At 64.9% G+C, this 54970-nt stretch carries 56 protein-coding genes and 1 tRNA gene (2 of these 57 only partly in view); 28 read left to right on the top strand and 29 right to left on the bottom strand.

Translation table 11 applies throughout. The features are described 5' to 3' along the window. On the bottom strand, positions 1 to 520 hold the 5' portion of the coding sequence (locus QSV46_RS21935) for a tripartite tricarboxylate transporter substrate binding protein (protein ID WP_314956392.1). 449 nt of this gene lie to the left of the window's left edge; the window shows 520 of its 969 coding nt (coding positions 1–520); the start codon lies at positions 518 to 520; the stop codon falls past the left edge of the window. Between the two features lie 36 nt (positions 521 to 556). Next, positions 557 to 1432 (bottom strand): IclR family transcriptional regulator, encoded by an 876-nt coding sequence (locus tag QSV46_RS21930; protein ID WP_314956389.1) that lies wholly within the window; start codon positions 1430 to 1432, stop codon positions 557 to 559. Positions 1433 to 1641: 209 nt separating this feature from the next. On the opposite strand from QSV46_RS21930, the gene QSV46_RS21925 reads away from it, so the two are divergent. After that, positions 1642 to 2484, top strand: a complete 843-nt coding sequence (locus tag QSV46_RS21925) for a hypothetical protein (protein ID WP_314956387.1) — start codon at positions 1642 to 1644, stop codon at positions 2482 to 2484. 4 nt (positions 2485 to 2488) lie between these two features. Here QSV46_RS21925 and QSV46_RS21920 read toward each other — a convergent pair whose 3' ends face one another. Both QSV46_RS21920 and QSV46_RS21915 read right to left on the bottom strand, forming a co-directional pair. Next, positions 2489 to 3151 (bottom strand): response regulator transcription factor, encoded by a 663-nt coding sequence (locus QSV46_RS21920; RefSeq protein WP_314956384.1) that lies wholly within the window; start codon positions 3149 to 3151, stop codon positions 2489 to 2491. Beyond that, positions 3148 to 4530 carry a HAMP domain-containing sensor histidine kinase gene (locus tag QSV46_RS21915; protein WP_314956381.1) on the bottom strand — a complete coding sequence of 461 codons (1383 nt, stop codon included), beginning with the start codon at positions 4528 to 4530 and terminating at the stop codon, positions 3148 to 3150. The genes QSV46_RS21920 and QSV46_RS21915 overlap by 4 nt, the downstream gene beginning before the upstream one ends. A gap of 189 nt (positions 4531 to 4719) precedes the next feature. Between QSV46_RS21915 and QSV46_RS21910 the strand changes: the two genes are divergently transcribed. Next, positions 4720 to 5583 carry a DUF3280 domain-containing protein gene (locus QSV46_RS21910; protein WP_314956378.1) on the top strand — a complete coding sequence of 288 codons (864 nt, stop codon included), beginning with the start codon at positions 4720 to 4722 and terminating at the stop codon, positions 5581 to 5583. A 2-nt stretch (positions 5584 to 5585) separates the two neighbouring features. Here QSV46_RS21910 and QSV46_RS21905 read toward each other — a convergent pair whose 3' ends face one another. Genes QSV46_RS21905 through QSV46_RS21895 form a run of 3 tightly spaced genes read right to left on the bottom strand, consistent with a single transcriptional unit; the run spans position 5586 to position 8623 of the window. After that, entirely contained in the window at positions 5586 to 6617 is a 1032-nt protein-coding gene (locus QSV46_RS21905) for an L-idonate 5-dehydrogenase (RefSeq protein WP_314956375.1), read from the bottom strand. 26 nt (positions 6618 to 6643) lie between these two features. After that, on the bottom strand, positions 6644 to 7411 hold the full coding sequence (locus QSV46_RS21900) for an SDR family oxidoreductase (RefSeq protein WP_314956372.1): 768 nt from the start codon (positions 7409 to 7411) through the stop codon (positions 6644 to 6646). Positions 7412 to 7423: 12 nt separating this feature from the next. Further along, positions 7424 to 8623, bottom strand: coding sequence for a mandelate racemase/muconate lactonizing enzyme family protein (locus QSV46_RS21895; protein WP_314956369.1), 1200 nt, complete (start codon positions 8621 to 8623; stop codon positions 7424 to 7426). Between the two features lie 174 nt (positions 8624 to 8797). Here QSV46_RS21895 and QSV46_RS21890 point away from each other — a divergent pair, with 174 nt between their 5' ends. After that, positions 8798 to 9565 (top strand): GntR family transcriptional regulator, encoded by a 768-nt coding sequence (locus tag QSV46_RS21890; RefSeq protein WP_314956366.1) that lies wholly within the window; start codon positions 8798 to 8800, stop codon positions 9563 to 9565. A gap of 25 nt (positions 9566 to 9590) precedes the next feature. Next, positions 9591 to 10955, top strand: coding sequence for an MFS transporter (locus QSV46_RS21885; protein ID WP_314956363.1), 1365 nt, complete (start codon positions 9591 to 9593; stop codon positions 10953 to 10955). A 9-nt stretch (positions 10956 to 10964) separates the two neighbouring features. Here the strand turns inward: QSV46_RS21885 and QSV46_RS21880 are convergent, their stop codons facing one another. Then, the gene (locus tag QSV46_RS21880; RefSeq protein WP_314956360.1) at positions 10965 to 12224 is read right to left on the bottom strand and encodes an arsenic transporter; all 1260 of its coding nucleotides are present in this window, start codon (positions 12222 to 12224) and stop codon (positions 10965 to 10967) included. 84 nt (positions 12225 to 12308) lie between these two features. Further along, positions 12309 to 14786: a PAS domain S-box protein gene (locus tag QSV46_RS21875; RefSeq protein WP_314956356.1), complete on the bottom strand. Its 2478-nt coding sequence runs from the start codon at positions 14784 to 14786 to the stop codon at positions 12309 to 12311. 213 nt (positions 14787 to 14999) lie between these two features. On the opposite strand from QSV46_RS21875, the gene QSV46_RS21870 reads away from it, so the two are divergent. The 4 genes from QSV46_RS21870 (at position 15000) to QSV46_RS21855 (ending at position 19639) form a co-directional block, all read left to right on the top strand. Then, positions 15000 to 16118 (top strand): putative zinc-binding peptidase, encoded by a 1119-nt coding sequence (locus tag QSV46_RS21870; RefSeq protein WP_314956353.1) that lies wholly within the window; start codon positions 15000 to 15002, stop codon positions 16116 to 16118. Between the two features lie 173 nt (positions 16119 to 16291). Then, a complete protein-coding gene (locus QSV46_RS21865; RefSeq protein ID WP_314956351.1) occupies positions 16292 to 18310 on the top strand; it encodes an acetyl/propionyl/methylcrotonyl-CoA carboxylase subunit alpha in 2019 nt (672 codons plus the stop codon). A gap of 166 nt (positions 18311 to 18476) precedes the next feature. After that, a complete protein-coding gene (locus QSV46_RS21860) occupies positions 18477 to 19343 on the top strand; it encodes an isocitrate lyase/PEP mutase family protein (RefSeq protein ID WP_314956349.1) in 867 nt (288 codons plus the stop codon). Further along, positions 19340 to 19639, top strand: a complete 300-nt coding sequence (locus tag QSV46_RS21855; RefSeq protein WP_314956346.1) for an acylphosphatase — start codon at positions 19340 to 19342, stop codon at positions 19637 to 19639. The genes QSV46_RS21860 and QSV46_RS21855 overlap by 4 nt, the downstream gene beginning before the upstream one ends. Before the next feature lie 75 nt (positions 19640 to 19714). Here QSV46_RS21855 and QSV46_RS21850 read toward each other — a convergent pair whose 3' ends face one another. Then, positions 19715 to 21235, bottom strand: coding sequence for a PAS domain-containing sensor histidine kinase (locus QSV46_RS21850; RefSeq protein ID WP_314956344.1), 1521 nt, complete (start codon positions 21233 to 21235; stop codon positions 19715 to 19717). Positions 21236 to 21387: 152 nt separating this feature from the next. On the opposite strand from QSV46_RS21850, the gene QSV46_RS21845 reads away from it, so the two are divergent. The 3 genes from QSV46_RS21845 to QSV46_RS21835 all read left to right on the top strand — a co-directional run bounded on the left by QSV46_RS21845 (position 21388) and on the right by QSV46_RS21835 (position 24027). After that, positions 21388 to 21945: a GbsR/MarR family transcriptional regulator gene (locus QSV46_RS21845; RefSeq protein ID WP_314956342.1), complete on the top strand. Its 558-nt coding sequence runs from the start codon at positions 21388 to 21390 to the stop codon at positions 21943 to 21945. A gap of 67 nt (positions 21946 to 22012) precedes the next feature. After that, positions 22013 to 22624 (top strand): DUF4166 domain-containing protein, encoded by a 612-nt coding sequence (locus QSV46_RS21840; protein ID WP_314956998.1) that lies wholly within the window; start codon positions 22013 to 22015, stop codon positions 22622 to 22624. Then, a complete protein-coding gene (locus QSV46_RS21835) occupies positions 22621 to 24027 on the top strand; it encodes a TIGR01777 family oxidoreductase (protein WP_314956339.1) in 1407 nt (468 codons plus the stop codon). The genes QSV46_RS21840 and QSV46_RS21835 overlap by 4 nt, the downstream gene beginning before the upstream one ends. A 13-nt stretch (positions 24028 to 24040) precedes the next feature. Here QSV46_RS21835 and QSV46_RS21830 read toward each other — a convergent pair whose 3' ends face one another. After that, on the bottom strand, positions 24041 to 24892 hold the full coding sequence (locus QSV46_RS21830; protein ID WP_314956336.1) for a LysR family transcriptional regulator: 852 nt from the start codon (positions 24890 to 24892) through the stop codon (positions 24041 to 24043). A gap of 113 nt (positions 24893 to 25005) precedes the next feature. On the opposite strand from QSV46_RS21830, the gene QSV46_RS21825 reads away from it, so the two are divergent. Then, positions 25006 to 25428, top strand: coding sequence for a 4-oxalocrotonate tautomerase family protein (locus QSV46_RS21825; protein WP_314956333.1), 423 nt, complete (start codon positions 25006 to 25008; stop codon positions 25426 to 25428). Between the two features lie 44 nt (positions 25429 to 25472). On the opposite strand, the gene QSV46_RS21820 is transcribed toward QSV46_RS21825, so the two are convergent. Together QSV46_RS21820 and lipB are read right to left on the bottom strand one after the other, a co-directional pair. Continuing rightward, complete coding sequence (locus QSV46_RS21820) at positions 25473 to 26186, bottom strand: DNA helicase (protein WP_314956330.1); 714 nt, start codon at positions 26184 to 26186, stop codon at positions 25473 to 25475. 171 nt (positions 26187 to 26357) lie between these two features. Then, positions 26358 to 27095: a lipoyl(octanoyl) transferase LipB gene (lipB, locus tag QSV46_RS21815; RefSeq protein ID WP_314956328.1), complete on the bottom strand. Its 738-nt coding sequence runs from the start codon at positions 27093 to 27095 to the stop codon at positions 26358 to 26360. An 81-nt stretch (positions 27096 to 27176) separates the two neighbouring features. Between lipB and QSV46_RS21810 the strand changes: the two genes are divergently transcribed. Both QSV46_RS21810 and QSV46_RS21805 read left to right on the top strand, forming a co-directional pair. Then, a complete protein-coding gene (locus QSV46_RS21810; RefSeq protein ID WP_035714832.1) occupies positions 27177 to 27419 on the top strand; it encodes a FliM/FliN family flagellar motor switch protein in 243 nt (80 codons plus the stop codon). Positions 27420 to 27579: 160 nt separating this feature from the next. Then, positions 27580 to 27664 (top strand) — tRNA-Leu (locus QSV46_RS21805). Between the two features lie 91 nt (positions 27665 to 27755). Here QSV46_RS21805 and QSV46_RS21800 read toward each other — a convergent pair. The 3 genes from QSV46_RS21800 to QSV46_RS21790 form a co-directional block, all read right to left on the bottom strand. Next, complete coding sequence (locus QSV46_RS21800) at positions 27756 to 28577, bottom strand: DUF2182 domain-containing protein (protein WP_314956996.1); 822 nt, start codon at positions 28575 to 28577, stop codon at positions 27756 to 27758. A gap of 49 nt (positions 28578 to 28626) precedes the next feature. Then, positions 28627 to 29256: a DUF1326 domain-containing protein gene (locus QSV46_RS21795; RefSeq protein ID WP_314956325.1), complete on the bottom strand. Its 630-nt coding sequence runs from the start codon at positions 29254 to 29256 to the stop codon at positions 28627 to 28629. Between the two features lie 149 nt (positions 29257 to 29405). Then, entirely contained in the window at positions 29406 to 30971 is a 1566-nt protein-coding gene (locus QSV46_RS21790; protein WP_314956323.1) for a winged helix-turn-helix domain-containing tetratricopeptide repeat protein, read from the bottom strand. Positions 30972 to 31075: 104 nt separating this feature from the next. Here QSV46_RS21790 and QSV46_RS21785 point away from each other — a divergent pair, with 104 nt between their 5' ends. Further along, positions 31076 to 32290 (top strand): acyl-CoA dehydrogenase family protein, encoded by a 1215-nt coding sequence (locus QSV46_RS21785; protein WP_314956321.1) that lies wholly within the window; start codon positions 31076 to 31078, stop codon positions 32288 to 32290. Between the two features lie 32 nt (positions 32291 to 32322). After that, a complete protein-coding gene (locus QSV46_RS21780) occupies positions 32323 to 33225 on the top strand; it encodes a GNAT family N-acetyltransferase (protein WP_314956318.1) in 903 nt (300 codons plus the stop codon). A 115-nt stretch (positions 33226 to 33340) separates the two neighbouring features. Here the strand turns inward: QSV46_RS21780 and QSV46_RS21775 are convergent, their stop codons facing one another. After that, positions 33341 to 33550, bottom strand: coding sequence for a hypothetical protein (locus tag QSV46_RS21775; protein WP_314956316.1), 210 nt, complete (start codon positions 33548 to 33550; stop codon positions 33341 to 33343). Between the two features lie 142 nt (positions 33551 to 33692). Then, complete coding sequence (locus QSV46_RS21770) at positions 33693 to 33989, bottom strand: hypothetical protein (RefSeq protein ID WP_314956313.1); 297 nt, start codon at positions 33987 to 33989, stop codon at positions 33693 to 33695. A gap of 262 nt (positions 33990 to 34251) precedes the next feature. On the opposite strand from QSV46_RS21770, the gene QSV46_RS21765 reads away from it, so the two are divergent. Next, entirely contained in the window at positions 34252 to 34428 is a 177-nt protein-coding gene (locus tag QSV46_RS21765; protein WP_314956310.1) for a hypothetical protein, read from the top strand. Continuing rightward, positions 34428 to 35381, top strand: a complete 954-nt coding sequence (locus tag QSV46_RS21760; protein ID WP_314956307.1) for a ribose-phosphate diphosphokinase — start codon at positions 34428 to 34430, stop codon at positions 35379 to 35381. The genes QSV46_RS21765 and QSV46_RS21760 overlap by 1 nt, the downstream gene beginning before the upstream one ends. Positions 35382 to 35458: 77 nt before the next feature. Here the strand turns inward: QSV46_RS21760 and QSV46_RS21755 are convergent, their stop codons facing one another. Then, positions 35459 to 35632 carry a hypothetical protein gene (locus QSV46_RS21755; RefSeq protein WP_314956305.1) on the bottom strand — a complete coding sequence of 58 codons (174 nt, stop codon included), beginning with the start codon at positions 35630 to 35632 and terminating at the stop codon, positions 35459 to 35461. Positions 35633 to 36166: 534 nt separating this feature from the next. Here QSV46_RS21755 and QSV46_RS21745 point away from each other — a divergent pair. Further along, positions 36167 to 36991, top strand: a complete 825-nt coding sequence (locus tag QSV46_RS21745) for a universal stress protein (protein WP_314956302.1) — start codon at positions 36167 to 36169, stop codon at positions 36989 to 36991. A gap of 91 nt (positions 36992 to 37082) precedes the next feature. On the opposite strand, the gene QSV46_RS21740 is transcribed toward QSV46_RS21745, so the two are convergent. The 5 genes from QSV46_RS21740 to dctP are packed head-to-tail and all read right to left on the bottom strand — an operon-like array spanning position 37083 to position 42955. Next, positions 37083 to 38606, bottom strand: coding sequence for a malonyl-CoA synthase (locus tag QSV46_RS21740; RefSeq protein WP_314956299.1), 1524 nt, complete (start codon positions 38604 to 38606; stop codon positions 37083 to 37085). After that, positions 38603 to 40012, bottom strand: a complete 1410-nt coding sequence (locus QSV46_RS21735; RefSeq protein WP_314956296.1) for a malonyl-CoA decarboxylase — start codon at positions 40010 to 40012, stop codon at positions 38603 to 38605. The genes QSV46_RS21740 and QSV46_RS21735 overlap by 4 nt, the downstream gene beginning before the upstream one ends. 17 nt (positions 40013 to 40029) lie before the next feature. Continuing rightward, entirely contained in the window at positions 40030 to 41385 is a 1356-nt protein-coding gene (locus tag QSV46_RS21730) for a TRAP transporter large permease (RefSeq protein WP_314956293.1), read from the bottom strand. Further along, entirely contained in the window at positions 41382 to 41939 is a 558-nt protein-coding gene (locus tag QSV46_RS21725) for a TRAP transporter small permease (protein WP_314956290.1), read from the bottom strand. Before QSV46_RS21725 ends, QSV46_RS21730 begins: the two co-directional genes overlap by 4 nt. Then, complete coding sequence (gene dctP, locus QSV46_RS21720) at positions 41936 to 42955, bottom strand: TRAP transporter substrate-binding protein DctP (protein WP_314956287.1); 1020 nt, start codon at positions 42953 to 42955, stop codon at positions 41936 to 41938. Before dctP ends, QSV46_RS21725 begins: the two co-directional genes overlap by 4 nt. 121 nt (positions 42956 to 43076) lie before the next feature. On the opposite strand from dctP, the gene QSV46_RS21715 reads away from it, so the two are divergent. Then, positions 43077 to 43760 (top strand): GntR family transcriptional regulator, encoded by a 684-nt coding sequence (locus QSV46_RS21715; protein ID WP_314956285.1) that lies wholly within the window; start codon positions 43077 to 43079, stop codon positions 43758 to 43760. Positions 43761 to 43820: 60 nt separating this feature from the next. Here QSV46_RS21715 and QSV46_RS21710 read toward each other — a convergent pair whose 3' ends face one another. Further along, positions 43821 to 44078 carry a hypothetical protein gene (locus tag QSV46_RS21710; RefSeq protein ID WP_314956282.1) on the bottom strand — a complete coding sequence of 86 codons (258 nt, stop codon included), beginning with the start codon at positions 44076 to 44078 and terminating at the stop codon, positions 43821 to 43823. A gap of 180 nt (positions 44079 to 44258) precedes the next feature. Here QSV46_RS21710 and QSV46_RS21705 point away from each other — a divergent pair, with 180 nt between their 5' ends. Then, a complete protein-coding gene (locus tag QSV46_RS21705) occupies positions 44259 to 44633 on the top strand; it encodes a hypothetical protein (RefSeq protein WP_314956281.1) in 375 nt (124 codons plus the stop codon). A 4-nt stretch (positions 44634 to 44637) separates the two neighbouring features. Here the strand turns inward: QSV46_RS21705 and QSV46_RS21700 are convergent, their stop codons facing one another. Beyond that, positions 44638 to 45921: a polysaccharide deacetylase family protein gene (locus QSV46_RS21700; RefSeq protein WP_314956280.1), complete on the bottom strand. Its 1284-nt coding sequence runs from the start codon at positions 45919 to 45921 to the stop codon at positions 44638 to 44640. Positions 45922 to 46110: 189 nt separating this feature from the next. Then, positions 46111 to 46917, bottom strand: coding sequence for a polysaccharide deacetylase family protein (locus QSV46_RS21695; RefSeq protein ID WP_314956278.1), 807 nt, complete (start codon positions 46915 to 46917; stop codon positions 46111 to 46113). A gap of 82 nt (positions 46918 to 46999) precedes the next feature. Between QSV46_RS21695 and mgtE the strand changes: the two genes are divergently transcribed. From mgtE to QSV46_RS21675, 4 genes are all read left to right on the top strand, one after another. Next, positions 47000 to 48421, top strand: a complete 1422-nt coding sequence (gene mgtE / locus QSV46_RS21690; protein WP_314956276.1) for a magnesium transporter — start codon at positions 47000 to 47002, stop codon at positions 48419 to 48421. A gap of 351 nt (positions 48422 to 48772) precedes the next feature. Then, positions 48773 to 49075, top strand: a complete 303-nt coding sequence (locus QSV46_RS21685; protein WP_314956274.1) for a helix-turn-helix domain-containing protein — start codon at positions 48773 to 48775, stop codon at positions 49073 to 49075. A gap of 132 nt (positions 49076 to 49207) precedes the next feature. Beyond that, complete coding sequence (locus QSV46_RS21680; RefSeq protein ID WP_314956271.1) at positions 49208 to 50026, top strand: aldo/keto reductase; 819 nt, start codon at positions 49208 to 49210, stop codon at positions 50024 to 50026. A 49-nt stretch (positions 50027 to 50075) separates the two neighbouring features. Further along, complete coding sequence (locus tag QSV46_RS21675) at positions 50076 to 51059, top strand: hypothetical protein (RefSeq protein ID WP_314956268.1); 984 nt, start codon at positions 50076 to 50078, stop codon at positions 51057 to 51059. Between the two features lie 13 nt (positions 51060 to 51072). Here QSV46_RS21675 and QSV46_RS21670 read toward each other — a convergent pair whose 3' ends face one another. Together QSV46_RS21670 and QSV46_RS21665 are read right to left on the bottom strand one after the other, a co-directional pair. Beyond that, a complete protein-coding gene (locus QSV46_RS21670) occupies positions 51073 to 51324 on the bottom strand; it encodes a hypothetical protein (protein ID WP_314956266.1) in 252 nt (83 codons plus the stop codon). Positions 51325 to 52307: 983 nt separating this feature from the next. Continuing rightward, entirely contained in the window at positions 52308 to 53030 is a 723-nt protein-coding gene (locus QSV46_RS21665) for a DUF599 domain-containing protein (RefSeq protein ID WP_314956263.1), read from the bottom strand. A 124-nt stretch (positions 53031 to 53154) separates the two neighbouring features. On the opposite strand from QSV46_RS21665, the gene QSV46_RS21660 reads away from it, so the two are divergent. The 3 genes from QSV46_RS21660 to QSV46_RS21650 all read left to right on the top strand — a co-directional run. Beyond that, complete coding sequence (locus tag QSV46_RS21660; RefSeq protein WP_314956260.1) at positions 53155 to 53817, top strand: glutathione S-transferase family protein; 663 nt, start codon at positions 53155 to 53157, stop codon at positions 53815 to 53817. A 308-nt stretch (positions 53818 to 54125) separates the two neighbouring features. Continuing rightward, positions 54126 to 54329 carry a hypothetical protein gene (locus QSV46_RS21655; RefSeq protein ID WP_018321158.1) on the top strand — a complete coding sequence of 68 codons (204 nt, stop codon included), beginning with the start codon at positions 54126 to 54128 and terminating at the stop codon, positions 54327 to 54329. Between the two features lie 155 nt (positions 54330 to 54484). Then, positions 54485 to 54970, top strand: the 5' portion of a protein-coding gene (locus tag QSV46_RS21650) for a hypothetical protein (RefSeq protein WP_314956257.1). It continues 501 nt past the right edge of the window; 486 of the gene's 987 nt are visible here — the first part of the coding sequence; it begins with the start codon at positions 54485 to 54487; the stop codon falls past the right edge of the window.

Here is a 54970-nt window from a genome sequence, read left to right as displayed (position 1 = left end):
CGTCCCGGAACAGGAGCTCGTCGGCAAGATGCGGCTGCGAGCCGGCGCCGGGCGAGGCGAAGGTCAGTCCGTCCGGCTTCGATTTGCCGTGGGCGATCAAGTCGGGGAGCGTCTTGAACGGCGCGTCCGCGCTGATGATCAGGAACAGCGGCGCGATCACCGCCATGGCGACCGGCTGCAGATCCTTGCGCTCGTAGGTCAGCTTGCCGAACAGCGCTTCGGCGGTGGCATAGGGCGCCGCGACATAGAGCAGGGTGTAGCCGTCGCCCGGCGCATGCGCCACCATGTCATTGGCGATGCGCGTGCCGGCGCCGGGCTTGTTCTCGACGATGAACTGCTGATGCAGGTTGCGCCCGAACTGTTCGGCGAGCAGGCGCAGCGAGATGTCGTTGGAGCCGCCGGGCCCGTAGGGAGAGATCAGCCGCACCATGCGCGACGGCCAGGACTCCTCAGCGCGCGTGGAGAATGGAAGTGCCGAGACAGCGAGGGTGCCCAGTAATGCTCGGCGTGTAACGGTCATGGCGGCCTCCCGGTGGCGGAGCGCCAGTGTTCTTGTTCATCTCCTGGCCCTCTTGTTTTGCTTTTGTGTTTCAGCCGGCCCCGCCGCGCCCGCGACGGCGCGGATGCTGTCGGCAAGCGCCGCGATGCGCGGCCCGATCTCGCTCTCGAGCTGGCCCGGCTGCAGCCGGAAGGCGGGAATGCCGCAATTGATCGAGAACGCCTGGTTGGTTTCGCCGCTATGAAACAGCGGCGCAGCGACGGCGTGGATCGAGGCGATGTACTCGCCCCAGCAGGTGCAGAAGCCGCGGCTGGCGCATTGCGCAAGGCCGGCGCGGTACCTGTCGCGGAAGGCGGACCACAGCTCGGCATCCTCGCCCGCCATGCGCTGTTCGAGCAGCGCGGCCTCGGCCTGCGGCAAGGTCGCCGCCGCGGCGCGCCCCATCGCCGTCATGACGACGGAAATGGGCATGCCGACATCAGGGACGTGCGGACCGACATGGCCGGAGCGCGCGGTCTCGACATAGATCATGGAGGTCCCGTCCAGCAGGCCGATCGAGACCGTGCCGCGCACGCTCTGCGCCAGCTCCTGCATCATGGGCCGCGCGATCTGACGGAATTGCATGTCGGCGAGCAGCGGATGCGCCATCCGCAAGGCGCGCGCGCCGACGCGATACTTGGCGCGCTCGGAATCGTAGCGGAGGTAGCCGAGCTCGGCGAGCGTATGCGTCAGCCGCGCCACCGTGGGCCGCGGAATCCCCGTCAGCGTCGACAGCTCCATGTTGCCGAGCAGCGACGCACCTGCCTTGAAGGCTTCGAGCACCACGAGACCCTTTGCCAGCGTTGTCGCGAACGCGGCGTCGTCGGCGCTCGATGCCAGTACCGCGGCGGCGGACGAGGAGGCGCGGGTCGGTCTGGAAGCGGTTTTGGCCATGGCATCTAATGAACAGAGGTCGGACATTTGTCCAATATTTTTAGAAAGCATGCTTGTCCGTCCACTATGTGGACGAATAATGTTGCTTGGGTGAGGCGGAAGGATTGCGCGGGACACGCCGCTGCGCTCAGATTTTGGTCGCGATTCCGTGGCTTGTTGTGACAACATTATTACGGCTAGATGTCACATCGATTACAGCGGAGCGATTCATGTTGCAGTGGCAGGCGCGGTCAAATCCCCTCGCATGGTGGTGGGGGTCGTTGACGCTTGTAAGCAGCGCCAACATCCTCGTCTGGTTCATGCTGTACCGCGAGTTCTATCCGACGGTTGCCGGCAGTGTTGGCGGCGGCTCCGACATCGGCCTGATGTTCCTGCTCTGCGCGGGCTATGTATTCGGCTGCGCCTTCCGCTCGTTCCTGCCGCGCGCCGACGTGCAGCGCATCTGTCTGTTCGACACCTGGCTCTCCAGCGTCTTCGTCGGCCGCACCGTCGCGACCGTAGCCGAGCTGTGCTTCGTCGCACAATGGGCGATCATCCTGCATCAGCTGGGTCACATGACGGGCGCGGAGACCGCGGTGAACATCGCGCTCGTGATCGTGCCCATCATCATCATCGCGGAGTGCTTCTCCTGGTACGCGGTCGTCACCACCAACTTCCTTTACAACGCGATCGAGAACTCGCTGTGGGCGGTGACCTTCTTCCTTGCCGGCATCGCGCTGTGCCGGCTGATGCCGGAATTCCAGGGCGTGGTGCGCTGGGCGTTGATCGCCGGCATCGTCGGTATCGCCTGCTTCCTCGCCTTCCTCGTCACCGTCGACGTGCCGATGTATCTCAGCCGCTGGCGGGCAGGGCACGCCGAAGGCAACAGGTTCCTCGGCTTCCTCGAAGGCCTGCATGACGTCGCGACGCGCTGGGTCGTGACCCACGACATCGCGCACTGGAAGGGCGAGCTGACCTGGATGTTCCTGTATTTCACCGCCGCGGTGTGGTCGAGCCTGGCGCTCTGCGCGCTCTACGCCATGGAAGGCTATCTTACGCGCTATCTGGCTTGAGCGATCAGGCCCCGCCGAGATCGAGCTGCGTCAAAATCCCCTGGCGCAGCGCCAGCCGGACCAGTTCGATGTCGGAGCCGACGCCGAGCTTGTCCTTGATCAGCGAGTGCAGGTTCGCCACCGTCTTCGGGCTGACATGCAGCGTTTCGGCGATCTCCTCCGTCGTATTCTCGGCGAGCAGCAGCCGCAGCACCTCGAACTCGCGCGGCGTGAGCACGTCGGCGGCCGAGCTCTCGCCGGCGAGACGGCTGAGCGCAAGCTCGTGGTCGATGTCGGGGCTGATGGCGATCCTGCCGGCGAGCACGTCCATCACGGCGCGCACCAGCGTCTCGGGCGGGCTGGTCTTGGTGACGTACCCCCTCGCGCCGGCGCGGATCGCCTGCACGGCGAAGCCCGCGTTCTCGTGCATGGTGAAGACGAGGATTTTTGCGGCCTTGTCCCACTGCCTGATCCGCCTGACCGCCTCGATGCCGCCGATGCCGGGCATGCTCAGATCCATGATGACGAGGTCGGGCGCCTCGGACTTGAACAGGCGGTAGGCCTCGGCGCCGTCGGCGGCTTCGGCGATGACGCGCAGTCCCGGCTGCTTCTGCAGCACCGAGCGATAGCCCTCGCGGACGACGGAATGGTCGTCGACCAGCAGAATGGTGGCATCGGCCGCGCTCATGCCGCGCGCTCCAGACCTTGCCGATCGGCGGCGACGGGGATGGTGACGCGTAGCGCCGTGCCGCCATGCGGTCCGGCCTCGAAGCTCAATCGGCCGCGCAAGGCCGCGACGCGCTCGCGCATGCCGAGCAGGCCCATTCCGGATTTCGCGGCGGGCTCGCTCGAATGTCCGTCGTCGTCGATCGCAAGCGCGATCTCGTCGGTACGCATCGCCAACTCCAGGCTCACCTTGGTTGCGCCGGCATGCTTGGCGGCGTTGGTGAGGGCCTCCTGCACGATGCGGTAGAGGCTGGCGCTGATCGCAGCCGGCAGGGCCTCGAACGCGCCGTCGAAACGGATGGAAAAACGCGTCTCGCCACGACTGCGTCCGTTCCAGCCCGCAACGAGACCTTCGAGGCTCGCGACGAGCCCGAGCTCCTCGACGTCGGGCGGGCGCAGCCGGAACAGTGCGCCGCGCAAGGTCTCCATCATCCCGGTTGCGGTTCGCGCGATGCCGTCGCATTCGCCGAGCAGGGCAGGGCAGTCCTGTGCGGCAGTCTGGCGGGCGGAGGAGGCCAGCGCGCGGATCGCCGCCAGCGACTGGCCGAACTCGTCGTGCAGTTCGCGCGCAAGATAGCGGCGCTCCTCGTCCTGCAGCGCGATCAGTTTCCGCGTCAGCTCGCTGCGCTCGGCCAGCGCCGTGTCGAGGTTTTCGGCGAGATGGTTGAAGACGTCGCGGATGGCGGACAGCTCGGCGAGATCGAACGGCGGCAGTCGCGTGGTGAGGTCGCCAGCGGCGATCCGCGCAAGGCCGGTGCCGATCATGTGCGTCGGGCGCAGCGCCCGCGCGAGCGCGGCGTAGACCAGCACGCACAGCAGCGGCAGTGCGATCGCAAGCGCGAGCATCAGGCGACCGGCCTCGTGCCAGGCCTCGGCCGTCTGCACGGCCGGATCGAGCGTGACCACGGTCTCGCCGAGCCTCGTTCCGCGCACGACCACGGGTCGTGCCGCCTCGCGGCCGGGGTCGAACAGGCTGCGATAGAAGGCCGCGAAGAGTTGGGGCGGCGGCTTCGCCGGCATCGGCGCGCCGCTACAGAAGCGCTGGAGGATGTCGCCGCTCACGCCACGGAATGCCAGGCATAGGCCGGGCGTCATCACATAGGCCGAGACGGGATCAAGGTTGGGAAAGTCCGAGCGCGGACTGGGTACCCACTGGACCTTGCCCTGTTGCAGCTCCAGCGTTTTGGCCACGATGGCCGCGATGTCGTCGATGCGCGTATGGGCTGCGCGGTCGGCGGTGATGAGGAAATAAGCGGAGATCGCGGCGAAGCAGGCGGCCGATATCGCGGCCACGCGCAACGTCAAACGGACCTTGAGATCGAATCTCGGGCGGTTCCACATCGGCGGGCACCTGGCGCGAACGAAATTGTCGCTCCCGCATTAAACGGCAGAACGCAAGCTGCGGAAAGCGTCGCGCTTATTGCGGTGCAACGTCGTGAAAATTTCCCGGTGCTGGCCGGGACCGGCACCGTTGCGCGGCCTGAATCCGCCCGTCCAGATTGCGCCGCCGCTCCATCGCACGAGGTTCTCATGCGCCGCACCCGGTTGATCCTCTCTGCCTTGCTTCTCTTCGTCCCTGCCGCGACCTCATCGCCGGGCGGTGCCGAGGCCGCTATTGGCGTTGCCATCGACGACTTCAGCTATACCGATACGTCGGCCGAGCCGGCCGACCAGACCGCCGCCCACGAGCGGCGGCTGGCGGCGTTCATGACTGCGCTCAGGCGGGACATCGGCGCAGATCAGCGCTATCGGCTGGTGCCGTCGGCCCAGGACGGTGCGGCCTTCAAGATCATCGGCGGCATCCAGAAGACCAGCACGCTGGTGCAATGGGCCAAGATCGCCGTGATCGATGTCGACGCCAAAAAGCTCGTGATGGACAAGCTCTACACCTTCCGTGGCGACAATGATGAATCATGGCAGCGCGCCGAGATGTTCGTGTCCCGCGAGGTCGTGGCTGCGCTCGGCGCACCCGCTCCGGTCGCGCTGGCGGTGTTCGATTTTGAGCTCGAGGACACCACCGCCGCCTCGGCGGGCGCTTCAGCCACGTCAGATGCGTCCTACCTCGCCGAAGTCACAGCCAGCGTGCGCGAGGTGCTGGGCCAATCCGGCCGCTACCGCATCGTCGATGTTGGCGAGGCGGCGAAAGCGCGTGCCTTGCGCGACTGCGATGGCTGCGAGGTGGCAATTGCGCAAAGGCTCGGTGCGGATCAGTCGCTGATCGGCGTGGTGCGGCGGGTCAGCCGCACCGAATACACGCTCGGCTTCCTGGTGCGCAATGTCAGAACCGGCGCCGTGGTGTCACGCGGCGACAGCGGCCTGCGCCTCGGCGCAGACTATTCGTGGAAGCGCGGCGCCGTCCGGCTCGTCAGCGATCGGCTGATCGAGAGCCAATAGTTCTAGAACGTCAACTGCACCTTCATCGACTGCGACCGGTCGCTGGCAAGCTCGAAGGCGGCGACCGCGTTCTCGAATGGCATGGTGGCGGTGATCAGGGGCTTGACGTCGATCAGGCCTTCACCCATCAGCCGTACCGCGAGTTCGAACTCGGGATCGAAGCGGAAGGTGCCGCGAAGCTGCAATTCCTTGGCGACGATGGCATTGATCGGCAGCGTCATCTCGCCGCCGAGGCCGAGCTGCACGAGCGTTGCGCCGGGCCTGAGCACGTCGAGCGCGGCGCGGAGCGCTGCCTGGTTGCCGGAGGCTTCGAACAGGGTGTCGAACACGCCCTTGCCGGCGCGCCAGGGATCGAGCGCGGTGGGATTGGACGCGACATTGATGGCGTGCGTGGCGCCGAGCTTGTTCGCGACCGCCAGCGGTGCGTCGGCGACGTCGGTCACCACAATCTCGGACGCGCCGCCGAAGCGCGAGACCAGGATCATCAGCGCGCCGATCGGGCCGCAGCCGGTGATCAGCACGCGCTTGCCGAGCAGGGGACCGGCCTGCTTGCCGGCATGCAGGCATACCGCGAGCGGCTCGGCGACCGCGGCTTCCGCCAATGACAGCTTGTCGGCGATCGGCACGGCCTGCGTCGCATCGACCGTGATGAATTCGCGAAAGCCGCCCTGCACGTGCGGAAAGCGCATCGCGCTGCCGAGAAAGCGCATGTCGAGGCACTGGTTGCGCATACCCTCCTGACAATGCAGGCACTGGCCGCACGGCTTGCTCGGATTGACTGCGACGCGCGTCCCGGCCTTCACGCTGGTGACGCCGTCACCGACGGAAGCGACCACGCCGGCGATCTCGTGGCCGAGCGCCATCGGCTGCTGGATGCGGACGACGCCGAAGCCGCCGTGTTGGTAGTAGTGCAGGTCGGAGCCGCAGATGCCGCCGTTGGCGATCTTGACGCGGACTTCGCCCGGGCCGGGCGCCGTGTCAGGATAGAGGTCGATCCGCAGATCCTTCGGGGCGTGAATGACGACGGCGCGCATGGCTTATTTCTCCGGCGTTTCGCGGATCACATCGCGGCGATCATGCCGCCATCGACATAGATGATCTGGCCGTTGACGTAAGTGGAGGCGTCGGAGGCGAGGAAGATCGCCGCGCCGACCAGCTCGTCCGGCCTGCCCCATCGCTTGGAGGGAATGCGACCCATCAGCCAGTTGTTGAAGTCGGCGTTGTTGACCAGCGCCTCGTTCATGTCGGTGAGCATGTAGCCGGGGCCGATCGCGTTGGCCTGGATGCCGTGCTGGGCCCACTCCACCGCCATCGAGCGGGTCAAATTCTTTATGCCGCCCTTGGCGGCGGTGTAGGGCGCGATCGTCGGCCGAGCCAGTTCGCTGCCGAGCGAGCCGATATTGATGATCTTGCCGTGCTTGCGCGGGATCATGCGCTTGCCGGCCTCGCGGCCGATCACGAAGGCGCTGGTGAGGTCGGTCTCAATCACCTTGCGCCACTCGTCGGTGGTGAACTCGACCAGCGGCTTGCGGTGCTGGATGCCGGCATTGTTAACGAGAATGTCGACCTCAATGCCCTTTTTGTCGAAGTCATTGAATGCCGCGACGATCGCGGGCTCGTCGGTGACGTTGAAGGCGGCGCCCTCGGCTTGATGTCCGGCGGCGCGAAATTCCGCGACGGCCTGCTCGACGCGCTTCGGGTCAACGCCGTTGATGATCAGCTTCGCGCCGGCCTTGGCCATGCCTTCGGCAATGGCGCGGCCGAGGCCGCGGGAGGAGCCGGTCACAAGGGCGGTGCGGCCGGACAGGTCGAACAGGGCGGTGCTCATCTCGAAGAATCCTCAGACGTTGGAACGGCGCACGGTCAGATCGGAGCGCTCGAATACGGCGGGCAGAAGGTCGACCCCGAGGCCGGGGCCCTCCATCGGATAGACAAAACCGTCCTTGATCGTCGGCATCGTGGTGACGAGCTCATTGTACCAGCCCTTGTAGAAGGCACGCACCGATTCCTGGATCAGCGTGTTGGGCTGGCTGAATGACATGTGGATGGCGGCAATGAAGCCGATCGGGCCAATGCAGTCATGCGGCGCAAAGGGCCGGTGATAGGTCTCGGCCATCGCCGCGATCTTGCGGCCTTCGGTGAGGCCGCCGGTCCAGCACAGATCCGCCATCACCACATGCATGGCGTCGCGGTCGAGCATGTCCTTGTAGGGGAAGCGCGAGCCCAGCGTCTCGCTGGCACAGACCCAGACGTCGGTCGAACGCGCATATTCGGCCAGCGCCTGCGGCGAGTTCATGCGGATCGGGTCTTCGTACCAGGTCGGCTTGTACGGTTCGAGCGCACGCGCGATCTGCTTGGCCGTCGGCAGATTCCACAGCGAGTGGAGCTCGACCATGATCTCCATCCTGTCGCCGACGGCTTTGCGGATCTTCTCGAACGGCTCGATCGCCCGCTTCATCTGCGCGGCGGTGATGTAGAGGCCCTTGTTCTCCTGGGCTGCCGGATCGAACGGCCAGATCTTCATCGCGGAGATGCCGCTCTCCAGCAGGCTTTCGGCCAGCGCGTCGGCGTGGTGCATGAAGCCGTCGAGGTCTTCGTAAGGCCCTTTGGAGGCCCCGAGATTCCAGTTCGCGACCGGGCTGATATTGGTGGAGCGGACATATTGGGTGCCGGCGCAGGTGTTGTAGATGCGCTGCTTGTCGCGGCAGAGTCCGCCGAGCATCTGGTGCACCGGCTGATTGCAGACCTTGCCGAACAGGTCCCACAGCGCGATGTCGATCGCGGACGCCGCGCGATATTCGACGCCGGTGGAGGACTGCGCCATCGGCAGGTTCAGCATGTCTCGATGGATCGCTTCGATGTGCAGGGGATTGCGGCCGAGCAGGCGGCCGGCAAAGGTGTCGTGGATCTGCGCTTCGACCGCGCCCGCGCCGTAGAAGGTTTCGCCGAGACCGATCATGCCCGTATCGGTGTGAACGCGCACCCAGATGACGTTGGAAAATTCCTCGGTACGCAGCGTCTCGATCGACGTGATCTTCACGGCAACTCTCCTCCCATCACGGGTGCCTCGCACCCGTCGTCTCATTTCGCACCGCAACATGTTGCGGGACGCTCGGGAGTCTTACGCCTGCTTGTAATATATCACAACATGTTTTAAGGCTCGCACAAATGGCGCCACCCGGCAACGAGAGCGCAGGCTGACAGGGAGGACAACATGGTACGACGCAAGCGCGCGCTCGAGGTGGTGAGAAACGACGACGACGGCGAGGGCAAGCCCTCCCGGCGCAACCGGCTCAACTTCTTCGAGCTGGCCTATCAGAAGATCGAAGAGCTCCTCGTTCACTGCGAGCTCAAGCCCGGACAATTCATGACGATGCTGGAATTGCAGCACATCACCGGCTTCGGGCGCACACCGGTGCATCACGCCGTCAATCGTCTCTCCGCCGACACGTTGATCATCATCCGTCCGCGTCACGGCCTGCACATCGCGCCGATCGATCTGGCGCGCGAGCGCATGCTGCTGGCTTTGCGCCGCGACATGGAGCGCTTCGTCGTCCGGCTTGCGGCCGACCGCGCCAGCCTCTCGCATCGCAATCAGGCGCTCCACATCGAGCGGCTCCTGCGCGAACGCCGCGCCAGCCTGACGCTCGATGAATTCAACAGCATCGATCGGCGCATCGACGCGCTGGTGCTGGAAGCCGCCGGCGAGCCGTTCCTGGTGCACACGCTGCGGCCGCTGCACACGCTGTATCGCCGCATCGGCTACATCCACCATCGCTTCATGCCGGGGCAGGCCGATCTGTCAGGCACGATCGATCGTCATCTCGCCATCCTCGCTGCGGTGGCCGGCCGCCGTGTCGAGGACGCGGTGAAGGCGAGCGATGCGCTGATCGACTACATGGGCGAGATGTTCAACGGCATGGAAGCGGGGATAGATCCGCGCCTGCTCGATTGCAGCATCGAGCCGCTCCTCGGCGCGTAAAAGGGTTTTGAAGAAGGGACCAACGATGTCAACGATGGCGATGCCACAACCGACCGCGAGCGAAGCCGCAGTCCGCTACCTCATCACGAACTACAGTCCTAAGGGTAATAAGGTCGGCTGGCTGATGATGGCCTCGATCCTGGTCGAGGCCTGGGACCTCTATTCGATCGCCTTCGTGCTGATCTTCATCAAGGAGCAGTTCAACCCCGATCCGCTGATGCTCGGCCTGGCCGCGGCGGGCACGCAGGGCGGCGCGCTGATCGGTGCGCTGCTCGGCGGCTGGCTCTCCGACAAGATCGGCCGCCGCGTCATGTTCCTGGTGACGATGGTGCTGTTCATCGTGCTCGCGCTGGCGCAAGCCTTCGTGCCGAGCGTCGGCTGGCTCGTCGTGATCCGCTTCCTGCTCGGCATCCCGCTCGGTTCGGACATCTCGACCGGTTACACCTACATCATGGAATCCATGGCCAAGGGTGAGCGCGAGGTCATGGGCAACCGCTGGCAGTTCATGTTCGCGGTCGGCGAAGTCCTCACGATCGGCGTGATCGTGATCTTCCTCCTGATCGATATGAACCACGAGACGCTGTGGCGCGTGACGCTCGGCCTCGGCGCGCTGCCGGCCCTGATCATCCTGATCATGCGGCACGACGTGCCGGAGACGGCGGTCTGGCTGGTGCAGAAGGGGCGTTACCGCGAAGCCAAGCAGGTCGCACGCGAGATGTTCAACGACGATCTCGCCATGCTGCCGGACCATGACGTCGAGATGCCCAAAGTTTCGACCCGCGCCTTCCTCGCCGACCTCAAGAAGGACCCGATCCGCTGGCGTGCCACGGTCTACGGCTGGATCGCCTGCTTCGCGCAAGCCAGCGAGTTCTCGACCTTCGCATTCTATCTGCCGGTGCTCTTTGTCATGGTCGGCGTGTCGAGCGTGCTCGGCATCAATCTGGTGACGATGGCGCTGTTCTCGTTCGCCGCGCTGTCCGGCTGGGTCGGTCCGCTGCTGACGCCGAAGATCGGCCACCGCGGCATCTCGATCGCCGGTTTCGGCATCGTGCTGGCCTCGCTGCTGGTGGCGGCCTTCGCGCTCTACACCGACAACAAGATCCTGCTGCCGTTCGCGGCCGCCGCGATGTTGTGGGGCCACTATTGGGACGCGTCGAACTGCATGACGATCCCGACCATGGTCGCCAGGCCGAAGTACCGCGGCACCGCCAGTGGCTTCGCCTACATGTTCGTGAAGCTGCCGTCGTTCCTGGCGATCTTCCTGTTCCCGACGGTGTTCGCCGCGATCGGGCAGGCGAATGCCACGCTGATGGTCGCGGTCTTCCCGCTGATCGGATTGCTCGCCGCGATCTTCATCCTGCCGGAAGTCTACGGCTACGAGAACGACTGATCTCGCAGATTATCTGATCGCGGCCGCCAAGGCCGCGATCAGAGCGGGCGGCGTCACCAGCAGGCCGAGCTTGAGGAACCGCCAAGCGCCCACCTCGATCTTCTCCCGCCGCAGCGCGACCAGCCACAGGATGGTGGCGAGCGATCCTGTGACCGACAGATTGGGCCCGAGATCGACGCCGATCAGGATAGCGCTGATGACGGGCGCGGGCAGGTGATCGCTGGCTGCGACCGAACCGGCGACGAGACCGACGGGCAGATTGTTGGCGATGTTGTCGGCGATCGCGGTCGCGATGCCGACGCGCCAGGCGGCCTCGGGCACCGATTGTGCGACGGCCTCATGCAGCAACGCGCTGAGCTGCGCGATCACGCCTGTCTTCACCAGCGCCTCGACCATCACGAAGAGGCCGCCGACCAGCGGCAGCACGCTCCAGGAAACCCCCTTCAGCACGGGGAGAGGCGACTGGCGGTTGATGAGCAGCACGGCGGTCGCCGTCGCGCTCCCGCAGAGGAAAGTCGGCAGACCCAGTTGCAGATCGAGTGCGGAGGCCCAGATCAGCACGATGCCGATGGCTCCGATGCCGTAGGCGGTCAATCGGCCGCCGCGGCCGAGCTTCGGGCGAAGGACCCGCATTTCGATCGTTTCATCCTTGAGCTCGCGATGCAGCACAAGACGCAGTGCGACATAGGTGACACTGATCGAAGCAAGCGAGGGCAGGGCGAATTGGCGCAGCCACGCCCCGAGATGCGGCATGTGCTTGCCGAACACCACGAGGTTGGCCGGATTGGAGATCGGCAGCACGAAGCTCGCGGCATTGGCGATGAAGGCGCAGACGAACAGATAAGGCAGCGGCTTGGCGCCGGCCGCGCGGGTCGCGGCGTAGACGGCCGGCGTCAGCACGATCGCGGTGGCGTCGTTCGACAGGAGCACCGTGACGATCGTGCCGACGAGATAGATCAGCAGGAACAGCCGCTGCGGCGAGCCGCGTGCATGTTCAACGGCGAATGCGGCCAGGTAATCAAACAGGCCTTCGAGCCGCGCGAGCTCGGCGATCAGCATCATGCCGATCAGAAAGAGATAGACGTCGACACCCTTTTCGACGCCGGTGAGCGCATCCTGCCACGGCAGCAAGCCGAGCAGCACCAGGGCCGCGGCGCCGACCACGGCCCAGATCGCCTCGGGCAGGCGAAGCGGCCGGATGATGACGCCTGCTGTCGCGGCGACGATGATGCTCCAGGCCCAGATGGCGTCGGACGGTACGGTCGGCACGTTCAATCTCCCGATCGCGCCTGACTATCGTATCGGACGTTGTGTCGGCAAGCTCATCAGCAGCACCGAAAACAGCGGAGGACATCACCGCGCCACCGACAGCTTCTCGGCGATCGCCTTGCGCAGGATGCGCGAGAGCGACTCCACTGAATACGGCTTCTGGATCAGCTCGAACCCGCGATGCGCGTTTTCAGCGAGGACGTTGCTGTAGCCGGAGGTGAGCACGACGGGCAGGCCCGGATAGCGCTCGCGGATGACGCCGGCGAGTTCGACGCCATTCATGCCGGGCATGATGACATCGGAGAAGACGAGGTCGACGGAGAATTCGTTCTCGCCGAGAATGGCGAGCGCCGCACTGGCGTTGGAGACGCGGCGGATGACATAGCCGAGATCTTCCAGCAGCTCGGTCGAGAACTGGCCGACATCGTCATTGTCCTCGACCACGAGTACCCGGTAACCGCGTCCGGTGGTCGCGCCCTCGCTGGTCAGCGCTGCGGCTTCCTTTTCCGCGGCAGGGCTCTGCGCCTGCGGCAGGTAGATGGTGAAGGTCGCGCCTTCGCCTTGCGTGCTCGTCACGGCGATGTCGCCCTCGGACTGCTTTGCAAAGCCGAAGGCCTGGCTGAGGCCGAGGCCGGTGCCCTTGCCGACTTCCTTGGTGGTGAAGAACGGCTCGAAGATGGCGTCGATGTTCTCCGGGGCGATACCGCTGCCGGTATCCGCGACCGAGATCGCGACATAGTCGCCGCCACGCGCCGACTGCGCGCGCAGGCTCGGAATGCCCGCAGCCTTGCGCACGGCGATGGTGAGGTGGCCTTCGCCGTCCATGGCGTCGCGGGCGTTGATGGCGAGATTGATCAGTGCGGTCTCGAACTGCGCGATGTCGGCCACGGTAAAGCAATCGGCAGCGTCGATCTCGACGACGATCTCGATGCGGCCGCCGACCAGCGGCCGGATCAGTTGGGCGACGCCATCGACCTGGCTGCCGACGTTGAAGATCTGCGGCTTCAACGGCTGCCGGCGCGCAAATGCCAAAAGTTGCGCAGTCAGCTTGGAGGCGCGCTCCACGGTGTCGGAGATGGCGTCGACGTAGCGGCGGCGGCGCTCCTCCGGCAGCTCGCGGCGGCGCAGGAAGTCGGTGGCCGAACGGATGATCGTCAGGAGGTTGTTGAAGTCGTGCGCGACGCCGCCGGTGAGCTGGCCGATCGCCTCCATCTTCTGCGACTGCCGCAGCGCTTCCTCGCCGCGGCGGCGCTCGGTGATGTCGACGGCCTCGGGCACCGCGCCGGTGATGTTGCCGTGACGGTCCAGCACCGGGCGCATGCCGAACTCGAAATCGCGCTCGCCGATGGGAAGCCGTAGCCGCATCTCCATCCGCACCGCTTCGCCCCGGAGCACGGTGTCGAAGGCCTCGCGCACGGTTGCGCTCATGCCATGGGTGCCGGTGAACCACGGCGTCTCCCACAACGGCTTGCCGATGACGTCCGCGGAGCGCGCCTTGATGCCGTTGAGCGCGGTGGTGTTGGCGTAAAGCAGTTCGCCCTCGAGGTTAACCAGGCCCTGGTACTGGTTGCTGGTCTCCAGGATCGCGCGCAGCCGCGCCTCGTTGGATTCCAGCTCTGCGGTGCGCTCGACGATGCGTTCTTCCAGCGTTTCGTTGAGCTGCCGCAGCTCGATCTCGGCCTGCTTGGCGGCGGTGATGTCGTGGGCGACGCCGATGAAGCCGATATGCTTGCCGGTCGCGTCCCAGCGCGGCTGCGATTCCGAGCGCAGCCAGCGCCATTCACCGGAAGCGTTCTTGTAGCGCGCCTCCAGCACGAACGGTTTCAACGACGCTTCGCCCTGGACCGATTGCTGGAGCACATGCGGCAGGTCGTCCGGATGCAGCACCTTGCGCCAGTCGAAGGCGATGGCCTGGTCGTAGGGCAGGCCGACGAAGTCGACATAGGCCTGGTTGGCGAAGGATCGCGTGCGGTCGAGCTTCGTGACCCAGATCGGCACCGGCGCGCTGTTGGCGATCAGCCGAAACCGCTCCTCGCTCTCGCGCAGGGTCTCGCGCACCAGCATCTGGTCGGTGACGTCGATATGAGCGCCGACGAGCCGGATGGCGCGGCCGTTGCCGTCGCGCTCGATCTTGGCGACGACGCGGATCCAGCGGATCTCGCCGTCGCAGGGGCGGATGATGCGGTATTCGGCGGTGTAGTCTTCGCTGGTGCCGGCCAGCGCCTCGGAGAAATGCGCGATGGTCGCGTCCCGGTCCTCGGGATGGATGCGGCCGACCCAGTCCTCGTGCGACTCGTCGGCGGCTTCGGCCGGCAAGCCGTGGAGCAGCAGGTATTCCGGCGAGCGGCGGTTCTTGAAGCCCTCGCGAAAGTCGACCTCGAGGCCGCCGACCTTGCCGATGCGCTGGATGCGCGCCAGCTCGGCCTCGCGCTCCTGGAGCGCGCGATAAGCGTTGTCGCGCTCGCGCGCGATCTGCTCGAGGTGCTGGCGCAGCCGCTCGGCGGCGATGGTCTCTGGCAAAGGATCGTTCAAGGTGTCGACCGGTGAGATGCGAGAGCGCACGTGCCGGGCGGATATTCACACAGACAAAGCGTGATAGCCATTGCTCAAAGGGGAATAGGGACGGAAAGGCGCCGCCGGTCGCAGTGGCGGGTATGAACGAATGCAGGGGCTGGCTATTTGTTCCCAACATTGGAACGATGGGCCCTGTGCGCGCGTATCTGCGAGGCGCCACAACTCCTATTCACAAAATCTCGTTTCCGAAGAGGCTAAAGCTTGAAGCTCTTTGTCTGCCAGGACTGCGGCAACGTTCTCTATTTCGAGAACCGCGCCTGCGAACGCTGCGGCCACCGGGTCGCCTTCCTGCCGGAGAGGGAGACGATGTCGGCGCTCGAGCCCGACGGCGAGGGTCAAGGCGGGGCTTGGACGACGCTCGCCGACAAGAAAAAGGGCCGCATGCTCTGTCGCAATGCCGAGCATGACGCCTGCAACTGGCTGAGGGATGCGGGCGATATCACCGGCTATTGCCGCGCCTGCCGCCACAACGGCATCGTGCCCGATCTGTCCGATCCCGCGCAACTCGCCGGGTGGCGCGAGCTCGAGGTGGCGAAACACCGGCTGTTCTATTCCCTGATCCGCTGGAAGCTGCCGCTCCAGACCCGGCAGGACAATCCCGAGCGCGGGCTGATCTTCAATTTCCTCGCCGACGATCCGAACAGCGGGCAGAAGATCATGACTGGCCACGACAACGGCCTGATCACGATCGCGCTGACCGAGACGGACGAGATCGAACGCGAGCGGCGCAGGCTCGAGATGGGAGAGCCCTACCGCACGCTGCTCGGGCATTTCCGCCACGAGGTCGGCCACTACTTCTGGGACGCGCTGGTGCGCGATGGTGGCAAGCTGGAGGAATGTCGCGCGGTATTTGGCGACGATTCCGCCGATTACGGTCAGGCCCTGCAGCGCCATTATGCCGAAGGCGCGCCGCCGGACTGGCAGCAGAACTACGTCTCGGCCTACGCGACCACGCATCCCTGGGAGGACTTCGCCGAGACCTGGGCGCACTATCTCCACATCGTCGACACCCTTGAGATGGCCGCCGAGTTCGGCATGGAGGTGCGCCCCAAGGTCGACCGCGACGGGGAGCTGACGACGCGCATCCGTTTCAGCCCCTATGAGGCCAGGGACGTCGAGGCGCTGGTCAACGCATGGCTGCCGTTCACGTTCGCCATGAACAGCGTCAACCGCGCCATGGGACTGCGCGATCTCTATCCGTTCATCCTGTCGCCCGCCGTCGTCGCCAAACTGGGCTTCATTCACGGCCTCGTCCGGGACGTGGCCAAGGCCGAGTCCAAGGCCGAGTCCAAGTCCGTGTCCAAGGCCAGCAAGCAGTAGGGCGTCGCAGGGGCTCGGGGCCGGTTTCGGTCTTGCGCTGGTACGCCAGAGGGCCCGGATTTAGACCGTTGCCTCCGGCCGATTTTGATGTACCACGGGAGCCACACGGCCCGTCCTTATCGGCCCCCACGGCCGGGGAAGGGTCCCGCCCAAGGTCGAGACTCAAGAAAAGCATGTTCAAACGCATTCTGATCGCCAATCGCGGCGAAATCGCCTGCCGGGTCATCAAGACCGCTCGCCGGATGGGAATTCTGACGGTTGCGGTCTATTCCGAGGCCGACCGCGATGCCCTCCATGTCGAGATGGCCGACGAGGCCGTGCTGATCGGCCCGCCCGCCGCGGCCGAGAGCTATCTGGTGATCGAGAAGATCGTCGAGGCCTGCCGCAAAACGGGGGCCGAGGCCGTGCATCCCGGCTATGGCTTCCTGTCCGAACGCGAGGCGTTTCCGCGCGCGCTGGAGGCCGCCGGCATCGTCTTCATCGGTCCGAACCCGGGCGCGATCGCCGCGATGGGCGACAAGATCGAGTCCAAGAAGGCGGCCGCGAAGGCCAAGGTCTCGACCGTGCCGGGCTATCTCGGCGTCATCGAGGACGCCAAGCACGCGGTCAAGATCGCCGACGAGATCGGCTATCCCGTGATGATCAAGGCCTCCGCCGGCGGCGGCGGCAAGGGCATGCGCATCGCGCATTCGACCGCCGAGGTCGCCGAAGGTTTCAACCTCGCCAAGGCCGAAGCCAAGGCTTCGTTCGGCGACGACCGCGTCTTCGTCGAAAAGTTCATCGTCGATCCCCGCCACATCGAGATCCAGGTGCTGGGCGACAAGCACGGCAACGTGATCTACCTCGGCGAGCGCGAATGCTCGATCCAGCGCCGCAACCAGAAGGTCATCGAGGAGGCGCCGTCGCCGCTGCTCGATGAAGCCACCCGCCGCAAGATGGGCGAGCAGGCGGTCGCGCTGGCCAAGGCCGTGAACTACGATTCCGCCGGCACCGTCGAGTTCGTCGCAGGCCAGGACAAGAGCTTCTACTTCCTCGAGATGAACACGCGCCTCCAGGTCGAGCATCCCGTCACCGAGCTCGTCACCGGCGTCGATCTCGTCGAGCAGATGCTGCGCGTCGCCGCCGGCGAGAAGCTCGCGATCAGCCAGAAGGACGTCACGCTGACCGGCTGGGCGGTGGAATCGCGGCTCTATGCCGAAGACCCGTTCCGCAACTTTCTGCCCTCGATCGGACGTCTCGTGAAGTACCGCCCGCCGACCGAAGCCAGCCAGGACGGCATCACCGTGCGTAACGACACCGGCGTGCAGGAGGGCGGCGAGATCTCGATCCATTACGATCCGATGCTCGCCAAGCTGGTCACGCACGCGCCCTCGCGCGCCGCTGCGATCGAGGCGCAGGCGACTGCGCTGGATTCGTTCTATGTCGAGGGTATCCGTCATAACATCCCATTCCTCTCGGCGCTGATGCATCATCCGCGCTGGCGCGAGGGCCGGCTCTCGACCGGCTTCATCGCCGAGGAATTCCCCAAGGGTTTTGCGGTGCGCATGCCCGAAGGCGAGGTCGCACGGCGGATCGCCGCGGTCGGCGCCGCCATCGATCACGTCCTTGGCGAGCGCAAGCGGCAGATCTCGGGCCAGATGGGCGGCCGCATCGTACAGCGCGAGCGCCGCCGCGCGGTCTGGCTCGAGCGCCAGGAGATTTTGCTCGAGGTCGGCCGCGAAGAAGGTGACGCGATCGCAATCCGCTTCGTCGACGCCGAAGGCAAGGCCGGCAATGCGCATCTGTTGCAGTCGCCGTGGAAGCCGGGCGATCCGGTCTGGCAGGGCACCATCGACGGACATGTGGTCGCGGTGCAGGCGCGCCCGATTCCGAATGGCATCCGCCTCGCGCATCAGGGTGTCGAGGTGCCGGTCTATGTCTGGACCGAAGCGGAAGCGGCCTCGGCGCGGCTGATGCCGGTGACGACGGCTTCCGACACCGGCAAGAAGCTGCTCTGTCCGATGCCCGGGCTTGTCGTCTCGATCGCGGTGACCGAGGGGCAGGAGGTCAAGGCGGGTGAGACGCTCGCGGTGGTCGAAGCCATGAAGATGCAGAACGTGCTGCGCGCCGAGCAGGACGGCACCGTGAAGAAGGTCCACGCCAGCGCCGGCGCGACGCTCGCGGTGGACGCGCTGATCTTGGAGTTTGCGTAAAGATTGTGAGTGGGACAGGCGGTCTGTCCACAAGCGGCGTCATTGCGAGGAGCCCTTGGCGACGAAGCAATCCAGTCTGTCTCCGCAGATGCATTCCTGGATTGCTTCGCTTCGCTCGCAATGACGGAGTATGTTGCAGCCTCCGTGACCCAACCGAGACAGCACCATGGCCTTTCGTTCCCGCCGCGAGAAACTGCGATCAATCCTGTCGGGTGGGAGTTGCGTCCATCCCGGCTCGGTCTACGACGCCATCTCGATCCGCATCGCCGAGGACCTTGGATTTCCGCTCGGCATGTTCGGTGGCTCGGTCGCCTCGCTCGCCGTGCTCGGTGACCCCGATGTCACGCTGATCACGCTCACCGAGCTTGCCGAACAGATGCGGCGGATGTCGCGCGCAGCGGCGCTGCCGGTGCTGGTCGATGCCGATCACGGCTATGGCAATGCGCTGAACGTGCGCCGCACGGTGCAGGAGTTGGAGACGGCGGGTGCCGCCGGCCTCACCATCGAGGACACGCTGCTGCCGGCTGCCTTTGGCGAGGCGAAGACGCAGCTGATCTCGCTGGAGGAGGGCGTCGGCAAGATGAAGGCGGCGCTCGACGGCCGCGGCGACTCCTCCCTCGTCATCATGGGCCGCACCGGAGCTGCCTCGATCACCTCGATCGAGGACGCGATCCGCCGCGCCAGGGCCTATGAGGCGACCGGCGTCGATGCGCTGTTCTTCACCGGCATCAAGTCGCGCGCGGAACTCGAGGCGATTGTCGCCGCCACCCATCTGCCGATCGTGCTCGGCGGCGCGCCGGACGAATTGAACGGAGCCGATTATCTCGCCGGCCAGCGCGTGCGCATCGGGCTTCAGGGCCACGCGCCGATCGCGGTGGCCATGCAGGCTGTCTACGAGACGCAGAAGGCGTTGCGCGAGGGCGTGGCGCCGAAGAATCTCAAGGGACTCCCATCGTCGGACTTGACCGGCCGCGTCATGCGCGAGGCCGACGCCAAGGCGCGCGGCGCCGATCTCCTCGGACTGAAAAAATGAGCCGGGCGATCCTTCAGGTCATGATCCGCGGGCGCGTGCAAGGCGTCGGCTATCGCGCCTGGGTCGAGTCCCAGGCGGTTGCCTGCGGCCTCGAAGGCTGGGTTCGCAACCGCCGCGACGGCAGCGTGGAAGCGCTGTTCGCGGGAACGCCGAAGCATGTCGCCGACATGGTCGCGCTGTGCCGCCACGGCCCGCCGTCCTCGCGCGTGGACAGCGTCACCAGCGAGACGGCCAGTGTGGACGAGCTCAACCTGCGCAGGGCAGGGGAAGCGTTTTCGGTGTTGCCGACGATGTGACCTGATGCGATGAGGTCGCGCTATCGCCGTAGCGGCGGTGCGCTCTCTCCACGTGCGGAGCGAGATGAAGAACAATCACCTTGGCAGCTTCGAAATCGCCTCGCTCAGCTCGTGGATCTCATACGGCTTGCGCAGGATCGGGAAATCGCCACGGGCGCCGGCGGCGGCTTCGCTGTAACCGGTGGCAAGAAGGATCGGCAGGCCCGGGTGGATCTGGCGAAGGTGATGGGCAAGGCTGAGCCCGTCCATCTTGCCGGGCATCACGATGTCGGTAAAGACGAAGTCGACGCCGTTGTTCTCGAGCTCGCGCAATGCGGATTCGGCGTCGGCAACCCGGTGCACGCGATAGCCGAGCTGCTCCAGCAGGCCGATACTGACGATCGCGACCTCGGGATTGTCCTCGACCAGCAGCACGGTGCCGTTGCCGAGAACCGGCATCGCTTCAGCCATCTCGGTCGGTGCGGTGGCAGTTTCGCGTGGCAGCAGGATGGTGAAAGTCGTGCCCTTGCCGAGCTCGCTCGTGACCTTGACCGTGCCGCCCGCCTGATGCGCAAAGCCGTGCACCTGCGACAGGCCGAGGCCGGTGCCCTTGCCAACGGGCTTCGTCGTGAAGAACGGCTCGAAGATCTTGTCGACCACGTCGGAAGGAATGCCAAGGCCGGTATCGGCGACGGTGACGGCCACGAACTCGCCGCTGTGGAGCGGTTCGTCCAGGACGACGTTGCGTGCGCCGATGGTGACGGTGCCGCCGTCGGGCATTGCATCGCGGGCATTGATGACGAGATTGAGCAGCCCCGTCTCGAACTCGGAGACGTCAGCCTTGACCGGCCAGATATCGCGGTCGATCTCGAAGGCGAGACGGACGGCGCTGCCGACGCCGGCGTGGAGCACTTCGCGGATCGCCTCGATGCGGTCGCCGAAGCGAATCGCCTGGGGATTGACGCTTTGCCGCCGCGCGAACGTCAGGAGCTGGCCGGTCAGTGCCGCGCCGCGCTTGGTTGCGGTCTCGATCGCGGATACCGCGCGCTGAAGCTTGGCCTCGTCGACATCGCCCTTCTTCAGGATGTGAAGGCTGCCGCTGATGATCATCAGGAGGTTGTTGAAGTCGTGAGCGATGCCGCCGGTGAGCTGGCCAAGCGCATCGAATTTCTGCGACTCGGCAAGCTGCCGCTGCATCGTTTCGAGCTTGAGCTGCGCATTGCGCCGCTCGGTGATGTCACGCGTGATCTTGGCGAAGCCGACCAGGGCGCCGTTCTCGTAGATCGGATCGATGATGACGCTGGCCCAGAAGAAGGTGCCGTCTTTGCGAACGCGCCAGCCTTCCTCCTCGTAGCGGCCCTGGTCCCGGGCGATGCCGAGGGCCCGCGCGGGCTTGCCGTTGGCACGGTCGGTCTCGGTATAGAAGCGGGAAAAATGCTGGCCGAGAATCTCCGCGGGCGAGTAGCCCTTGATCCGCTCACCGCCGATATTCCAGCTCGTGATGATCCCGGTGGGATCGAGCATGTAGAGGGCGTAGTCCGCGACCCCCTCCACCAACAGCCGGAAACTGCGCTCGCTTTCGAACAAGTCTCTCTGCTGATTGGAGTTTTTTGCCATTCCTGACCCCGCCTGAAAGGGGCAAACGCTGCGGGGTTGGTTTGGTTCCCGCCCGCTGGGACGTTTTTAGGCAATTACGCCGGACGGTATGCAGGACGCAAGCGCGATCGGATTCTCTTGACAATTCATCGGTCTCGTCAGATATTTCTGTTATGACAGAAACAACCGATAAAAAGAAACTCCCCGCCGCCGTCGAGCGCTTCATCCTGCATTGGGGCGACATGGGGGACGGGTGGGGCGTCAACCGCTCGGTCAGTCAGATCCACGGGCTGCTCTATCTCGCCGAGGCGCCGATGACGGCCGAGGACATCGCCGAGACGCTCGGCATGGCGCGCTCCAATGTTTCCAACTCGCTCAAGGAATTGCTCGCCTGGAATTTGATCCGGCGGGTGCCGATCCTCGGCGACCGCCGTGATCATTACGAGGCCGAGACCGACATCTGGGAGGTCGCGGCCAGGATCGCGGCGCGGCGCAAGGAGCGAGAGCTCGATCCGGCGATCACGGCGCTTCGGGCCTGCGTGTCCGATGCGGCCGACGATCCGACCATCAGTCCCGTCGCGAGCAAACGACTGAAGGAGATGCTCGCCTTCACCGAGCTCGCCGACCACTGGTTCATGCAGATGCTGAAGGTGCCGCGGCCGCGGTTGGTCGCCTTGATGCGGCTTGGCGAGAAGATCGCCAACCTGCTGCCGCTGGGCAAGGCCAAATAAACTTGCGGGGTGCGATGACGTCGCTCGATTATCAGGCTTCACCGCATCTCACTCCACTCACACAAGGCTGCTCGACGACCGCCGCTTCCGCGCGCTGTTGTCGGATGAGGATTGGGGGCGTCTGCCGCTCGCGACCTGGCGGCGCTTTTCAAAGCGAGTCGCCGACGGCGACAGCATCGTCTATGTCGGCGTGGTCGACGAGGTCGGCTTCAGCGACATCGGCTGGTTATTCGCACAAGCCGCGCGCCTGATCGGCGGGCCACTGCCGACCGGACGCGACACCGGCGTTTCCATGATCGTCACGGTCACCGAGGACGGCGCGACCGGCGGCCAGACCTGGACCCGCATCTGCGCGCGCAAGCGCGGCTTTCCGCAGGTGATCCGTTCCGCCAAGCGTTTTGCCGGCCCGACCGGGTTGGAGGAGTATGTCGGATTCGGCGTCTCGATGGCGCTACGCATCGCGGTCGAGGGACAGGCGCTGACCTTCCGCAGCGCCGGTTACGGCCTCCAGCTCGGCAGCTTGTGGATCCCGCTGCCGCAATGGCTCACGCCGGGCGATCTCACGGTGACGCATTCGGATCTCGGCGAGGGCGCCTTCCGCTTCACCCTCGATCTCGTTCATCCGCGTTACGGCGCGCTGATCCACCAGTCCGCCGTCTTCAGGGAGGAAGTATCATGACGCCGCTGTTGTGGATACTCATCGCCATTCAGATCGTGATGGGCTTGTTCGACACCTTCTATCACCACGAATTCACCGAGCGCTTGGCCTGGCGGGTGTCGCAGCGTTTCGAATTGAAGCTGCACGGCATCCGCAACATGCTCTATGCGCTGCTGTTCCTGCTGCTCGGCTGGCTCGAGGTCTATGGCGTGCTGGCGCTGCTGGTCGTCGCGGTACTGGTCGCCGAGGTCGTGATTACGCTGATGGATTTCGTCGAGGAGGATCTGAGCCGAAAACTGCCGCCGAGCGAGCGCATCAATCACACGCTGCTCGCGATCAACTATGGCGCCATCCTGGTGCTGCTGCTGCCGATGCTGATCGATTGGGCGATGCAGCCGTTCGGCGTGACAATCGTGTACCAGGGCTTTCCCAGCATTGCCGCCACCGCTTGCGCGATCGGCGCGGCGCTCTGCGGCGTCAGGGATTTCGCCGCGATGCGGCGGCTCGGCCGCATGCGAAGCGTTCCCGCGCTCGGGCTCGTCGAAAAGCTCCCCGGCCGCAAGACCGTCCTGATATCAGGCGCGACCGGCTTCATCGGCAGTCGACTCGCAGCAAGCCTCAGCGGAGCAGGGCATCACGTCATCGCGCTGATCCGCAACCCCGCCAAGGCCGAGATGCTGCCGTCGCCGGTGACGCTGATCACCAGCTTCGATCAGCTCGCTTCGGACACGCCGATCGATGCCATCGTCAATCTCGCGGGTGAGCCGATCGGCAACGGCCTGTGGACCGAAGCCAAGCGCGCGAAGATCATTGGCTCGCGCGTCGATATGACCGGCGATGTCGTCAAACTAATCGCCCGGCTCGACCGCAAGCCCGAGGTGCTCGTCAGCGGCTCCGCGATCGGCTGGTACGGCCTGTGGGCGGACCAGGTGCTGACGGAATCGGCGAAGTCGCACGCCTGCTTCAGCCACGAGCTCTGCGCAGGCTGGGAGAGCGCGGCGCGGCCGGCGGAGGAACTCGGCGTGCGCGTGGTCTATTTGCGCATCGGGCTGGTCCTCGGCACCGAAGGTGGTTTCATCACGCGCATGCTGACGCCGTTCGAGTTCGGCCTCGGTGGTCCGCTCGGCACCGGGCGGCAATGGATGTCCTGGATCGAGCGCGACGATCTCATCCGGCTGATCGCCTATGTGATGGCAACGCCCGATCTTGCCGGCCCCGTCAACGCCACGGCACCGATTCCGGTGACCAACGCAAAATTCACCGAAGAGCTCGGCCGCCGCCTGCATCGGCCCGCGGTGTTCCGCATTCCCGGCGGCCTGCTGCGCCGGATCGGCGGCCAGCGCGTGCTGCCGAACAAGGCGCTGAGCCGCGGTTTTGTGTTCCGGCACGAGACGCTGCGCAGCGCGTTCGAGGCGATCCTGTGAGTACGTGCGGCGCTCAAGCTGCCACGCTCCGAAACGTCGCCGCGACCGCGCGCAGCGCCGCAAGCTTTGCGGGATCGCTGACCTTCGAATGCAGCATCACTTTGGAGCTGCCGAGTTTCGGCAGCTTGTGCGCAGGCCCGATGTCGACGAGGCCCGGTGGCGCGATCCGCCGCGCCAGCGGCGCAATCGCAAGCCCGGCGAGTGCGGCAGCGACCACCGCAGTGACACCACCACCGACAAAGCGCTCGCGCCAGGCGATGCCGGCCTTGTCGAGCGCGCGCACGGCGACGGCGCGGACGCCGCAGGGCGGGGCGAGGGTTGCGAGCGGCAGCGGCTCGCCCTTCGGCAGGCTGAAGCGTCTTGCGGCGAACCAGCAAAACTCGTCCTCGGCCAGCTTCTCGCCGCCGCGGCGGCTGCCTTCCTGACGAACGATCACGGCGTCCAGCTCACCAGAATCGTAGGCTTCCTGCATCTCGCGCGAAAAGCCGATGGTGACGGCGAGGGTGAGATTGGCCGACATCGCGTGCAGGCGTTCGAGCAGCGGCACCAGTTCGGGGCCCGCGGCATGGTCGGAGATGCCGAGCGAGAGCGACTGCGCAGTCGATGTCTCGTCCGAGAGCGCGCGGTCATGCGCCTGCATCAGCGCGCTGGCGCGATCGAGGAACGCGGCGCCCTCGGCGGTAAGCCGGACCGCGCGCGGCGAGCGCTCGACGAGGCGTTTTGCCAGCAGGGTTTCCAGCCGCTGAAGCTTAAGACTGACCGCCGCCTGCGTCGTGCCGAGCGCTTCGGCAGCACGTGTAAAGCTCTGGAGGTCGGCGACCAGCAGAAAGGCCTTGATGGTGGCGATGTCGAGGGTAGCTGTCATTATGAATACTTATCACTGGTATCAACAGAGATAAGATACCAAAATGACGACCGGAGGTCTAGCTTCTTACCAACGCCGCGCGAGCACCGCGCAGCATCTTGAGGAGAACCACCATGCCCTTGATCACCGTGTCCTACACCACATCCCGGCAGTCGCCGTCGCTCAAGGCCGACATCGCGAGCGCCGTGTCCGAGCTGACCGCAAGCATCCTGCACAAGGATCCCAAGGTGACCGCCATCATCGTGAAATCGGTCGATGCCAGCGACTGGTTTGCCGGCGGCCAATCGCTCGCGGAGCAGAAGCTTGCCAGCTACTGGATCGACATCCACGTCAGCGAAGGCACCAACACCAAGGACGAGAAGGCGGCGTATCTCGCCGCGATGTTCAAGCGCATGGCCGAGATCCTGGGCCCGCTGCATCCCGAGACGTACCTGCACGTCGACGAGGTCAAGGGCGACGCCTACGGTTTCGGCGGGCTGACGCAGGAGCGGCGTTACATCGCCGGCAAGCTCGACGTGTCGCTGAAGGCGGCGTGAAAACAGTAGGCCGCGGGTGAAAAATCTCACCCGCGGCCTGAACGTCAGCTCGCCGCGCGGAACTGAACTTCGGACTTGTTCAGGAAGCACGTCTTGTCGAACAGTGTCAGATCCAGCGGGTTCGGCAGCCTGACGTCGCTGATATCAGGGCAGGGCTTGATCGAGGGATCATAGGAGCGGTCGATCTGCGAGATGAAGACGACGATCAGTCCCTTGTCGCGCGCGAAGGATTTCAGCGCACGCACCTGAACGGTGAGGTCAGGGTTTTCCCGCCGCTGGTCGAGCAGTTGCAGATAGTCGATCACGACCAGCGTACCATGCGGCGCCGGGGCCATCTGCTTGACGACGTAATCGGCGCTGATGGCATCGGAGCAATCAACCTCGAACAGCTTGTCAAACTGTGCGGGGTCCACGCCGATCGCGCGGAGGCGATCCAGGACGTCCTTCTCGTTGTATTCGAGCGAGAAGAACGCAGCGCGATGGCCAGACCGCATGGCTTCGACCGCGAGTTCGAGGCTCATCAGCGTCTTGCCCTGACCGGGGCGAGCGCCGACCAGCACCAGGTCGCCCGGCCGGAATTGTGGAAACAGCCGATTGGCCGGCGTCATCGCCGCGGTTTTCGCCGCGAGCATGCTCCAGGCGGAAAACCCTTCCGTCGTGGCGATGCGGTCGAGCGCGTCGTGCAGTGGAATGCCGGCCTCGCGCGACAGGCGCTTTGCTTTTCGCTTCAGGTGATAGATCGGCGCAGAGAGTCTCATCGTCTAACCTCCCATTGCGAGCTGAAAGCGCAATCCCTCCTTATGCCTGGCGCTCGAACAGTCGGTCCGAAGATCATTCGCCCGGCATGAAGTCTGCTTTCCCGGCGGAGGGGGGAGGCGTGGGCGGCACCGGAAGCAAGCGTAGCCGATTCGCGCTTGCGGAGAACAGGCCTAGACCGCCGCCTCCGGCACCAGCACGCGGGTCGGCCCGAACAATTGTTCAAACGCCTGCCGGAGCGCGATGTCCACATCGGCGATCGTGACGAGCTGGCCGAGATCGACCAGCGACGTCACGCCATAGCGGGGATCGGCGACGCCGCAGGGCACGATGCCGGCGAAATGCGACAGCTCCGGCTCGACATTGATGGCGATGCCGTGGAACGAGACCCAGCGCTTCAGCCGCACCCCGATCGCGGCGATCTTGTCCTCGTGCTCGGACCCCTTGTCGGGTCGCTTCACCCAGACCCCGACCCGGTCCTCGCGCCGCTCGCCGCGGACGTTGAAAGCGGCGAGCGTGCGCAGGATCAATTCCTCGAGGCTCGCGACATAGGCCCGCACGTCCGGCCGTCGGCGCTTGAGGTCGAGCATGACATAGGCCACCCGCTGGCCGGGGCCGTGATAGGTGAGCTGGCCGCCGCGCCCGGTGGCGAAGGTCGGGAATCGCGCGTCGAGCAGGTCGGATTCCTTGCCCGAGGTGCCGGAGGTGTAGAGCGGGGGGTGTTCGAGCAGCCAGACCAGCTCCGGCGCTTCGCCCGCTGCGATCTGAGCGACTCGGGCCTCCATGGTGGCCACGGCGTCCGGATAGGGCACCAGAGCGTCCGAGAGTCGCCATTCCACCGGCGCGCCGCCGGCGGCGGAAAACGAGGTCAGATCGAGCTCTTGGCGGGGGTTTTGAGGCGAATTAACCATTGGCTAACCATAACGTGGTGATCATCTGGGGTGCAAATGCCAAGTCCCTTGGCCTAAGTCTCAAGTTGCGGTGGTGCTGAAGTGCCTACACTCGACAAAGTCACCGTGGATCTCATGGTCGTCCTCGGGACGACCACCATGCCAATCCATCAAGTATTACGTCTTTCCCGCGGCGCCATCATCGAGCTGGACGCAACCGAGGCCGACGAGGTCAAGGTTTTGGCCAACAATCTCCCCGTCGCCTCCGGCGTCGTGCTGGTCGATCGCAACCGGATCGCGGTCGAGGTCAAGCAGATGCTGCCGCGCACGGCCGGCACGCGGTAGCGGCCCGGGCACGCGGTAAAGCCCGATCCGGGGCGGGGCGGAACTTTCTTGCCAAGCTTGTGGAATTCTGGGCCTTTGCAGGCTTGTACCCCCCTGACGGATTTGTTAGATCGGCGCCGTTGATCCGGCAGGCCTCAAGCCCTAAGCCGGCATCCCCAAAGCGCTCGTGGCGGAATTGGTAGACGCGCTGCCTTGAGGTGGCAGTGAGTAAAATCGTGGGGGTTCGAGTCCCTCCGAGCGCACCAAACGCGTAAGTTACTGACGCGAAATATTTTTCCGCGATTGCTGCTCCCGCTTTGTTGCCCACGGTGAAACGAACCGTAAGCAGGTGGCTCGTCACTGCGGCCAGGATGTGAGCAGCCAGGCGCCCGCGGCCACACATGCAATGCCGGCAGCGCGCGCGATCCAGCGTCCGACCGGCGTGAGTTTCTCCAAAAGGACAAGCAGCGCCAAAAGCGCAATCCAGAGCACGTTCATCACTCCGCCCACGAACAACAGCACCATCAAGACCCAGCAGCAGCCGACACAATAGCCTCCGTGTCGAAAGCCCAGCAGCAAACAGCCTCGCAGGTCTCCGCGAAAGCCGCCGTGGCGCATCAGGAACAGAAACGGCGACTGGCATTGGGCGAGACAGACGTCCTTGAGGGGTGTCCATTGATAGACACCCGCTGCGATCAGCATGATGGCGCCGAGCAGATTGCTCGCGACCGCCATCCGGGAATCCAATAGCGCTGCCCGCTCGATTGCCCACTGCAGAAAGGTGGCTGCCAGCGAAAAGCCGCACCAGGCGAGGAGGTAACCGGCGGCAAACCAGCCGGTCGCGGCAAACGGCTTGCCCTGCGCTTTCCCCTGTCGACCCACCCGAGCGTACATGAGGATCATGGGCGCTGCCGAGGGGGCCATCATTCCGACCATCATCACCGCCCACATCAGGAACACATACGCGAACTCGATCGCTCGCCATGGCTCGTTGGCCGGCAACATGATTCCGATCCCGGCAGGGATCATGCGGAACTCGCTCATGTCCATGCCGCCCATGTCCATGTCGTTGGCGAGCCAGAGCAGATAGCTCCATGCCAGCGCGACCATGAGGCCGATCGCGCCGCCGACGATCCAGCGATCGCGCCGCAGCACGGTTTCCAGGGGACTGTCTGTCATTTGCGATCGACATTGCCGGCCCTGACGCAAGGCCGGTATCGGGATTACATCACGCCTGATTCGACCAGCGGATCGGCGCATAGAGGCCGTTCCTGCCGGAATTGTCCCAGCGCATGCCATGATCGCTGAAGGTATTGCCGGAGCCGCCGACGGCCATCACCATGGCGTCGGGACTGACCGGATGGCCGATGTTCGCCCACATTTCGCCGCTCGGATGCATGGTTGGTAAGGGATCGACCGACATGTGCAGGATGCCGGGGATTTCCGCGGACCGCGTCTTGCCGTCGATCCGGAACGTGATCGGGACCTTGCGCACCCCCAGGTTCTTGCTGATCAGCGGCGCGAACGCGGCCATCGGACCGCCGGCACCGCCGGTGAAGATGGCAGCCAGAGCCTCGGTCTGCTCATCGTTGGCGCGCTGATCGATATAGGCGGCCACCGACCAATCTCCGTCTGCCATGACGCCAGGTGCGTGGAGGATGACGAGCACATTCATTCCATCGAGCGCGATATCGCCATAGCGGCCGCTCTCGATGTGGAAGATCAGCGGCACGTTGCAGAAGCCCTCGGTCGGTCGCGCGGTCAATGGGGGCGCCGCCGACACCAGGCAGGGACACACGATGCTGCAACTGCAATTCTCGAAGTAATCACCGGAAAGGTGCCATGGGACATCCGCCATTGCTGTCTCCCGCCTGGCCGAACCCGATAGGTGCTTTCGAACGAGCTACGTAGGGTTGAAAGGTACGCTTGGCGGGGAAGCGCCGCAAGCCGATTCCACTGTCGAAATACGTCGAGGAAAGCGAGCTGAGGGAGAACGGCTGCGTTCCGTCAACTGCTGAGACCCGCCTTGCGCAATCCGTCGAGGAAGTGTTCGCGATCGGCGGGATCGCGATACCTTTCGGCTCGAGCCCGAGCGAGGTTGAGGGTCTTCGCGGGCATGGCTTCGCCATTCGCTTTCAGTTCACGACGCCGTTCGCTGACGAATGCGTCTGCCTCGGATTGCGCCTCGCCGAGCCGTCCCATCTGCGCATGGCAGGCCGCCAGGAGGCCGTGCGACCACCGATCGAGCGATCGCGCCTCCATCAAGGCTTTGACCGCCAGCTCGTAGTCGCGCCCCGAATAGAGCGCAAGCGCGTGATACCAATGGTACAGGTTGGGCGGAAACGGATTGAGCCGTTTAGCGGTCCCGATCCAAATGAGCGCCTCGCGCCACCGTCCCCAGTAGACCAGGATGTTGGCGTAGACGGCGGCGACATCGGCATCGTTTGGATTGAGCGCGAGCGCGCGGCTGAAATGGATTTCGGCCTTGGCATCTTCGTGTCGCAGGAACAGCAGCTGCGCAAACACGCCATGAGACCAGGCGTCGCCGTCATCGATATCGAGTGCGGTCTCGATCTCGCCAAGCGCCTCGTCGAGAGTTGCGGTGGCGGGCGATTCGAGAAACACATCGCAGACGATGGTCCAGGCGATGTTGGCGTGGGCGCCGGCATATTGCGGGTCGAGCGCGACGGCGCTTCGAAAGTGCTCCCTGGCCTGCGCCATGGCTTTCACGGTCAATTGACGCCATCGCTCGTTTCCCAGCAGGACCAAATCATAGGCCGTAATGCTGGAGGTCCGCTTGCGCCTGGCGATCTCGCGGCCGGCGTCCTCCAGCCGGCCGGGAAGGGCCGCGACGATCGCCCGGACGATCTCGTCCTGCAGGGTGAAGATGTCTTCGAGGTCGCGGTCATAGCGCTCGGTCCAGAGGCTGTAACCGCTCGCGGCATCGAGAAGCTGGACGCTCACCCGCACCCGGCTGCCGATCTTGCGCACGCTCCCTTCGGCGACGTATCTGACGCCGAGCTCGCGGCCAACTTGCTTGATCTCGGGTGTCCTGTCCTTGTAGGCGAAGCTGGAATGGCGGGCGACGACGAACAGCGACCTGAACCGCGACAATTCGGCGATGATGTCTCCCGTGATGCCGTCGGAAAAATAATCCTGCCCGGGATCGCCGCCCAGATTCGAAAACGGAAGCACCGCGAGCGAGGGCCTCTCGGACACCACAGCTGCCGGCGACGCGGGCAGGCCGGCCCTGGATTCGGCGGTGACCGGTGGCCCGACATAGCGGTAGCCGCGGCGTGGCAGCGTCTCGATCCAGGTCGTGCCGCCGTCAACGTCGGCAAATATCCGTCGCAAGGCGGCGATCTGCACCGTCAGGTTGCTTTCCTCGATCGCCAGCCCCGGCCACGCCGCCTGCATCAACGCGTCCTTGGATACCGGTGCTCCGGCCTGCTCGACCAGCAGCCGAAGCAGCCTCACCGCGCGCCGGCCGATCGCGACCGGCTCGGAGTCCCGAAACAGCGTCTCGGACTCGCCGTCGAGGCGGTAGGGGCCGAACTCGTGGATCGTCGCCATGGCTTGGACATTACATTTTTTGCAACTTTTTCGGAACCGATTCAGGACCTGCGGAAAACGCGCGACCATGCTGCTGCGGCATTGAAAATGTCGAGGAGTGCCCGATGCGCGATTCCAGCCATTCGGTCGAGGCGGATGAACTGGTGGCCCGTCCCGGTCCGGACCCGATTGCCGGCGCCCCGGAACGGATTTGCGGCCTGCTCGGGGCGGTCCAGGCGCTTGCGCCGCTGGTCGCCGCGCAGCGCGACGAGTTCGACAGCGGACGGCGCTTGCCCGACGCGGTTTTCGCAGCGCTCGCCGACGCAGGCCTGTTTCGCCTGTGGCTGCCCCATGCGCTCGGCGGGCCGGAGCTGTCGCCCCTCGCGTTCATGCGCGTCGTCGAAGCCGCCTCGGCGCTCGACGGCTCCGTCGGCTGGCTGGTCGGCAACGGCGGCGGCATGAGCCGGATCGGCGGCTATCTCGATGAGGCCGCTGCAAGTGGGTGGTTCGCCGACCCCCGCGCCTTCGTCGTCAGCTCGACCGGTGCGGTCGGCACGGCGACCGCCGTCGCAGGCGGCTACTGCGTTTCCGGGCGCTGGCCGTTCGGCAGCGGCGCGCATCACGCCACGCGCTTCATGGTGCTGGCCAGCGTCAGGCCCGGGGATCCGGAGTCGCCCCTTCTGTGCTGCTATCTCGGCCGGGCAGACGTGACCATCCTCGACAATTGGCATGTGTCCGGACTGCGCGGCACCGGCAGTTGCGATTTCGAGGCACGCGATGTCTTCGTACCTGCCGCTCACATCCATCCGTTTCTCAAACTGCAACCGACCCAGCCCGGGCAGCTCTATCGCATGCCGCCGTTATCAGTGTTCGCGTGGAGCATCTGCGGGGTGCCGCTCGGTATCGCGGCCGGCGCCATCGACTCATTCGCGGACCTCGCCTGCCGGAAGCGCCGCCTCGGAACCGACGCCATGCTTCGCGATCGCGAGACCGTTCAGGCGACGGTCGGGCGGGCGAGAGCAACGCTTCGCGCCGCCCGCGCCTTGCTGATCCAAAGCATGACGGAATTGACGGCCGCGACCGACGCCGGCGGCCAGCGGCTGGTGGAGGCACGAGCGGACATTCGGCTCGCCAACGCACATGCGGCGGAGACCGCGATGTCCGTCACCGACATGCTGGCCGCCAGCGCGGGCGCCGCCGCCATCTTCGAAACCTGCGCGTTGGAGCGCGCAGCCCGCGATGTGCGTGCTGTGGCGAAGCACATCGCGATGAGCCCGGACAACTACATCCTCGCCGGCCGGCTGGCTCTCGGGCTCGATCCCGGAACGGCGAGGTTTTGAAGTCACGCAACGGCATCCAAAGGAGTTGCCCAATGTCTGTGGCCTGTCGACCGGCACGTGCGCGGGACCTGGAATTTGCCGACAGTCTTGTCGTCTCCAGCATCAACGATCTCACGGAGCGGCATGGCTTCGGGCCCATGGCCGCCCGCTCGCCTCCCGCTTTTCAGTTGTTTTCCTTGAAGGATGATGCCGACGGTCTTTGGGTGGCGGAGGAGGACGAGCGGATCCTCGGCTTCGCCTGGAGCTGGGTCTGCGGCGACATGTGGTTTCTGGCGCAGCTGTTCGTGTCGCCCGATCACCAGGGCCGGGGCATCGGCAACGAACTGATCACGCGGACGTTCGAGCACGCCGCGAAATCGGGTGCCTCCAACAGAGTACTCATCACCTTCAGCTTCAACACGGTCTCGCAAGGGCTCTACATCCGTCACGGACTGTTGCCGCGATGTCCGATCTACAGTGTCAGCGCATCGCGAGAGCAGTTGATCGGGAATTTGCAGGGCTCGCGATACGAGGTCACGCCGCTCAAGGCAGATGCTTTGACCCTGCGCCGCCTCGCGCAGGCGGACGAGCGGGTCCTTGGCGTGTCGCGCGAAAAACATCACCGCTATCTGATCAATGGTGGCGGAGCGAGAGGGTTCAATCTCTACGACGGAACCGATTGGGCCGGCTACGCCTACGTGGACGCCGGCGGGCATATAGGTCCGCTCGCGGTCATGGAGCCCGAAGCCGTTGCTCCCGCCCTGAGAACGGCGCTGCAACTGGCGGCGGAGAGCGGCTCGGCGCAGGTGTCCGCATTCCTGCCCGGCGCGGGCAAGACGGCTCTCGACATTGCGATGGAGCATGGAATGCGGATCAAGTTCCCCATGTTGCTGATGTCGTCGCGAGAATTCGGTAACTGGGCCCAGTATCTGCCGCGCAATCCTGGCTTCATGTGATCGAGAAAGAGAGGACGCGCGCAGGTGCTTCGAACCGTTCGCGATCGGATCCCGGTCAATCTGGCCGCACATCTCGGTGCCCAGCTCCGTTGCTGGTCTGGGGTGTCTACTACGATCAGTGGCGGCCAAGTGAAGTCCCCAAGGACTGGCGTTCTGCCGCCGCATTTCCGCAGAGCTGAGCTCGTTGCGGCCGATCGGCGCAGGCGATGCCGCGCAGGCCACGTTCCGGGTCTTGAACCATCACCTTGACCCAAATCAGGTCGAGAAGGTCCGCCATGCATTGCCTGAAGAGGTGCAGGCTCTCTGGACGGTCGCTCGTCAGCAAGGAGCTCTGCCGCCTGATCGGGACGGAAGCACTCGCTCGGGATTCCGTGGCAGGAAATCCAGCGAGGTCCGCTTCCCGCAAAGCCGAACGGCCCGCCGAGCTCTTCACTCGGCGGGCCGTCGGTCGAAAGGCCATATCGCTATCACCAGTCCGGGCCGATGCCAAAGCTGAAGCCCGGTCCATGAACGCCGATACCCGGCCGGTCATAGTAGCCGCGATCGTAGTAACCGTATCTCCGCGGACCGTAATAGTAGTCGTCTCCGATGATCACGCGGCGATCACCTCTGCTGTGCCAGCATCGGCCGGCGTCGTCACAAACGAGCCGCGCCTGATGGAGCAACGGCGAGGCGTCTCCGATCTGAAGTTCGTCGGCAGCATAAGCGCTCGACGCTGTGAGAGCACCAGCGCCGGCGAGCAACGTCAGGATCATTCGTCTCATGTCCGTCTCCTCTGACTGCACGCCCCGACCGACGAACGCCCGAGCCGGATGGCCGTTCCCAATGAACTGCCGGTTGTCGATTGGACAGAATCCCTTGAGCGACTGGGGCAGGAACAGCCCCTCGCAAAACGTCCCCTCGCAAAGAGCAGCGGATCCAGGGATCGGATCCTGTCATGGACGGTTATCCGTAGAGACGCGAAGGCGCAGGCCGCGTTCCAACATTGAAGATCCGTATCGGGACACTTTGCAACGGTTGGCACAGATGCCTGAAACGCAGAATACGACCCATACGCGCACAAATGCCCGCGGCTATCCCGCCGAGAAGGCCCGGCAGGGCGAGATCATCCTGCGCAAGCCGTGGATGCGTGTGGTGTTCATCGCCGGACTTGCAGGCTGCGTGCTTCTGGTGCTGGGCATCCGCATCGCAGCGGGGCTGTGATGGATATGCCGCTCATCTTCGCCTACGAGGCGAGCCGTCCTGAAGCGGCGGACATTGCCGAACGCCTGGGCACCGGCCTGGCGGAGCATGAAGAAAGCATATTCGAAGATGGCGAGCGCAAGGTGCGGCCACTGACGGACCCGCGCGGGCGGGATGTATTGGTTGTCCAGTCGCTGCATGACGGGCCGTCGCGCAGCGTGCATGACAAGCTCTGTGATGCCTTGCTGCTCGCGGGCACTCTGAAGGATTGCGGCGCGGCGCGCGTGATCCTGATCGCGCCCTATCTCTGCTATACGCGGCAGGACCGGCGCACGAAATCGCGGGAGTCGCTGTCTCTGCGGTATATTGCGCAGCTCATCGAAGCCGCCGGGGTGGATGCGATCGGGACGCTGGACGTGCACAATCCCGCCGCATTCGAGAATGCATTTCGGATACCGGCGGCGAACATCGAATGTGCCGATCTGTTCGCCGCGCATTTCGGCAAAATTCTCGCTGATCAGAATGTCGAAATCATTTCGCCCGATCTCGGTGGCGTGAAGCGCGCCGAGCGCTTCTGCGACGCTCTCAGCACGACCATGAATGAAGACGTCGAATTGGGCGCGCTGGGTAAGCGCCGACTGGATCACGTCGTCAGCGCCGAGGAGATTCCGGACGGCGTCCGCGAACGGACCGTGGTCATCTACGACGATATGATCGCCAGCGGCGCGACCATGCTGCGCGCCGTGAAGGCCTGCCGCCGCGGCGGCGCTGCTTATGTCGTCCTGGCGGCGACGCATGGCCTGTTTCTTCCCGGCGCGCAGAAGCTCGTTGCAAGCAGCCTGGTGGATCGGATTATTGTCTCGGATACGATACCGCCGTTCCGACTCGACGCCGGGCTGGTAGCGGAGAAGGTCACGATCCTGTCGGCCAGCCGATTGATCGCGGATGGAATTCGCAGCATGATCGCGGCATAAGCGTCTTGACCGATCTGATGTCAGCGGGCGTCTGTCGGCGTCAGGTTCGCGTCTTCCTGGGTTGCCGACGCGCCGCGCTATTGCGCGTCGCCGCTGCCGCCCGGCCGCGCTCGTTCAAACAAGTCCAACGCGGCGTCGACCTGCTCGAGAAGGCGCTGAATTTCGTCCCGCTCGTTCTGGCCGGGAGTTTCCCGGAGGCGTTCCAACAATTGTTGCCGTCGCGCAAGCAGGCTTACGACCGTCGGCGTCATCGGATAATCCTCCGCATTGTCTATCCTCGGCCCGAGGCGTCGAATCCGCGATGTCCCGGTCCTCAAAGCAATACTTGACGTCGGTGGTCATGACATCCCGGACCAGCGTATCCGGGCCTCGACCCGCGGCAACACAGCGCGTGGTGATGTCGCCGTCGGAGATCATTCCCACCAGTCGCTCGGCTGCCGGTGAGAGGGCCATGCCGAATTCCTTCCGTGATGGTGGTTCGGCGGCACGCCGGCATTGCCAGCGCGCAAGCACCCGCACCCGGGGCGCGTCGATCGGCGAGCCGACGACCGTTGTCCTTCGTGTGCGCAACTCATCCCGCTCTCGGACGTTCCTTTACATCGGCCGGCTGGCGATACGGCGCTGCCGCGCAGCACAAGCAAGCTGAGGTCCGGGTCCGTCGGACGAGTGAGAACGTTTCACAATTCGGCGTATCCGTCGGGAACCGAGACCCCGAGTTTCAGGGAGCGGATAACCGCCGGTTGTTTCACAATCGCCTTCGGGCGGCATGCAATCGAGGGAATCGGATGCTGACATCCATTCTTGTTCACATCGAGCCGGATCACATATCGCGCAACCGCCTTGAATGCGCCGCGCAAATTGCGCGTCGCTTTAACGCCCGGCTGATCGGTGTAGCCGCAGCTCAGCTGCGGGCACCGTTGGTCGATAATTACGGCGGGGTTGCCATCGAACTCGAGATGGAGGCAGAAGAGGAGCGCGTTCGAACCGGGCTCAAAAACGCGGAGGCCAGTTTCCGGAACTCTCCGGCGGTCGACGGGCTGCAGATCGAATGGCGCTCCGTGTTGGGAGGGCCTGAAGACGTGTTGGTCCGCGAAAGCCGTGCGGCCGATCTCATTGTTGTCGGCCGAGCCCCTGCCCAGCTTGGCATTTTCAGCTTGACGGATCCTGGCGACGTGCTGATGCGCGCGGGCCGACCGGTGCTGGTGGTCCCGGACGGAGCGCGGAGCCTGGATGGGAAGCGCATCGTCGTCGGCTGGAAGGATACACGAGAAGCACGCCGCGCGTGTCTCGATGCGCTGCCGTTGCTTCAGACGGCCGATCTCGTATCAGTGGTCGAAATCGTCGATGAATCCGAAATCGAGGCTGCCAAAGCAAGGGTTGCGGACGTTGCGACGTTTCTTGGCCGTCATGATGTCCGCGCAGACGCGGAGCCGCATGTGCGCGCGGAACGGTCGGTCGCGGACGCACTCATGCTGGCGGCCGAGCAACGCAATGCCGATATGATCGTCGCAGGCGCGTATGGACATAGCCGGCTGCGCGAATGGGTATTTGGCGGCGTCACGGCCAACTTGCTGACACGCAGTCCAAAATGTTCCTTGTTCGCGCACTGATGCGCGTTGATAAGGCCGGGCAGATCGAAGCCCGCAGCCGCCGAGGCGCGAAAACATCGCCCGATGCGTCCGATCCCGCATCGAGGCGGCCTCACTCGACCTTGGCTGAATAGAGATCGGCAAAGCGCTCGCGCAGCAGGTTCTTCTGGATCTTGCCCATGGCGTTCCGGGGTAGCGCGTCCACAAAGATGATGCGCTTTGGCTGCTTGAATTTCGCCAGCCGTCCGGAAAGCGCCGCCAGGATGGCGCGCTCGTCCACCGTCGAGCCGGCCCTTCGGACGACGGCAGCGGTGACGCCTTCGCCAAAGTCGGCGTGCGGCACGCCGACGACAGCGCTTTCAAACACGCCTGGGATGGCGTCGATTTCCGTCTCGATCTCCTTCGGGTAGACATTGAAGCCGCCGGTGATGATGAGATCCTTGCCCCGGCCGACGATGTACAGATAGCCGTTCGCGTCGAGCTTGCCGAGATCGCCGGTGATGAAGAAGCCGTCGGCGCGGAATTCAGCGGCGGTCTTGTCCGGCATCTTCCAGTAGCCTGCAAAGACGTTTGGTCCTTTAACCTCGATCATGCCGACCTCGTTCGTCGGCAGCACGGCGCCGCTCTCGCGATCCGTGATGCGGACCTCGATGGCGGGCAGGGGACGCCCCACCGCCCCCGGAATACGCGGGCCGTCATAGGGATTGGAGGCGATCATGCCCGTTTCAGTCATGCCGTAGCGTTCGAGGATCTCGTGACCAGTCCTGTCGTTCCAGGCGCGGTGGGTCTCGGCCAATAGCGGCGCGGACCCGGCGACGAACAACCTCATACGCACGGTCGTGTGCTCGCTCAAATTCTGGCTCTGCAGCAAGCGGACATAGAAAGTCGGCACGCCCATCAGAACGGTCGAGCGCGCCATCGCCGCGATAATCCGCTCTGCGTCGAACTTCTGCATGAAGATCATTCTCGCACGTGCTGCGAACGTCACGTTGCCGGCCACGAACAGCCCGTGAATGTGATAGATCGGCAGCGCGTGGATGAGCACGTCGCGTTGCGTGTAGCGCCATTGCTCGACCAGCGTCAGCGCGTTCGAGACCAGATTGCCATGCGTCAGCATCGCTCCCTTTGATCGGCCGGTCGTGCCCGATGTGTAGAGAATCGCCGCCAAATCCTCCTTCGCGCGCGGCACCGTGTCGAAATTCGCCGGAAGGCCGGCTGCGGCATCGACCAGGGATCCGTGCCCGTCCTGATCGAGCGTCTCGACACGTCCGCCTGCTTTCGCGGCAATGGCGCGCAGGTCGGATGCTTCCCTGGGGTCGCATACGATCAGGCTCGGCTGCGCGTCGCGGATGAAGTATTCGGTTTCGGCCGCGGTGTAGGCGGTATTGAGCGGGAGATAGACGGCACCGGAGCGGAGCGTCGCGAGATAGAGAGCGACAGCCTCGACGGATTTCTCTACCTTTGCCGCGACACGGTGGTTCGGGCCGACGCCGTGGCTGGCGAGCAAATTCGCGAACCTGCCGCTCAGCGCGGCGAGCTCGGCGTAGGTCAAGGTGACGCCGTCGTCCTTCTCGATGCAGATGGACTGATCTGCGTGCGCCGAACCAAGCAGGCGGTCGTACAAATTCCAGGTCATGACGAGATCTTCCGCTGAGAGTTGCTCTGTGAGCTCGGTACAAGGTCGCGGGACGACAGCTTGGCGCGAAGCGCCTTCTTCACCTTGTCGGAGGCGACGACGGTGCCGTGCTCCGCCAACGCTTCATGGTTCGCCTCGATATGGTCGAGGGCGTAGAGATAATTGACCATCAGGCCGTAGGATTGCTTGATGCCCTTGGACGAAGCATCGCCGAGGAAATTCAGCCGCTCCAGGCGCGCGCCGTTGCCGAGATGGAAGCGGGCGACCGGATCGACCGGTTTGCCTGACGGCAGCTTCGCCTTGAGGAAGTAATAGGCGGCAAGGGCGGTGATGGCCTCTTTTGCCTGCGCGATGTCGCCGCCGTCATCGAGCGTGGTCAGTGCACGCCTGGTGTCCTCGTCGATGGTGCTGGAGGCCTCGGTCTTGAGCTCGCGCCGGACCCAGCCGGCAAAGCCGGGAACGGGCGACAGGGTGACGAAGGTCTTCAGGTTCGGAAGCTCGCGGGCGAGGTCCTGGACCACTTGCTTGATCAGGAAGTTGCCGAAGGAGACGCCGGCGAGGCCCTTTTGCGTATTCGAGATCGAGTAGAATACGGCGGTCGTGGCCTCATGTGCCGCGATCGCCTGGCGCGATTTGTCGAGCAGTGGATTGATCGCGCCGGGAATCTCCTTCGTAAGCGCGACCTCCACGAAGATCAGCGGCTCGTCGACCAGCTGGGGATGAAAGAATGCGTAGCAGCGGCGGTCGGGCGGCTCGAGCCGGCTGCGCAGATCGTCCCAGTCCTGGATGGCATGGACGGCTTCATACCTGATGATCTTTTCGAGGATGTTGGCCGACGTCGTCCAGTCGATCGGCCGCAGCACGAGGAAACCCCTGTTGAACCAGGACGAAAACAGATGCACGAAATCGTCGTCGACCGGCTGGAGTTCGGGATGCTCGCGCAGGAGAGCAAGCAGGACCTGTCGCATGCGCACGAGCGAGGCCGTCCCGCCGGGCGCCAGATTAAGGCGGCGGATGAGCTCCTGCCGGCGCGGCTCCGCCGCGGTGTGAAGCGCCTCGAGCTTGCCGCCGTCGCCGTCCTCCTTGCGCTGATAGGCGGCGATCGCGAGCTCGATCGCGCGGCGGTCCGGGCCGAACCGGTCGGCGAGCGAGGAGAGAAACTTCAGCCGCTGCGGCTCGCCCGCCTGCTCGAACGCCGCAAGCAGCGATTGCGCGATCGCGACGCCGGAGGCTTCGCCGCGTCGAGACAGCAGAGCTTCGCCCAGAAGCTCGAGATCACGATCCTCGCCGACATTGCGTTCGGGCTTGATACCCAGGACCGCGCGGCCACGTTGCGTCAAGGTGTCGATCAGCCCCTGCAGGAATTCGGGCGCCGTAATGCGTCCGGACCTTGTCTCGTTCAGCATGGTTCATGCCTCCTCGGTTAACGCGTTGGTGCGCCCATCACCAGGTTGGGCAACGAGGTTGAGATCGAGGGCACCAGGCAAAGCAGCACCACGGCTACCGCCATCAGGAGCACGAACGGCAGCGTTCCCCAGATCACGTCCCGCAAGGGGATGTCCGGCGCGATGTTCCTGATGACGAAGATGTTGAGGCCGACGGGCGGATGGATCAGACCCATCTCCATCACGATCGTCATCACCACCCCGAACCAGATCAGGTCGAAGCCTGCGTCCTTGAGCGGGGGAAGGATGATCGGCGCGGTCATCAGGATGATCGAAACCGGCGGCAGGAAGAAGCCGAGCACGACCACCAGCACCAGGATCGCGGCCAGTAGCACCCATCGCGAGAGCTGCATGGCGACGATGGCTTGAGCCGCTCCCTGGCTGATATGGAGATAGCTCATCACGTAGGAGTAGAGCAGCGACATGCCGATGATCAGCATCAGCATGGTCGATTCCTTCAGTGTCGATTCCAGGATCGGGCCGAGATCCCGCGGGCGCCACACGCCGTAGATGGAGGCGATCAATACCAGCGCCAAGATGCCGCCGAGGCCTGCTGTCTCCGAGGGCGTGGCATAGCCGCCATAAAGGGCAACCATCACGCCGCTCAGCAGCACGACGAAGGGCAGGACCCGCGGCAGCGCGCCGAACCGCATCGCCATGGTGAAGCGCTCGTTCGAAAGGATCGGATGCTGCGCGGGGTCTGCCGCATAGGCCCGCTGCGCCGCCTTGTATTCGGCTTTGAACCTCAGCACAGCGTAGGTTGCAAACAGCACCACCAGGAGAAGGCCGGGACCGATACCCGCGAGGAACAGGCGTCCCAGCGACTGCTCCGCCGCGACCGCATACAGGATCATCGTGATCGAGGGCGGTAGCAGGATCCCGAGCGTGCCGCCGGCTGCGATCACGCCTGCTGCAAAGCCGCCGGAATATCCCCGCTTGCGCATCTCGGGAATCCCTGCCGAGCCGATCGCCGAGCAGGTTGCCGGAGACGACCCGGCCATCGCCGCGAACAGCGCGCAGGCAAAGACATTGGCAATGCCGAGCCCGCCCGGGATGCGGCCCATCCAGACATGCAGTGCGCTGTAGAGATCCTGTCCCGCCTTCGACTTGCCGATCGCAGCGCCCTTGAGAATGAAGAGCGGGATGGCCAGCAGCGTGATCGAAGCCATCTCCTCGTAGACGTTCTGCGTCACCGTATCGAGCGATGCGGAGGGCATGAAGAAGTACATGAAGATGACGGCTACGGCACCGAGCGCCAGCGCGATCGGCATGCCCGACGCCATGACGGCAAGCGTGGCGCCGCCATACATCAGTCCAACGGCAAGCGTGCTCATTTGCTCCTCCATCCATCGATCGCCGCAGCGAGCTGAAGCGCGATCTGCAGCGTCAGCAGCGTCATGCCGAGCGCCATCATGCTGTAGGGGATCCACAGAGGCGGGGCCCAGGTCGATCCGGATACCTGGCCGTCGACCCACGCCTCGTGGAACAGCGTCCAGGATTTCCAGGAGAAGAAGCAGCAGAACAGCAAGCTTGTCGTGTCGACCACGACGACGCGGATCGCGTTGCCGCGCTTGGACAGGTAGCCGGTGAGGGCTTCGATGCCGATATGTCCGCGGCCGGCCTGCACGAAGGCGGTGGACAGGAACGTTGCGGCGACCAGCAGGAAGACGGCGGCTTCGTCCTGCCAATAGGTTGCGGCGTTGAAGAAGTAGCGCGCGGCCACGCTGTAGCTCAGAATCACGCTCGCGACGATGAGGGCAATCGAGCAGACGACGACGATGGTCTTGTTGAGCAGGGCCATGGCGCGGTTGATCCGGGCCATGGCGGAACCCGGGCGCGCTGCCGTCACGACGACAGGATGGCCGAGATCGACGCCGTGCGCGCTCATGAGCCGGCCTCCATGGCAAGCTTGATCAGGCGGGCGCAGTTCTCGTTCTTGTTGGCATAATCCTTCCAGGCGGTCTCGCGCGCGAGGTCCCGCCACGCCGTGACGAGCTTGGCGTCGAGATCGTGAACGGTCGCGCCGGCGGCCTGGTAGACCTTCGCCACGTGGACATCGTCCTCCACCGCCGCAGCGCGGCCGAACTGTTCGAGCTCGGCGCCGACCGACACGATGATCTCGCGCTCCTCGTTCGAAAGCCGGTCGAACACCGCCTTCGACATGACCAGGGGCTCGAGCATGAACCAGTAGCTCTTTTCCCGTCCGGTCGTGAGATGCTTGGCGAGCTCTTCCAGCCGGAACGAGGTCAGACTGGTGGACGAGGTGAGGGCGGCATCGCAGGCGCCGGTCTGCATGGCCGCGTAAAGTTCGTTGGATGGCAGCGAGAGCACCGAGGCGCCGGCAGCCTGAAGCACGAGATCCATCTCGCGCGAGCCGCCGCGGATCTTCATGCCCTTGGCATCGGCGACCTCGACCAACGGACGCGAGCGGCTGGCGGCACCACCAGCCTGCCAGATCCAGGTGATGATGACGACGCCTTTGGCCGCAAGGAATTTGCTGAATTCCTGGCCGATCGGCTTGTTCTTCCAGCCAAGTCCCTCGTCGTAGCCGGTGACGAGGCCTGGCATCAGGCCGATGTTGAGTTCGGGAAGATCACCGCCGGCGTAGGAGATCGGGATGAGGCTCATATCGAGCGCGCCTTTGCGCATCGCCGAGAACTGCGCGTTGGTCTTCATGAGCGAGGAGCCCGGATAGGTCTCGGCGCTCATCGCTCCCTTGCTGCGTTCCTGGATCAGGGCCGCAAAGCGCCGGCAGAGCCGGTCGCGGAAATCGCCTTCGGTTGGCGTGCCGCCTGGAAACTGGTGCGAGATCTTCAGCGCTGTGGCCGCGCGCGCTGGTCCGAGCCGGAATAGCGCCGGTGCGGCGATCCCGAGAGCGAGGGCTTGGCGTCTCGAAACCTTCATTCCATACCTCCCGTGTTGTATTGCATTTTTTAATCTTGATATTGCATACAATCGCTAGTGAGCCGGATGTTGTATGGTTTGTCAAGCATGTGGTATGGAATTGCAGGACCGAGTGTATACAATGAGCCAAGCCTTCAGACTGAAGCAGTCGATCGAAGACGCTGTGATGGCTGGGGAATTTCGACCAGGCGATCGCTTGGACGAGGCCTCGCTGGCCGAACGATTCGGGGTGTCGCGGACCCCCATCCGGGAGGCGCTGCTTCAGCTCGGCGCCGAAGGCTTCATCGATGTTCGGCCGCGACGCGGGGCCATCGTCAGCGTTCCGTCACCCACCCGGCTTTTCGAAATGTTCGAGACCATGGCCGAGATCGAAAGCGCCTGCGGACGCTTGGCCGCGCGTCGGCTTACGCCCGAGAGCGATGCCGCAATGGAAGCCGCGCACCATGCCTGCGAGGAGGCTGTTCGCAACGCAGACAGCGAGCAATACTACGCTGACAACCGCAATTTTCACGAAGCGATCTACCGCGCCAGCCGCAACGGCTTCTTGGCCGATCAAGCCTTCGCCCTGCACAAGCGCTTGAGCGCCTATCGGCGTATCCAGCTTCGCGCGCGTAACCGTCTGCTGCAATCGCTGCAGGAGCACGCCGGGATTCTCGAAGCGATCCGCGCCGGCGACGAGCAGCTCGCCGCGAGCCGTCTTCACAGCCACGTATTGGTACAGGGTGAGCGGTTCTCGGACATGGTGCTGGGGCTCACGCAGGACCGATCTGTGCCGGCAGGCACCAGAAGTGGAGCAGGCAGGTAAAGGGGGCGTGCTTATGCGCGAGCTGGCTCTCGAACCTCAATGGGTTCATCTCGCAGCCCCTCAGCCATATTCCTCGCCGATGCCGTATTCCCGGTAGATCTCGAGCGGATCGGTGTCCGGAAACAGGCGGCATTTGGCCTGGGCGAGGTGCAGGCTCACCTCCGACGGCTCCTTGCCGTTCGCAAGCATCTTGCGGATGTCGTCCATATGCGCGCTCGGCTGGTGTTTTGGTTCGAGCTGCTCCAGCGCGACGAGCGCGGTCGCCAGGGCCTCGGTCAAAACCCAGTCGTCATGGCCCGTGATTCCCTTCCTCGGCATCGGCAGACCCCCATGCGGTGGCTGTGCCATTGTACCGTAGCTTCCGCCGAATCTCCATCGCCCTGCCGGCGACCTCGCGTTGACGTGGAAGAGGTCGGCTAAAAGGCGGCCGGCAATCGTATCCTTGTTGAAACAAAATTGGCATAGAGGGGGGCGTACCGCTCAGGGGCTGGAGCCAGCATGATCTTTCTAAGCTTCGTCTACCGCTTCGTGACCAACTTCGCGTTCATGGCGATGGTCTATTTCAGCCTGAACTTCATGGAGAAATACCAGAACCGGGCGATCATGGCGATCCTGGTGCTGGTCTATGCCGGCATGCGCGCGGCCTCGACGCTGCGCGCGTTCTATTTCTACCAGAAGATCGAGAAGCTCGAAGCCGAGACCAGGCGCCTTCAGGGCCCGATCAATGACGGCTCGGGCGGAACGAACGCGCGCAAGCAGGTCGTGGCCGACGTTGCGCGGCTGCGCCGCGACGGCGAGCTCAAGTCCTATATGGACCTGTTCTTCCTGGCGCTGATCGTGCTGCTTTGCGTCGCCAACATCATGCGGCAGTAGAAGCTTACTGCGCGCGCTTCTTCAGGCTCGCCACGCGGGTCGGATGCGGCGCGGCGCTTTTGGGCGCAGTGCCCTTGGCTTCCACAGCATGCTTCGGAGCCGCGGGCGCCGCATGTGCGGTCCGGTGCGCGCGCGGCTTGCCGGCCTTGATGCTTACAGACTTGCCTTTACCCGCACGAGGCGTCTCGGCCGCCATCGCCAGGCGTGTTGCGGCGCGCCGCGACAAGGTCGTGGACAGCAGCACCTCGACCGAGCCCTCGGGGATCGCAAACAGGTCGCGTCCGGGCACGGGCAGGGTGGCCGCGACATTTGCCAGCGCCATGGTCTTGCGCGGCAGCAGCGGTTGATGCCCGGTCTGCGCGTTGAGGTCGGCAAGCAAGGGCGCGGGCAGCGTCCTGGTCTGCGTGAACACGAAGCCCGGCACGGACGGCCAGCGCGCGATCGGCGTCGTCTCGGTCGGCGGATGCAACAGCCATTCCACCGGCGTGGTCGGCGTCGCCGGCCGCTCGGCGGTCGCGGGCACCACGTGCACGATGCGATAGCCGCGCGCCTTGAGGTCGCGGATGATCTTCGGCAGCGCCGCCACGGTGCGGGCCTGGATGTCGTGCAGCAGCAAAATGCCCTTGCCCTTGGCCTCCAGCCGCTGCATCGCGAGCTGATAGACGCGGTCGGACGACACGTGCCGCCAGTCGTCGGCCGGGAAGTCGGCGCTCCAGATCTGGATGCCGCGCGAGATCAAATAGTTCTCGACGCCCTCGGCGCGCATCAGGCCGGGAATGCGGAAGAACGGCGCGAGCTTCGAAGGATCGGTCATCGCGGCCGAGGTCCACTCGATGCCGCCGTTGATCTCGGGCTCGAATTTTTCGATTGGCATCCGGTCGAACGTCAGCGGATGGTCCATGCTGTGCGTGCCGACGGTGTGACCCGCCGCCACCAGCTTGCGCACGCCTTCCGGGTTCGCCTTGGCCTGTCCGCCGATGATGAAGAAGGTCGCCTTGATGCACTCGTCGTCGAGCATCTTGAGGATCTGGTTCGAATATTTCGGCAGCGGACCGTCATCGAAGGTCAGGACCACTTCGTGGTCCTTGAGCGGCAGCGTCTCGCGGTACTGCATGGTGCCGATGCGCGGATGCTCGCGCGGATCGACGACGAGGGTGCGGGAGGTCCCGAGTGCGTCGGGACGGCCGGGGCAGTCCGCCGCAAGCGCCGCCGGCGCGCCGATGGTCAGCATTCCCAAGCAGAGGACGATCCACGACCGCGTCCGGACAACAACGCTACTTCCGATCATGAACCCGTCTGCCCCCTGATGCGATGGCCGCCATAGTAGGTCGGAGACATCAGGAAACGGTTCAGGCGCAAGAACCCTTGCCAACAACCCGTGCCATGCAGGCCCCCTCGATATTTGCATGGCGTATCATGAACAGACTGTTAATAGGCCCCAAATCGCCCCATTTTGCGCCGGCGTGACATTCCGGCATCAGCGCGTATCGGCGTTCTTCTGTGATGTTCCCGCCGACACCAAATGAACGACGCGAAAACCGTTGTCCCTGAGGTATCGCAGGAAGGCCGGCATGATCGCGGCGGTGCGGGCCTTGGGGTCATGGAAGAGGACGATGCCCTTGCCGGCGGCGGCCAGGCGCTCGGTGACGAGCTTCAATTCCTGCTCCGGCGTCATCTCGTTCCAGTCGCTGGCCCACAGGTCGGCCCCGAACACGACCATGCCGCGCGACTGCAGCAGGTCGAGCTGCGCTTGCGTCGCCTCGAAATAGGGGAAGCGGAAGAACGGTGTCGAGGGCGTCGTGGTCGACACGCCCTTCAGGGCCATTTCGTCGGCTGCAATGCCGCGGTCGATCTCGGCCTTCGCCTTGTCGAACGGGATCCGCGCCATGAACGGGTGCGACCAGGTGTGATGGCCGATGGTGTGACCCTCGCGCGCGATGCGCTTGACCATGTCGGGATGCGCGGAGGCGTGCAGGCCGATCAGGAAGAAGGTCGCGCGGACGCATTCCTGTGCCAGCGCCGCCAGCACCTTCGACGTCGTCGGCGGGTTCGGGCCATCGTCGAAGGTCAGCACGACCTCGTGATCGGCCAGAGGCAGCGTCTGCGGGAAGCTCTTCAGGCCGACGCGCGGCGTGGTCCTGGCATCGACGCCGAGAACCCGCGAGGTGCCGAGCGCATCCTTGCGCGGGCACTCGGCGGCCGGCGCCGAGGCAATGCCGGCGAGGGTCGCGAGGATCGCGCCCAGCGACAGCGAGGTCCACCTCAGTCGAGACATCTTTGTCATTGCGCTGGCCGTTGCCTTGTGGGTATTGCCTGAACCATCAGCTCAGACCGCTCGTTCCAACCTGTCAACGGCGAGACGCGCCATGGATGAACATATGGACGGTGCCCCATCCGCCGAGGCCTCGGTACTCGACCACGTGCCGATGCGCAACGAGGACGGCGAAATTCGTCACGAATTCGTCGAGGAGATCGCCCGTGCGATCGAGGCCGGTGACAGCCCGGCGCTGCGCGCTTGCGTCGCCGAGTTGCACGAGGCCGATCTCGGCGATCTGATCGGCGCGCTCGAGCCCGACGACCGCGTCCGCCTGGTCGAGCTCACCGGCCGCGACTTCGACTTCTCCGCACTGAACGAAGTGGACGAGAGCGTCCGCGAGGAAATCCTCGAGGAGCTGCCGCCGGAGACGGTCGCCGAAGGCGTCCGTGAGCTCGAATCCGACGATGCGGTCGAGCTGCTGGAAACGCTCGACCAGGAGGAGCAGGAGGAAATCCTCGAGAAGCTGCCGCTCAAGGAGCGCGTCGCGCTCGAGCGCAGCCTGCTTTATCCGGAAAATTCCGCCGGCCGCCGCATGCAGACCGAGTTCATCGCGGTGCCGCAGGATTTCACCGTCGGGCAGGCGATCGACTACATGCGCGAGACGCCGGATCTGCCCGACCGCTTCTACGAGATCTACGTCGTCGACAGGGACCAGCACTGGCAGGGCGCGGTCTCGCTCGATGTGCTGCTGCGCGCCCGCCGCCCGGTGGCGCTTGCCGAGCTGACCGACGAGGACCGCCGCCGCGTCTCCGTCCTGGAGGACCAGGAGGAGGTGGCGCGCATGTTCGGCAAGTACAATCTCGTCGCAGCACCGGTGCTCGACACCCAGGATCGCCTGGTCGGCGTCATTACCGTCGACGACGTCGTCGACGTGATCGAGGAGGAGGCGGACGAAGACCTCAAGGCGCTCGGCGGCGTCACCAGCGACGAAGAGCTCTCCGACACCGTGTTCACCATCGCGCGCGCGCGGTTCAACTGGCTGCTGGTCAATCTCGCCACCGCCTTTCTCGCATCGTCCGTGCTCGGCCTGTTCGAGGGCCAGCTCGAGAAGATGGTGGCGCTCGCCGTACTGGCGCCGATCGTGGCGAGTCAGGGCGGCAATGCCGCGACTCAGACCATGACGGTCGCGGTGCGGGCGCTGGCGACGCGCGAGCTCGGCTCCTCCAACGCCTGGCGCGTCGTGATGCGCGAAGGCTTGGTCGGCCTCGTCAACGGCCTCGCCTTTGCCGTGATCACGGGCATCGCGGCGGTGGCCTGGTTCAGGATCCCCGGCCTTGGCATGGTCATCGGGCTTGCGATCATAGTCAACCTCGTCGCCGGCGCGCTTGGCGGCATCCTGATCCCGATGGCGCTCGACCGCGTCAGGGCCGATCCGGCCGTGGCCTCCGGCACCTTCGTCACCACGGTGACCGACGTGGTCGGCTTCTTCTCCTTCCTGGGGATTGCGACGTTGTGGTTCGGGCTGAGGTAGGCGCGTTTCAGGCGCCTCTCTCTCTCTCTCTCTCTCTTCGTTATTGCGAGCGCATCGAAGCAATCCAGAATCCCTCCGCGGTGGCAGTCTGGATTGCTTCGTAGCAAGAGCTCCTCGCAATCACGGGGCAGGCAGCGGAGGCACCCTACTCTCGTGTCCCGGGCGCGCTGCAACGCCCTTTGCGTTGCAGAATCGGGACCCAGAAAGCGGCGCGGTACGCTGCGGCGAGATGGGCCCCGGCTCGGCAGCGCACCGCCCGAAGAGGGCGCTGCGCTGCGTCCGGGGCACGGGTCTCATCATCTTTAATCCGACCTTAAGCGACCTGCCGCATCATCGTCCTCGCTTGGGGGAATGGGCATGCGGTTGCGGCTGAAAGCGGACGGACGGATCGTCGAGTTGCGGAACGGAGAAGAGTTTCCGGTCCAGCCCGCGGCTCATGCTGCGCCGGCCGACACCGGCTCGCTCGCCGTGCGCGATCTGCGCCGCCGCGCCTGCCTCACGCAGATGGAGTTCGCCGCCAAGCTCGGCGTCCCCGTCGAGACCATCCGCAACTGGGAGCAGGGCAAGCGCGCCCCGCGGGGGCCTGCCCGCGCGCTGCTCGCCGTGATCGCGCATGCACCGGAGGCGGTGTTCCAGGCGCTCGCCAAAGCCTGACAAGCCTTCACGCGAACGTCCCGTTAGCAATGCGCCGAAGATCCGGCCCGGCGGCTGACGGCTTCCGTTGGCACGATGACCGGCGAGGTCCATACTGCCGTCAGGGGCTGCCGCAACAGGAGAGGATTCCTCATGCTGTTCGTCGAGGCCAATGGCGCAAGGATACCGGCGATCGGGCTCGGGACCTGGGAGCTGAGCGGGCGCACCTGCGCCCGCGTGGTCGAGCAGGCGCTGCGGCTCGGCTATCGCCACATCGACACTGCGCAGGTCTACGAGAACGAGCGCGAGGTCGGCGACGGCTTGCGCTCCTCCGGTGTGCGGCGTGACGACGTCTTCCTCACCACCAAAGTCTGGACCAACCATTTCGCGCCCCACGATCTCGAACGGTCGGTCAAGGAGAGCCTCGCGCGCATGCGGCTCCCGTCCGTCGATCTGTTGCTGCTGCACTGGCCCAATTCGCATGTGCCGCTGGAGGAGACGCTGGGCGCACTGTCGCATGCCAAGCGCATGGGCCTGACCCGCCATATCGGCGTCTCCAATTTCACGGTGGCCCTGGTCGAGCAGGCGGTGGCGCTGTCGGCCGAGCCGCTCGTCTGTAACCAGGTCGAATACCATCCATATCTCGACCAGGCGAAGGTGAGGGCGGCCTGCGACCAGCATGGCCTCGCGCTGGTGGCGTATAGCCCGATCGCGAAGGGGCGCATCAAGTCCGACCAGAGCCTTGCGGCGATCGGCCGCGCGCACCGCAAGACGCCGGCACAGATCTGCCTGCGCTGGCTGGTGCAACAGAATGTGTGCGCGATCCCGCGCACCTCGCGCGTCGAACGTCTGTCGGAAAACATCGAGATCTTCGATTTCGAGCTCTCGGACGAGGAGATGGCACAGGTCGCCGCGCTGGCCAATCCCAGGGGACGCCTGACCGATTTCGGCTTCGCGCCGAAATGGGATTGAGGGGAGAGCACGGTATGCTAGGAGCAGGGCGGCAACCCAAGACCGGTCGATGGAACTGCGGAAGATCATACGGACGGACATTGCAGCGTCGGCGATCGCGCATCTGACGCTGGTGGCGCTGATCATCGTGATCAGCGAAGTCCATCCGTTCCACGCTGCGGCGCCCGAGACTGTCACCGTCGATATCGTCACGCCGGAGCAGGTGAAGCAGGAGGAGGAGAAGGCCGAGGAGAAAGCCAAGGAGGAGGCAAAGGAGAAGCCGCCGGAGCCCGAGCTGAGATTGCCGAAGCTGGATTTCACCGACAGGGACAAGGCGGAAACAGCGCCGAAGCCCGCGGCGAAGCAGCAGGCCGCAGCGCCATCGCAGAAACAGCAAGCCTCGCCCGAACCGCAGCAGCAGAAGCAACCACAGTCACAGCCTACGCAGACGCCGCAGCAGCGCGAGGCGACCGCACAGCCGCAGCCTCAACAACCGCAGCCGCAGCCATCGCAGTTGCCGCCGCAACAGCCGATGCCCCAGGCGATGCAGCAGCCACCCGCACAGCCGCCGCCACAAGCAATGCCGCAGCAGCAGGCCGCGCCGCCGCCGGCCTATCAGGCCCCGGAGCCCGACGTCACTGTCAAATACGGCGTCATGCTGGGCCTGCCGCCTGAATTGCCGGGGGAGCTGCCGAAAGACGCCCCCAAGGACGATGGCGGCGACGCCAAAGATTCAATTGCCGCCAAGCTGCCGCCCGAGATCATCGCCGCGCTTCGCCGCCATTTGCGAAGCTGCGCCAAGCTGCCGGCCGGGGTCGCCCCGACCGACCCGGTGCGCATCAAGCTGCGTGCGGTGTTCGCCACCGACGGCACACTTGCACGCGAACCGATCCTGATCGAAGCCCCGCCCTCGGTGAAGGGTGTGGCGATGGTGAAGTCTGCGATGGCCGCGCTCCAGGCCTGCCAGCCCTACAAGATGCTGCCGGCCAATTTGTACGGCGAATGGAAGGTGATGGACCTGCCGTTCTCGCCGCGGGATTTCGGCGGTGGGTAGCTTGCTGCCATTGCTACCCGTTGGCGGCGAGGCAGGCGCGAACTTTGTCGGCAGCAGGCTTCGGCACTGCGTGCGCTCGCCACTGCTCGCGCGTGGCACCAGCGGAGGCGAGGCAGCGGTTGATGTTTCGGTCATATGTGGCGCGGGACATACTGTCACGCTTGGTCTGGCAGGCCGGATCGCCGCCGCATTCGTAAAGCGGAGCCGCTTTGGCGGCCGATAGTCCGAGAACCGTCACCGCGGCAGCAATCATCAGCTTGTTCATTTCGCCCCCGACATTATGCGTTGAGTCGTTTCAATCCCTTGAGCGTATAGCGTGTGGAATTGTTGTCTGCAATCTTAGACGGCAACCGTGCTTGCCGATCTCAGCCCAATCGGCCTCGTTGCCTGTCGGGCAAAACACCGCAGTTGTTTTCGGGACCTTCACTGTCAACCCGCGCCCGCAAAAATATTCCGCTTTACCGAAATTCGGAAACGGCGTATCTGTCGGCCTATCCCGGCTCGACCTTGAGGGGCGATCGTACGTCGTCACGATGCGCGAGCCGGGGTGCGGTGGACGCGGCAGCGTCGGCACGAGAGGTGCGGGCAGGGCGGGTAGTCCCTGTGAGCCCGTGGCCGCGTGCGACGGACGGCGCTGAAAGGTTCGTCTCGCCAACATTTTTCCAGCCGGGTGTACACCGCCGGAGAACCCTGTGGCGAAATGGCGGGCCGTGCGTACGGCAAAACCGTGTGGTCCTGGCCGTCGTTGCTACGGTCAAGCTTTCGCGGAGGTGTGTGCGAGCCCAACCGGGCGGACAGCATCGTCAATTCGCGAGGTGAGGGAGGCCAGAAGGAAAGTTCGGCTCCCGGGAGAGCGCGGCATAAGCCGTCCGACCATCGCGCAGGGAAGGCCGAGTGATTGGCACCACCTGTATGCTGCTGTGCGGTTTTTCTGCGTGTGCTTTTCGCGCAGCAGACCGCGGGTGCGAGGTCAGCACCCGGCCTTCCCTGCGCCCTCTTGGCTTACAGGGTGGAGTGACCAGGCAAAGCTCGGGCGAATGCGCAGCGAGAAGGCGGAGGTGTATTTGCGAGTCGAAGATGTGTGCGACATACTCCGCTCTTGTGCCCCGGACGCAGCGCAGCGTCCCTTCGACGGTGCGCTGCTGAGCCGGGGCCCATGTCTCCCAGCAATCTGTGCCGCTATCTGGGTCCCGGCTCTGCGCCGCAACGCTTGCACGTTGCAGCTTGTCCGGGACACGCGGAGCTAGTTCATTGACCATGACCGCGCTTCCGCACCTCACCATCCGCCACCACCTCCGGCGCCATCGCCGCCCAGGCACTCGACGCGAACTGCCGGCGCCAGGTCACGATCACCACGGCTGCCGTGGTCACGAACAGCACCCAGGGGCTGACGAACCAGCCGAGATAGCCGAGCGCGAAGAAGAAGGCGCGCTGGCCACGGTTGAAGTGACGGCCGGCGGATTCGAACAGGCGCGAGGTGCGGATGACGTGGGCCTCGGCCTCGGGCGTGTCGCGGAGCGAGGCCGGCGGCATGCCGCCGAACAGGATCGCGACATAGTTGAACAGGCGATAGGACCAGGCGAACTTGAAGAACGCGTAGACGCAGATCAGCACCAGGCCGACGCATTTCAGCTCCCACATGGCAGGGGACGTGCTGAGGTCGATCGGCAGCTTGCTCAGAATCGTGATGGCGTCGTTGGTGGCGTGCAGCAGCGCCAGCGCGCCGCCGAGCGCGATCAGGCTGGTGGAGGCGAAGAAGGCGGTGCCGTTCTGCAGCGAGGCCATGATCTGCATGTCGACCATGCGGGTGTCGCGATCGAGCAGGCGGCGGACCCAGACCTCGCGATAGCGGTTCATGCGCGCCGACAGGCTGTCGCGGCCGTAGGCGGAGTGCTCCAGCGTCAGGGCATAGACCAGCCATTCGATCATGAAGAAGCCGACCGCCGTGATGTCGACCCAATGCCTGCTCATGTCGCTCTCCTCGCGTGGACCGCAACGATTGCCACGCATGCCGCCGTGCGGCAACGATTGATTGGCGGCAGGCGATGGCGCTAAAAGCAGCCGCATCCACAGGACTTCAGGAAGGACCAGGGACATGGCAGCGCTCAAGCTTGCGATCGGCAACAAGAACTACTCGTCATGGTCGATGCGGCCGTGGCTTGCGCTCCGCGCCAACGACATCCCGTTCGTGGAAACGGTCATCCCGCTCTACACCGACAACCCCGCCGACAAGGAGCAGATTCTCTCCTTTAGCCGCGCCGGCAAGGTGCCGGTGCTGGTCGACGGCGACATCACGGTGTGGGATTCGCTCAGCATCATCGAATACATCGCCGAGCGTTATCCGGAAGTGAAGCTGTGGCCCGACGATGTCGGCGCCCGCGCCCACGCTCGTTCGGTGTGCGCCGAGATGCATTCCGGCTTCATGGCCCTGCGCAACGAATGCGGCATGAATCTGCACCGTCCTGTGCGCCCGGTGACGCTGTCGGCGGATGCCAAGGCGAACATCGCGCGCATCCAGGAGATCTGGCGCGAGTGCCGGACGCGCTACAGCGCCAACGGACCGTTCCTGTTCGGCCGCTTCGGTGCGGCGGATGCGATGTATGCCCCGGTCGTGCACCGCTTGCGCACTTACGCCGTCGAGGTCACGCCGGAGACCAAGGCCTACATGGAGACGATGATGGCGCTGCCGGCGTTCCAGGAATGGACCCGCGATGGGCTCGCCGAAACGCTTCTTATCGAGAGGTTCGAGGACGCCTGATCGGCGGTCTGACCGGACGCCGCCGGCCGCGTGCCGGCCGGCGGCGCTGGTGCCCGGAAACGACCGGGATCAGGGACTCACCCGGGGCTGCGGCGGCAACCTGCGACAATGCCCCCTGAATGCGCGGCGCCGGCGCTGTCATCAGTCCACCGGTTGATCTCTATCCATTTGAAAAGATTGCAAAATATACACGTTTGCCATGCTCGCATGAGGCTGGCCAAAAAGGCCGCATGCATGCTATACAGCGCCTGGGTTTCTGGCCGGCCGCCGCAGTGGGGATCATGGGCGAGGCAGGCGTTGTTTGGGTGATGGAGAGGGTGTTGAAGCACAAATTTCCGATTGGAACGCGGGTATTGTTCACGGCCAGCAACGTCGCGCGCCCGGCTGCCAGCGGCTCGTACGAGGTCATCCGTCTGCTGCCGACCGATGGCGACGACTGCCAGTACCGGATCAAGAGCTCGACCGAAGCCTTCGAACGCGTCGCCAAGGAAAGCCAGCTCGCGCTCTCCTGAAGGCTGATCGCGCCGCATTGGCGCCTCCTGGAAACTTGTGCCCTGCCGCCGTCAAAAGGCCCGCTTCACCTCAACAAGGTGCGAGGGGGGCAGTTGCCGGTTCGCGGTGCTCGCTTTGACCATTCGCTCGCTGCTCGCGTGAGGGGACGTCGCGCATGAACTGGGCATGGGCCGCTTCGCTCGACCAAATCTGGCGCTCGCCCGCGATGTGGACGACGCTGGCGGTTGCCGGCATCTTCGGACTGATTCTCCTGATCACGCTGCTGCGCGCCGAGAGGTCGGTCGCCAACGGCGCGCTGGCCGTCATCACGCTGCTTGCCATTGCCATTGCGGGGGCTGCCACTGTGCGCGTCTATGGACCGGCAGAGCAGGCGGCCCCGGCCGAGGCGCGCGCGCAGGCGGCGGTCATCGCCGGCCTGCCGGCGCTGTCCTGTCTCGACGATCTCGCCGGCAACGCCGTGGCGATTGGCTGCGAGAAAGCGCTGTTCGGCGCACCTGACACGGCGGCCGCGGCCGTCGCCTACACCGCCGCCAGGATCGACCGGCTGACCGCGCTCGGCGATGCCGCGACCGCCGAGAAGGGCCTGACGCTCGACATGAAGATGCTGCGTAGATCGCTGGAGCGTGATCGCTACGGCCTC

It is taken from the genome of Bradyrhizobium cosmicum (genome assembly GCF_032290525.1).
Lineage (GTDB): Bacteria > Pseudomonadota > Alphaproteobacteria > Rhizobiales > Xanthobacteraceae > Bradyrhizobium > Bradyrhizobium cosmicum_A.
Note: the sequence above shows the minus strand (reverse complement) of the source record. Positions and strands in the feature narration are given on the sequence as shown.

Coding starts and splice junctions, on each gene's coding strand:
- QSV46_RS21930 (WP_314956389.1), bottom strand. CDS start 1,432: ATGGCCAAAACCGCTTCCAGACCGACCCGCGCCTCCTCGTCCGCCGCC.
- QSV46_RS21925 (WP_314956387.1), top strand. CDS start 1,642: ATGTTGCAGTGGCAGGCGCGGTCAAATCCCCTCGCATGGTGGTGGGGG.
- QSV46_RS21920 (WP_314956384.1), bottom strand. CDS start 3,151: ATGAGCGCGGCCGATGCCACCATTCTGCTGGTCGACGACCATTCCGTC.
- QSV46_RS21915 (WP_314956381.1), bottom strand. CDS start 4,530: ATGTGGAACCGCCCGAGATTCGATCTCAAGGTCCGTTTGACGTTGCGC.
- QSV46_RS21910 (WP_314956378.1), top strand. CDS start 4,720: ATGCGCCGCACCCGGTTGATCCTCTCTGCCTTGCTTCTCTTCGTCCCT.
- QSV46_RS21905 (WP_314956375.1), bottom strand. CDS start 6,617: ATGCGCGCCGTCGTCATTCACGCCCCGAAGGATCTGCGGATCGACCTC.
- QSV46_RS21900 (WP_314956372.1), bottom strand. CDS start 7,411: ATGAGCACCGCCCTGTTCGACCTGTCCGGCCGCACCGCCCTTGTGACC.
- QSV46_RS21890 (WP_314956366.1), top strand. CDS start 8,798: ATGGTACGACGCAAGCGCGCGCTCGAGGTGGTGAGAAACGACGACGAC.
- QSV46_RS21885 (WP_314956363.1), top strand. CDS start 9,591: ATGTCAACGATGGCGATGCCACAACCGACCGCGAGCGAAGCCGCAGTC.
- QSV46_RS21865 (WP_314956351.1), top strand. CDS start 16,292: ATGTTCAAACGCATTCTGATCGCCAATCGCGGCGAAATCGCCTGCCGG.
- QSV46_RS21860 (WP_314956349.1), top strand. CDS start 18,477: ATGGCCTTTCGTTCCCGCCGCGAGAAACTGCGATCAATCCTGTCGGGT.
- QSV46_RS21855 (WP_314956346.1), top strand. CDS start 19,340: ATGAGCCGGGCGATCCTTCAGGTCATGATCCGCGGGCGCGTGCAAGGC.
- QSV46_RS21850 (WP_314956344.1), bottom strand. CDS start 21,235: ATGGCAAAAAACTCCAATCAGCAGAGAGACTTGTTCGAAAGCGAGCGC.
- QSV46_RS21845 (WP_314956342.1), top strand. CDS start 21,388: ATGACAGAAACAACCGATAAAAAGAAACTCCCCGCCGCCGTCGAGCGC.
- QSV46_RS21835 (WP_314956339.1), top strand. CDS start 22,621: ATGACGCCGCTGTTGTGGATACTCATCGCCATTCAGATCGTGATGGGC.
- QSV46_RS21830 (WP_314956336.1), bottom strand. CDS start 24,892: ATGACAGCTACCCTCGACATCGCCACCATCAAGGCCTTTCTGCTGGTC.
- QSV46_RS21825 (WP_314956333.1), top strand. CDS start 25,006: ATGCCCTTGATCACCGTGTCCTACACCACATCCCGGCAGTCGCCGTCG.
- QSV46_RS21820 (WP_314956330.1), bottom strand. CDS start 26,186: ATGAGACTCTCTGCGCCGATCTATCACCTGAAGCGAAAAGCAAAGCGC.
- lipB (WP_314956328.1), bottom strand. CDS start 27,095: ATGGTTAATTCGCCTCAAAACCCCCGCCAAGAGCTCGATCTGACCTCG.
- QSV46_RS21800 (WP_314956996.1), bottom strand. CDS start 28,577: ATGACAGACAGTCCCCTGGAAACCGTGCTGCGGCGCGATCGCTGGATC.
- QSV46_RS21795 (WP_314956325.1), bottom strand. CDS start 29,256: ATGGCGGATGTCCCATGGCACCTTTCCGGTGATTACTTCGAGAATTGC.
- QSV46_RS21790 (WP_314956323.1), bottom strand. CDS start 30,971: ATGGCGACGATCCACGAGTTCGGCCCCTACCGCCTCGACGGCGAGTCC.
- QSV46_RS21785 (WP_314956321.1), top strand. CDS start 31,076: ATGCGCGATTCCAGCCATTCGGTCGAGGCGGATGAACTGGTGGCCCGT.
- QSV46_RS21780 (WP_314956318.1), top strand. CDS start 32,323: ATGTCTGTGGCCTGTCGACCGGCACGTGCGCGGGACCTGGAATTTGCC.
- QSV46_RS21770 (WP_314956313.1), bottom strand. CDS start 33,989: ATGAGACGAATGATCCTGACGTTGCTCGCCGGCGCTGGTGCTCTCACA.
- QSV46_RS21765 (WP_314956310.1), top strand. CDS start 34,252: ATGCCTGAAACGCAGAATACGACCCATACGCGCACAAATGCCCGCGGC.
- QSV46_RS21760 (WP_314956307.1), top strand. CDS start 34,428: ATGGATATGCCGCTCATCTTCGCCTACGAGGCGAGCCGTCCTGAAGCG.
- QSV46_RS21755 (WP_314956305.1), bottom strand. CDS start 35,632: ATGACGCCGACGGTCGTAAGCCTGCTTGCGCGACGGCAACAATTGTTG.
- QSV46_RS21745 (WP_314956302.1), top strand. CDS start 36,167: ATGCTGACATCCATTCTTGTTCACATCGAGCCGGATCACATATCGCGC.
- QSV46_RS21740 (WP_314956299.1), bottom strand. CDS start 38,606: ATGACCTGGAATTTGTACGACCGCCTGCTTGGTTCGGCGCACGCAGAT.
- QSV46_RS21735 (WP_314956296.1), bottom strand. CDS start 40,012: ATGCTGAACGAGACAAGGTCCGGACGCATTACGGCGCCCGAATTCCTG.
- QSV46_RS21730 (WP_314956293.1), bottom strand. CDS start 41,385: ATGAGCACGCTTGCCGTTGGACTGATGTATGGCGGCGCCACGCTTGCC.
- QSV46_RS21725 (WP_314956290.1), bottom strand. CDS start 41,939: ATGAGCGCGCACGGCGTCGATCTCGGCCATCCTGTCGTCGTGACGGCA.
- dctP (WP_314956287.1), bottom strand. CDS start 42,955: ATGAAGGTTTCGAGACGCCAAGCCCTCGCTCTCGGGATCGCCGCACCG.
- QSV46_RS21715 (WP_314956285.1), top strand. CDS start 43,077: ATGAGCCAAGCCTTCAGACTGAAGCAGTCGATCGAAGACGCTGTGATG.
- QSV46_RS21710 (WP_314956282.1), bottom strand. CDS start 44,078: ATGCCGAGGAAGGGAATCACGGGCCATGACGACTGGGTTTTGACCGAG.
- QSV46_RS21705 (WP_314956281.1), top strand. CDS start 44,259: ATGATCTTTCTAAGCTTCGTCTACCGCTTCGTGACCAACTTCGCGTTC.
- QSV46_RS21700 (WP_314956280.1), bottom strand. CDS start 45,921: ATGATCGGAAGTAGCGTTGTTGTCCGGACGCGGTCGTGGATCGTCCTC.
- QSV46_RS21695 (WP_314956278.1), bottom strand. CDS start 46,917: ATGACAAAGATGTCTCGACTGAGGTGGACCTCGCTGTCGCTGGGCGCG.
- mgtE (WP_314956276.1), top strand. CDS start 47,000: ATGGATGAACATATGGACGGTGCCCCATCCGCCGAGGCCTCGGTACTC.
- QSV46_RS21685 (WP_314956274.1), top strand. CDS start 48,773: ATGGGCATGCGGTTGCGGCTGAAAGCGGACGGACGGATCGTCGAGTTG.
- QSV46_RS21680 (WP_314956271.1), top strand. CDS start 49,208: ATGCTGTTCGTCGAGGCCAATGGCGCAAGGATACCGGCGATCGGGCTC.
- QSV46_RS21675 (WP_314956268.1), top strand. CDS start 50,076: ATGGAACTGCGGAAGATCATACGGACGGACATTGCAGCGTCGGCGATC.
- QSV46_RS21670 (WP_314956266.1), bottom strand. CDS start 51,324: ATGAACAAGCTGATGATTGCTGCCGCGGTGACGGTTCTCGGACTATCG.
- QSV46_RS21665 (WP_314956263.1), bottom strand. CDS start 53,030: ATGAGCAGGCATTGGGTCGACATCACGGCGGTCGGCTTCTTCATGATC.
- QSV46_RS21660 (WP_314956260.1), top strand. CDS start 53,155: ATGGCAGCGCTCAAGCTTGCGATCGGCAACAAGAACTACTCGTCATGG.
- QSV46_RS21655 (WP_018321158.1), top strand. CDS start 54,126: ATGGAGAGGGTGTTGAAGCACAAATTTCCGATTGGAACGCGGGTATTG.